The organism is Azospirillum brasilense (assembly GCF_003349955.1).
Lineage (GTDB): Bacteria > Pseudomonadota > Alphaproteobacteria > Azospirillales > Azospirillaceae > Azospirillum > Azospirillum brasilense_B.
Genome location: NZ_QLKQ01000067.1, coordinates 1 through 43692 on the forward strand (window position 1 = coordinate 1; position 43692 = coordinate 43692).

Here is a 43692-nt window from a genome sequence, read left to right on the forward strand (position 1 = left end):
CTGGGCGGGGGTGGGAGTCGAGTTCCCTCCCCTGCGTAAGCGGGGGAGGGTTAGGGTGGGGGCAAGAGAGGGTTGGAAGGAGGGGGCAAAAGTACGCCACGTCCCGGACCTCCCTCCACACCGCCCGCGACTCGTCCAGGTCGAGCACGGCGTCGGCGCCGAGTTCCTCCTTCAGCGCGGCGACGCGGGCGGCGACCGACGGGCCGAAGCCCTCCACCCGCACCAGCGTGACCGCTCCGCCCGCCGCCGCGACCGTCCGCACATGGGACCGCGCCGCCACCGCAGCCGGCAGATGGGCGGCGCCGGAGACGTCGTAGGGGCTCTGCAGCGCCGCGGTCAGCGCCGCCACGGCCCCGGCGTCCTCGCGCCCGGCCAGCAGCAGCGTCCGGCAATCCTCTGGCGCTGGAAGCACCTTCACCGTCAGCTCGGTCAACACGGTCAGCGTTCCGAAGGACCCGGCCATCAGCTTGGGCACGTCGTAGCCGGTGACGTTCTTCACCACCTTGCCGCCGCCCTTGTAGAGGTCGCCGCGCCCGTTCACCCCCGCGATGCCCAGCGTGTGGTCGCGGGCGGAGCCGGCGCTGATGCGCCGCGGCCCGGCCAGCCCGCAGGCGATGACGCCGCCCAGCGTCCCCTGTCCCTCCGGCTGCCCAAGGAGCGGCCCGAGATCCTGCGGCTCGAAGGCGAGCTGCTGCCGCCGCTCCGCCAGCATCGGCAGGATTTCGGCCATCGGCGTGCCGGCCAGGGCGGTCAGCACCAGCTCCTCCGCCTCATAGGCGACGACTCCGGACAGGCCGGAGAGATTGAGCGTGCAGGCGGTCTCGATCGGACGCCCGAGGCCGCGCTTGGACCCCGAGCCGGCGACGTCCAGCGGCGTCCCCTCCGACAGGGCCCAGCGCACCGCGTCGGCGGCCTGCGCCGCCGAATCGGGCTTGAAGGTGGTCACGGTCATGCAGGTGGCCTCAGAATCGGGGGCTCAGAATCGGGGAATGTCCGGGAAGCGCAGCTCCCCCTTGTGGATGTGCACGCGGCCCAGCTCGGCGCAGCGGTGCAGCTTGGGGAAGACCTTGCCGGGGTTCAGCAGCCCGTCGGGGTCGAAGGCGCATTTGATGCGCTGCTGCTGGTCGAGATCGACCTCGTCGAACTGGTCGGTCATCAGGTCGCGCTTCTCCACCCCCACGCCATGCTCGCCGGTCAGAACGCCGCCGACCTCGACGCACAGGCGCAGGATGTCGTTGCCGAAGGCCTCCGCCCGCTCCAGCTCGCCCGGCTTGTTGGCGTCATAGAGAATCAGCGGGTGCAGGTTGCCGTCCCCGGCGTGGAAGACGTTGGCGACCCGCAGCGCGTAGCGGTCGGACATCTCCTGCATGCGGTGCAGCACCAGGGGCAGCGCCTTGCGCGGAATGGTGCCGTCCATGCAGTAGTAGTCGGGGCTGATGCGCCCCACCGCCGGGAAGGCCGCCTTGCGCCCGGCCCAGAAGGACAGCCGCTCCTCCTCCGAGGTCGAAACTCGGGAGTAGCAGCAGCCCTTGGACCGCGCGATCTCCGCCACCCGATCGATCAGGTGGTCGACCTCCGCCGCCGGGCCGTCCAGCTCGACGATCAGCAGCGCTTCGACGTCCAACGGGTAGCCGGCGTGGACGAAATCCTCCGCCGCGTGGATCGCCGGCCGGTCCATCATCTCCATGCCGCCGGGGATGATGCCCGCGGCGATGATGGCGGCCACGCAGTCGCCGCCTTGCTCGCTGGTCGGGAAACCGATCAGCACGGCGCGGGCGGTGGCGGGCTTCCTGAGGATGCGCACCGTGACCTCGGTCACCACCCCCAGCAGCCCTTCGGAGCCGGTGACGACGCCCATCAGGTCGTAGCCGCCGGCGTCGAGATGCTTGCCGCCCAGCCGCAGGATGGTGCCGTCCATCAGCACCATTTCCAGCCCCAGCACGTTGTTGGTGGTCAGCCCGTATTTCAGGCAATGCACCCCGCCGGAATTCTCGGCGATGTTGCCGCCGATGGTGCAGGCGATCTGGCTGGAGGGGTCGGGCGCGTAATAAAAGCCCTCATGCGCCACCGCGTTGGAGATGCCGAGGTTGGTCACCCCCGGCTGGGTCACCACGCAGCGGTTGGCGACGTCGATGTCGAGAATGCGGTTGAACTTGCCCATCCCCAGCAGCACGCCGTCGGCCAGCGGCAGCGCGCCGCCCGACAGGGAGGTGCCGGCGCCGCGCGGCACCACCTTCACCCCCATCTCCTTGCAGGTCCGGAGCACCCGGCTCACCTGCTCCACCGTGCTGGGCAGCACCACGACCATGGGGAGCTGGCGGTAGGCGGTCAGCCCGTCGCATTCATAGGCGCGCAGCTCGCTTTCGTCGGCGATCACCCCCTCGCCGGGCACGATGGCCCGCAGCGCTGCGATGATCTCGCGTCGGCGCGCGATGACGCCGTCGTCGGGCGCGGGCATCCGCATGGCCGGCCGTCCTCCCCTCATGTCGGTCGCCGGGGTTGTTCCTGCGGCGTTCCCTTTCCAGAGGTAGCATCGAAGCCGCCCCGGCACCAGTCCCCGTTTCGGCCAGCCGGCCCCCGGTCAGGCCGGAGCGGGCACCTTCCGAAGCGTCGTCAGCAGATGGAAAGCGCGCCACTCCTGCGACACGACCCGAAAGGCCCCGCGGAAGCCATAGTTGGCCGCCCAACGATGCTGGTCGTCGAAATAGAAGGGGAAGGTGTTCTCGGTGATGATGTTGACGTGGGTGGGGTCTTGGAACGCCTCGGCGTGGGGGTAGGCGGGGGTCTGGGAATAAAACAGCCCGTCCGGCTTCAGCACGCGGTGGATCTCATCCATCAGCGCGATGAAGCTGTTGCGGCGGCGCGGCGTGTAGACGATTCGCGGAACATGCTCGATGACGTCGAAGGCGGTGACGTAGTCGAAGTAGCCGTCCTCGAAGGGAAGCGCATCCACGGCGAGATCCGCCTTCCGGATGTTCGGCGCGGTGTGGTCCTCGATGTCGAGTCCGAACAGTTCATCCGCCGAAAAGTGGTTCTTCGGATGGGGGCCGCTGCCCAGGTCCAAACTTCTGGTCATCCATCAACTCCGGATCGCAAAGTCAGCCTGAAACTGTCCGGAATCGACGTGTCTTTCAATCGAAACAAACGTTGAAACGAATTGTGTTCCGCTTTGGATCGCGACGGCGATCCCGGCGGCCGAAGCCCGGCCCCACCCCGCGCGACTCTGGTTCCCACCGGATGACGTGAAGGGAACGCAGGCTTGCCCTGGGAACGCAAAACGCGACGCCGCGCCGTCCCAGGGGAACGGCGCGGCGTCGCGTTCAACAACACAGCACACAGTCGGCCGGGCGGACCCGGCCGCCGGTCTCAGCCCTGGCGGGCCTTGAAGCGCGGGTTCTGCTTGTTGATGACGTAGACGCGGCCCTTGCGGCGGATCACGCGGCAGGCCTTGTGGCGCGTCTTCATCGACTTGAGAGAGTTAACGATCTTCATAATTCTTCATCCTGGTCGGTCGGCGGCTCGATCGAAGGCGCGCACCATAGTGCGGCGCATCCCCGCTGTCAACGGCCCCCGTCGCGGTTGCGTTTCCCGCCGGACAGGGCCGTTTCGACGCTATTCCGCCGGTTTCAGCGCGTAGAAACGGCAGACCTTCATGCCCGCCTCGATGGCGGACACGCGGCGGACCCACAGCTCGACCTCGTCCATCACGGCGAGCTTGGTCTCGTGGTCCAGATGGTGGCGCTCCAGATGCTCGACCAGCCCTTGGATGGCGCTCACGATCAGGCTGCGGTGGGTGTCGGTGATGTCCTCGGCGATTCGCAGGTCCAGGTTCCGCTGGGCGAAGGCGGCGGCCATCTGGTCCTTGGACCACAGACGCGGCTGCATCGGCTCCTTGTCGCACCAGACCTGCACGGCCTTGGCCCCGGCCAGCGCCGGCTCGATCACGTAATCGGTCATCAGCAGGTGGCCACGCGGCTTCAGCGCCAGTTCCATCCCGTCGAACAGCTGGTCCTTGCCGCGGACGGAGAACATCCCCTCCTTGTAGACGATCGCGTCCACGCGCTTGGGATAGCTGAAATTCTCCGGATCGTAGGTTTCGATCGGGGCCTTCTTCTCCAGCCCCTCCTTGAAGGAGCGGATCATCCCCTCCTTCGCCAGAAGCTCCGACGCCTCCAGCCCGGTGACCCAGCAGCCGTATTTGCTCGCCATGGTGCGGCTGGTGCCGCCCAGCCCGGCGGACAGATCCAGCACGCTCATCGCCGGATTCAGGCCGAGCGGCTTCACCAGGTAGGGAATGTGGTCGTGGCCGCCCGGCGTGTTGAAGCCCTCGCCCCACAGCTTCTCCGCGACTTCGATCCGCGTGGCGCTCCACAGCGGCTTTCCCCAGCGGTTCATGCCGGGACCGTGCCCGTGGGCGGCGGGCTGGGCCGGAACGGCGCCGGCCTGCGGCTTGCCGTCCTCCTCGCCGCCCCTGCCCTTCAGGCCGGAGAGGTCGTACCCCTCCCACCAGGCGTGAAGGCGGGTCTTGAGCTTGATGCGGGGAGCGCCCCCGTGATCGTGTCCGCTCTTATCGCTCATCGCCTTCGCGCCTGCCCCGTTGCCTGGACCGCCGGACGACCGGTTCGTTCGCAGGGCGGACCTGATATTTCCGCGATGCGAACGGATTCATTCCGACTTTCACAGTATCCGGGTGTTCCGTCCGTGCAAGCGCAAAATCCTGCGTCACATTACCGTAACGCCTTTTCCGCGTACGGACCGTCCATGGCGGCGACCCGAGTCCCGGCGGCGCGCAGCACCGGCGTGCAGGCGGGCGGCATGCTGACGTAGCGCGGCTGCGGCTTGCCGTTGTGCCTCTCGACCACCGGATAGACCGAACCGAGCCAGGACGCGACCTCGTCGCCGCAGCCGTCGCCGTCGGGAATGTCGCGCTGGTCCTCGCATTGCGGGCTTCCCGCCGGGCAGCCCAGGCGGATGTGCATGTGCCCGTCATGGCCGTGCCAGGGCCGCAGTTTGCGCAGGAAGGCGCGGTCCGGCCAAGCATGGCGGCACATGGCGAGCTTGATCGCCGGATTGACGAAGATCCGCGTCACCCGCGGGTCGCTGGCGGCGATGCGGACGAGTTGGGCCTGCCGCTCCGACCAGTCGTCGGTGACGCGGACGCGCCCGTAATCGACGTACTTGATCTCGGTCAGGCTTTCCCGCGCGTTGCGGCCCATCGGCGGGTGGTCGAGCCGCAGCCAGACGTCGGCGTCCAGCCCGATCTGGTGGCTGGCGTGGCCGAAGCTCATCGGGCCGCCGCGCGCCTGCCCCATGTCACCGATCAGCGCGGTCCCCAGCCCGGCCGCCGCGACCTTCCGCCCGAAGCCCTTCAGATAATCGATCAGCTCCGGATGGCCGTAATAGCGTTGGCGGGACATCCGGATGACTTGGTAGCCGGTGCCTTCTCCCGGCAGGGCCTGCGCGCCGGTGATGCAACCCGCGGCGTAACCGCCGATCGACTGGGCCGGCCCCAACGCGGGGCCGCTCACCTGACTCCAGGCGATGGAATTGGGGGCCGGTGGTGCGGGCTTCTTTTTCTTGTGCGATCCGGCCTCGGCCGGTCCGGCCAATCCGGCGGCGAGCAAAACCGCCGCGAGCATCGCAACCGTCGGGCCAATCGCCAAGCGCCCCATCATCTTCCCCCACGGACCGCCAACCGGGAAAGATTAGAGCCAATGTTTCTTAACGAAAGGTGAGGCTCACGCCCATGTCACAACCGATTTCGACTTGCCGCTGACGCCGCGCGTCGATGATGACGGGCGGCGCCCGGCCGCCGTTTACTGCTCAGTCCAAGGTCTGCCGGTAGCGTTTCAGCGCGACGGCCGTAACCGCAACCAGGAAAATCAGCAGCGCCGCCACCTCCCCGGCGATGTCCGCCGGGCCGTTGCCTTTCAGGAGGATGCCTCGGACGATGCGCAGGAAATGGGTCAGCGGCAGAACCTCCCCCACCGCCTGCGCCCAGCCGGGCATGCCGCGGAAGGGGAACATGAAACCGGACAGCAGCATCGACGGCAGAAAGAAGAAGAAGGACATCTGCATCGCCTGGAGCTGGTTCTTCGCCACGGTGGAGAAGGTGAAGCCCACCGCCAGATTGGCGGCGATGAACAGCACCAGCACGGCGGACAGCAGGGCCAGACTGCCGACGATGGGCACGCCGAACAGCAGCCGAGCGGCCAGGACAATGATGACGACCTGGATGTAGCCGACCAGGATGAAGGGCACGATCTTGCCCAACATCACCTCGAACGGGCGGACCGGCATGGCCAGCAGGTTCTCCATCGTCCCGCGCTCCCGCTCGCGGGTGACGGCCAGCGCGGTCATCATCACCATGGTCATGGTCAGGACCACCCCCATCAGGCCGGGCACCACATTGTACTGGGTGATGCCCTCCGGGTTGTAGCGGCGGTGGACCCGCAGCTCCACCGGATCGGGGGAGGAGCGCAGAGGGGCCAGCGGTCCGGTCAGGTCGGGGTCCAGGGCCTGCCGCGCGATGGTGGTCAGGGCGGCCAGCGCGTTGCTGGTCGCCGCCGGGTCGGTCGCGTCGGCCTCGACCAGGAGGACCGGCCGCTCGCCCCTCTGCAGGTCGCGGGCGAATCCCGCCGGGATGGTGACCGCGAACTGCACCCGTCCTTCGGCCAGCAGGCGGTCCAGCTCCGCCGGGCTGGCGGCGGCGCGGGTCACCTCGAAATAGCCGGAATTCGCCATGGCCGACACCAGCGTGCGGGCGAAGGGGCTGGAGTCGGCCGCGTGGACGGCGGTCGGCAGGCTTTTGGGGTCGGAGTTGATGGCGAAACCGAACAGCACGAGCTGAAGCACCGGCACCCCCACCATCATGGCGAAGGTCAGCCGGTCGCGCCGCATCTGGATGAACTCCTTCACCATCACCGCGACGAAGCGCGCGAAGGAAAACCGCGCCATGGTGCCCCTCCCTGACCGTGCATTTCGAGGATGAAACACAACCCTTTTACTTCGGCATCGCCGGGCGACTTGGCGCCCATTGACATATGAAAATTGCTTCAAGCACCGTCCGTAAGGATTAACTCGTATGCGGGAGACATGAAGTGACTTCTATTCTTGCCAAGAGCGCCGCCGCCGTGGCCGCCCTGTTCCTGCTTCATGGCGCCGCTCTGGCCGGGCAACAGGATTTCACCATCGCGAACGAGACCGGCTACGCGCTGAAGCACATCTATGTCAGCGAGTCCGCCAACGAGAAGTGGGATGAAGACATCCTCGGCCGTGACGTCCTCGACGACGGCGAAGAGTTCGAGCTGAGCTTCGACAGGGCCGAAAAGACCTGCAAGTGGGACATGAAGGTCATCTATGACGACGGCGAGTCGGCGGTCTGGCAGAACCTGAACCTCTGCAAGATCTCCAAGCTGACGCTGCGCTGGAACAAGAACACCGGCGTGACCTCCGCGTCGATCGAGTGACCGCGCGCTGTCCCCGCACCGGCTGTCGCGACGGTGCGGGGACGCCCCTGCCCTGCCCACCGGCGGCGCGGTCATGCGAAGTTGTCCGTGCTGCGGTTCATCAGATGGATGAACACATCCTCCAACGTCGGCTCCGTTCGCCGCACCAGCAAGCCCGGGTCGGCGGCCCAGGGGCGCAACGCCTCCTCAAGCTCCGCGCCATCACCGCCGCTGACATGCAGCCGGGCGCCGAAGGCCGCGACCATCTCGACACCGGGGCACCCCCGCAGCGCCGCCGCGATGCGCCCGAGATCCGGACCGCCCGCCCCCCGCGCGCCGACCTCGTAGGTGACCAGCCCCGAGGTGGCGATCACCTCCTCCACGCTGCCCTGGGTCATCAGCCGGCCGTAGGCGAGGTAGGCGATGGCGTGGCAGCGTTCCGCCTCATCCATGTAATGGGTGCTGACCAGCACGGTCAGACCCTCGGCGGCCAGCCGGTGGATCTCGTCCCAGAACTCCCGCCGCGCCTTGGGATCGACGCCCGCGGTCGGCTCGTCGAGCAGCAGCAGCTTCGGCTCGTGCAGGATGCAGGCGGCCAGCGCCAGACGCTGCTTCCAGCCGCCGGACAGCTCCCCCGCCAGCTGCGCCCGCCGGTTGCCCAGTCCCAGCCGCTCCAGCGCCGCGGCGACCTTCCGCCGCCGGTCCGGAAGCCCGTACATGCGGGCGACGAAATCCAGATTCTCGGCGATGCTCAAGTCCTCCCAGAAGCTGAACTTCTGGGTCATGTAGCCGACCTGCCGCTTGATGGCGGCGCTCTGGCGGCGGATGTCGAGCCCGAGGCAGCTCCCTTCCCCGGCATCCGGGGTCAGCAGCCCGCAGAGCATGCGGATGGTCGTCGTCTTGCCCGACCCGTTCGGCCCCAAAAAGCCGTAGATCTGCCCGCGCGCCACCCGGATGGAGAAGCCGTCCACCACCGTCTTGGTGCCGAAACGCTTGACCAGACCGCGCACGTCGATGGCGGGTTTCCCGGTCATCGCGGCAGTTCCACGTCGACCGGCAAACCGGGGTTGAGCGCCGCCCCGTCGTCCAGCCGTGCCTCGACGCGGAAGACCAGCTTCTCGCGGCTGCCGACGCTGTAGATCACCGGCGGGGTGTATTCCACCCGTGGCGCCACGTAGGTCACGCGCGCCGACAGGCCGGGCGGGCAACCGTCGCAGCGCACCGTCACCCGGTCGCCCGGACGGACGCGGGCCATCAGCGGCTCCGGGACGAAGACCACCAGCTTCCGCTTCGACGGCGGCAGCAGCGAGACCACCGGGGCGCCCGCCGGCACCCATTCGCCGGGATTGAACAGCGTGTCCTCGACCAGCGCCGCCTCGGGCGCAAGCGGGGCCAGTTCGGCGAGGCGCTTCTCCGCCTGGGCCAGCGCCGCCTCGGCCTGGGCGACGGCGTCCTCCGCCGCGCGGATCTGGTCGGGACGGGCCGGCAGGTTGGAGACGGCCAGTTGCGCGGTCAGCTCCTCCAGCCGCGCGCGGTCGCGGTCGCGGGTGGCGCGGGCGGCGTCCAGACGGTCGTCGGAGCTGACCTTGCGGGCCACCAGCGTCCGTTGCCGCGCCAGCTCCGCTTCGGAATAGCGCAACGCCGCCTCGGCCTGGGCGCGCTGGGCGGCGACCACCGCCAGCTCGTCGGGGCGCCGGCCCGTCCGCAGGTCGGCCAACTGCGCCCGCACCTGCGCCAACGCGGCGGCGAGCCGGTCGCGCTCCGCCCGCGCGCTGGTGCGGTCAAGCGCGAAAAGCGGAGCGCCCGCCTCCACCCGCCCGCCGCGCGTCACCGCCAGCGTGTCGAGCGTCCCGGCCACCGGGGCGGCGATGCGCAGATACTCGCCCTCGGCGTAGCCGTGGGCCAGCGGCACGGCGTCCCCGCCGCCCAGGCCGAGGACGGACAAAGCCGCCGCCAGCGTGTCGGCGATCCAGCTCATGACGGCGGTCCTCCCTCCGGGGCGAGCGTCCGGCGCAGCGCGTCGAGATGGGCGGCCAGCAGGGCGGCGACGTCCGGCGGGCGGCCCTCCAGCGCCTCGAAGGAGGAGCGCCACAGAGCGCTCATCAGCATCGGCGCGACGATCAGCCGGACGGTCGAGTCGACGTCCACCGGGCGGAACTCTCCGCAGGCCATGCCGCGCTCCAGCACCGCCGCCAGCAGGGCGAAGGCGCGGCGGATCACCTCGTCGTAATAGAAGCGGGCGAGGTCGGGGAAATTGCCGGCCTCGGCGATGATCAGCTTGGGAATGGCGCCGGCGCGGGATTTCAGGATGCGCGTCGCGAAAAGGGTCAGCAGCGTTTCCAGAACGGCGAAGCTCGGTCCCTGCGCCCCGGCGAGCAGACGCTCGGCCATGTCCAGGTTGGGCAGGATGGCCTCGCGGACCACCGCCTTGAACAGCTCCTCCTTGTTCGGGAAGTAGAGATAGAGCGTGCCCTTGCTGACCCCGGCCCGCGCCGCGACGTCGTCCAGCCGGGCCGCCGCGAAGCCGCGCTCGCCGAAGACGGTCAGGGCGGCGTCGACGATCTCCCGGGGGCGCGCCTGCTTGCGGCGGCGCCAGCGCGGAACGGCGGGATCATCCTCCGGCATGCCGTCCTCCAGGGTGGAGAAAATATTACTGACCAGTCAGTAATTAGTGCGGAAACGATGGAAACACCAGTTTTCTCAAGGGTTGCGCCGTTCTGCCGCAGCCATAAGTCATTGTGCGCCGCAGCAACTGATATGCAAAAGGGCTTGCCTTTCGACCGAGAGTTTCCGAAACTTTCGACAGTCCGCAGCGCGAACGGCTTGTCACGGAAGCACGCGCGGCGGGCGCACCGGTGGTCAAAGGCGCCGATCGGAAACGAGCGCACACCCCACCCCGGGAGGAACGGTTCAAGGCGCCGTGCCGGGATCGCATCGACGAGCGCGCTGGTGCGCGGCGTCCGGAGTCCCGGTTGAGCAGGGGGTGTCGATCATGCCGGGTGCAATGCGCCAGTCCACGTCGAACCTGGAACTGCTGACCATCTATGAGGTCAGCAAGATCCTCGGTTCCTCTCTCGACCTCCAGCAGACCCTGCGCGAGGTGCTTCGCGCGCTGGCCTACCAGCTGCAGATGCACCGCGGGCGCGTCTATCTGGTCGGCGAGGACAATGTGCTGCGTCTCGTGGCCGCGAACGGCCTGTCGAACGAGGCGGCGGCGCAGATCGAATTCCGCGACGGGGAAGGCATCACCGGCCGCATCCTGAAGACCGGCATGCCCGCCGTCGTCCCGAATCTGGCCGAGGAACCGCTGTTCCTGAACCGCACCGGCGGGCGCGAGGACCTGGACGAGCAGGTGGCCTCGCTGGTCGGCGTGCCGATCAAGGCCGCGGGGGTGGTCGTCGGCGTGCTGACCATCGACCGCATTTCCGACGAGGGGCCGCAGGGCCATTTCGGCAGCGACGTGCGCTTCCTGACCATGGTCGCCAACCTGATCGGCCAGACCGTGCGGCTGCACCGCACCGTGGCCGAGGAACGCCGCTTCATGATGCGGGAGACCTTCCGCATGCAGAAGGAGCTGCGGCCCATCGCCGCCCCGATCAACGACGTGGTCTGCACCAGCCCCAACATGCTGGAGGTGATGGCCCAGGTCCACCGGGTGGCGCCCTTCAAGTCCACCGTGCTGATCCGCGGCGAGAGCGGCACCGGCAAGGAGCTGATCGCGCGGGCCATCCACAACATGTCGCCGCGCAAGGACGCCCCCTTCATCCGCGTGAACTGCGCCGCCCTGCCGGAATCGCTCCTGGAATCGGAGCTGTTCGGCCACGAGAAGGGCGCCTTCACCGGCGCGCAGAAGGACCACAAGGGCCGGTTCGAACTGGCGTCGGGCGGCACGCTGTTCCTCGACGAGATCGGCGACATCTCGCCCAACTTTCAGGCCAAGCTGCTGCGCGTGCTGCAGGAGCAGGAGTTCGAGCGGGTCGGCGGGTCCAAGACCATCAAGACCGACGTCCGCCTGATCTGCGCCACCAACCTGAACCTGGAGGAGGCGGTCGGCCACGGCAAATTCCGCGCCGACCTGTATTTCCGCATCAACGTGGTGACCATCCATCTGCCGCCGCTGCGCGAACGGCGCCAGGACATCGGCCCGCTGGCCCGCCATTTCGTGGCGAAGTTCGCCAAGGACAACGGCATGAATCTCGTCATGGAGGACGAGGCGCTGGAGGTGCTGAACCGCTGCACCTGGCCCGGCAACGTGCGCGAGTTGGAGAACTGCATCGAGCGCGCGGCCACCCAGTCGCGCGACGGCATCATCCGCACCGAGTCCCTGTCCTGCAGCCTGAACCTCTGCAACTCCTCGGTCCTGTTCCAGTACCGCACGCTGGGCGCGTCGGTCGGCGGGCTCGCCCCGTCCATGGGGCCGGGGGCCGTCAACCGCGTCCCCCCCGGACGCCCCGGCGGTCCGGCGCCGGCCAACGCGCCGAAAACCCCGGCGATGCCGGCCCCGGTGCCGGAACCGGCGGGTGCCGGCGGCGGCGCGTGGCCGGCCTGCGCGTCGGGCTGTTCCGCCGGCCCGTCGCCGGTCTGCGGCGCCGCCCAGCCGGTGGTTCCGGTTCCCCTGATCCCGCTGCCCCTGCCCGAGCCGAGCGCGCCCGCCGCCCCGGCTCCCGCACCCGCATCGGCTGCCAACGCCGCTCCGCCGCCCGCCGCCGAGGTGCCGCTGGACGAGCCGGAGTCGGGGTCGCTGCGCGACCGGTTGCTCTGGGCGATGGAGCGCACCGGCTGGGTGCAGGCCAAGGCCGCCCGCCTGCTCGGCATGACGACCCGTCAGGTGAGCTACGCCCTGCGCAAATACAACATCGAGATCAAGCGCTTCTGAGGGGCGGGGAACAGCGGGCCGATCAGTAACGGGCGGCCAATCCGATCATGTACGCGCGATCCACCGGCTCTCCCTGAGCGATGGTGGCGCCCGCTGATGACGGCGTCGGGAGGTCCCGGGAGCGCTGGACAGGATCGGGGGGACGGTCGACCTGATACACCGTGTGCCCTCCCAACTCACCGACCTTGCGCATTTCCGCAAAGGACGCCTGGAGAAACTCGCGCAGCTTCCTGCCGTAGTCGAGAGGATTCGAATAGTCGCGGGCATCCGGCGGCGAAGCGCCCGGCAGCGCGTTCAGGGGCTTGACCAGGGCGTCGTCCACCGAATAGCCCTGATCGGCCGCCACCTTGCGGGAGGCCGACAAACCCGCCCGCTCCGACAGGATGGCGGCGGCGTCCTCTTCGCCGGTCTTGCGCAGCGCCTTGTCGATCGCGTCGAGATCGACGCCCAACGCCTTCAGGCTGTAGGTGGCATCCCCCTGCTTTTTGGTGGAGTTCAGGCGGGAATCGGAAAAGTCCATGGAGAAGAAGCCCGGCATGATGTAGCGCGACATCCCCATCCGGTCCTTCGCCAGGAGCGGATTCATCGTCCGCGCCGCCAGATCGGTCGATGCCGACGCCCGTTCGTCCTCGCTCATCGCCGCGGTCAGCTTGTCCATCAGCGACGACCGCCGGGCCAGCGTCTGGGACAAGGCACCGCGCAGATCGTCGACGCTGGTCGCCTCATCGAAGAAAAGATCGGCGTGATCGTTGTTGTACATGCGCTGAGTCGCGCCCATGGCGCTGACGCGGGACTGCTTCAGCCGCTGCGTGAGGGCGTCGTTGACCGTCTCGCCGCTGATCTTCCCGCTGTCGACGAGATCGGCCAACTGCTGGCGCTGGGCGTCCGACAGGGCACCGAAGGCGGTCAGTCCGTCGCCGCGAAGCGCCCCACCCAACCCGCTCAGCGCCACGCGATCGGACGCGGCAGCGCCGCTCGCGGCGGTCGCCCCCGGCGATGGCGAGGCCCCGGTGGACCGGGGCAGGATCGGAAACGATGAAGCGGCCGATGCCACGCCCGATACCGTCATGATCCCCTCCCTGGAAGACAGGCCGGCGGCGATGCACGTCCAACCGCGGCGAACTCTCTGCACCGCATCTTATGAGGGAAGAAACAAACGCGCAATATAACCCTTGAGGGCCGACCGGCGATCCGGCTGCGGCACGTCAGCCGCGCGGCCTGTGGGTTCCAAGGCCCCTGTAACCGTTACGAACGGTTGTGATATGACAGTGGAACACCGGCTTTACGCTGTGCCCCGCTTCCCGCAACCTCCAGCTTCGGGCCTTTGCACGGGATGGAAAAGCCCCTCGCGCTCCTCTTCGTGGACATCGCCGACAGCACGCTGCTCTATGAGCTGGCGGGCGACCGCAAGGCGGCGGCGCTGACCCAGCGGGTGCTGGAGGGCCTGCGCCGGATCGTCGGGGAGAACGACGGCACGGTGGTGAAAAGCCTCGGCGACGGGCTGCTGGCCTGCTTCCCCAGGAGCGACGGCGCCACCCGCGCCGCGCTCGCCATGATGGAGCGGCAAGGCGAGTTCGGGCTGCGCCTGCGCGCCGGTCTGCATTTCGGCCCGGTGATCGCCGGCCCCGGCGACCTCTACGGCGACGCCTGCAACGTCGCCGCCCGGCTGGAATCCATCGCCCGCCCCGGCGAGATCCTGGCGACCGACGATCTGGTCGACCGCCTCTCACCGCCGCTGCGGACGCGGACCCGCCTTCTGAACAGCGTTGCGGTGAAGGGAAAGGCGGCCCCGGTCCGCGTCCACCAGATCCGCGACGGCAGCGCCGCGCCGGAGGCCGAGGACAACGCCACCGTCGCCCTGACCACATCGGTTCCCGGCAGCGGGCGCGGCCTGCCGTCCCTGCGGCTGTCCGGGCGCCGCGCCGAGGCGACGCTGACCCCGCTGCTGCCGCGCGTCACGGTGGGGCGCGACGAGGGCTGCGGCCTGCGCATCCCGTCGCGCCGCACCTCGCGCCAGCACGCGGTGATCGACTTCAGCCGCGGCGGCTTCCTGCTGACCGACCATTCGACCAACGGCACCTTCATCCGCACGGGCGAGTCCCCCTCCCTGCTGCTGCGCCGCGATTCGACGAAGCTGACCGGAAGCGGGCTCATCGGGTTCGGAGGGGAGCCGCTGCGGCCGGACGAGGACCATGTCCTGACCTTCCAGGTCGGGAGCGCGTGATGCCCCCCTTATCATAGGGCAGTGCAGTCGGCCTCTTAACCCTCTCTCCTCTGGGGAGAGGGTGGCCCGTAGGGCCTCTCGCGCTGGCTGAAAACCAGCGCTGACGGCGGCAGGCGGATGCCTCTGGCATCCGCTGAGAGCCGGTGAGGGGGTTGCGCTTTTGCCGGACATAGCGCCAAGCACAACCCCCTCACCCTAACCCTCTCCCCTGAGGGGAGAGGGGACTTCAGACACGATTGCCGCCCCCGTGTCGGGTCCCCGACAGGCGGCGTCATTGTCGGCCATTGTTGGGCTTTGTCCGCCTTTGTCGGATTGCCGACATGGTCCACACGCCCGACACATCCCCATAACACACTGAAACTCCACAATTCACCCGATTGGCCCCGAACTTGCTTTTAACGACCCGACCAAGGGCGCCGACGGCGCGGCTGGGAAGGGAGTGGACGATGGCCAACGTTATTTCGCTCGACAGCATCCTGGGCGTGGGTGAGCTGAAAGCCGCCGCCGAGGCGCCGCCCGCCGCCGCCTCCGGCTGCGCGTCCTCCTCCTGCGGGTCGTCGGACGGCCCCGCCGACATGGCGCCGGAGGTGTGGGAGAAGGTGAAGAACCATCCCTGCTACTCCGAGGAGGCGCATCACTACTTCGCCCGCATGCACGTCGCCGTGGCGCCGGCTTGCAACATCCAGTGCAACTACTGCAACCGGAAATACGACTGTTCGAACGAGAGCCGGCCGGGCGTGGTTTCCGAGAAGCTGACCCCCGATCAGGCGCTCCGCAAGATCATGGCGGTGGCCAAGGAAATCCCGCAGCTCTCGGTCATCGGCATCGCCGGCCCCGGCGACAGTCTGGCGGCGGGCGGCAAGAACACCTTCAAGACCTTCGAGATGCTGGCGAAGAAGGCGCCGGACCTCAAGCTGTGCCTGTCCACCAACGGTCTGGCCCTGCCCGACCATGTGGACACCATCGCGAACTACAACATCGACCACGTCACGATCACCATCAACATGGTCGATCCCGAGGTCGGGCAGCACATCTACCCGTGGATCTTCCACGACCACAAGCGCTGGACCGGCCTGGACGCCGCGAAGATCCTGCACGAGCGCCAGATGCTCGGGCTGGAGATGCTGACCTCGCGCGGCATCCTGGTGAAGGTGAACTCCGTCATGATCCCGGGGATCAACGACGAGCACCTGATGGACGTGAACAAGGCCGTGAAGTCGCGCGGCGCCTTCCTGCACAACATCATGCCGCTGATCTCCGACCCGGCGCACGGCACGCATTTCGGCCTGACCGGCCAGCGCGGCCCGACCGCGCAGGAGCTGAAGGTCCTGCAGGACCAGTGCGAGGGCGGGGCCAAGCTGATGCGCCACTGCCGCCAGTGCCGCGCCGACGCGGTCGGCCTGCTGGGCGAGGACCGCGGCTCCGAATTCACCATCGACCAGATCGAGGCGATGGGCGAGGTGGAGTACGACCAGGAAGCCGCCCGCACCTACCGCGAGCATGTCGAGGGCGAGCGCGCCGGCCGCCACGCCGCCAAGGCCGCAGCACAGGCCGACGTCGCCGAGACGGTCGGCACCGAGGCGCAGCCGATCCTGATCGCCGTCGCCACCAAGGGCGGCGAGCGCATCAACGAGCATTTCGGCCACGCCAAGGAATTCCAGATCTACGAGGTCGGTCCGAAGGGCGCCAAGTTCGTCGGCCACCGCCGCGTCGACCAGTATTGCGAAGGCGGCTCGGGCGACGAGGACGCGCTGGGTGGCGTGCTGTCGGCGATCAACGACTGCACCGCGGTCTTCGTCGCCAAGATCGGCGGCTGCCCCTCGACGAGCCTCAAGGACGCGGGCATCGAGCCGGTTGACCGCTTCGCCTTCGAATACATCGAGGAGTCGGCATTGACCTACTTCAAGGACTACGCCGAGCGCCTCGGCCAAGGTGCGATCAACGCGCGCGAGGGGCAGGACGCGGTGATCCGCACCGGCGCCTTCACCGCCCGGCGCGCCTGATACCCAAGAGACCGACCAGAACCCACGGATTTACCCGGCGGCCCACCGCAACAGCCGCCCCACCTGCAAGGAGAGTGTCATGGCTTACAAGATCAAGGCTTCCGACTGCACCGCCTGCGGCGCCTGCGAGGCCGAGTGCCCGAACAACGCCATCAGCTTCAAGAAGGGTGCCTACGCCATCAACGCCGACATGTGCACCGAGTGCAAGGGCCAGTTCTCCAGCCCGCAATGCGCCTCGGTCTGCCCGGCCGACTGCTGCGTCCCGGCCTGATCGCCCGAAACCCCTCTCCCGTCCCATCACGGGAGAGGGTGTCCATGGAGCGCACCGCCATGCTGGACGAGGTGGATGAAGGTTGGCTCAACCGTCGTTACTACGGCGGCGACCTGCCGCCCGAGGCGGAGCGGTTCCTGCATCTCGCCGCCGCCAGCCACGCCGACGCCGAGGCGGCGCAGCGCTACCTTGCCCACGCCGCCGAGCTGGCGCCGGGGCACCGGCTGGTCGATCTCGGCCATTACAAGTTCCACTTCTACAAGGCGAACCTGGACACCGCCCTGCACTACGGCGAGCGGATGCTCGGCCACGCCATGGCGGCCATCGGCCTGAACCACACCGACTGGCGCATGGTCGGTAATGACCACGCGGACTTCGCGGGCCTGGCGCCGGCGCCGCGCCTGTTCCTGTTCGCCCTGACCGCGGTCGGCTACCTGCATCTGCGCCTGGGCCGTCTGGCCGAAGGGCGCGAGGCCTTGAACAAGGTCCGGGAGCTGGACCCGAAGGACCGCTTCGGAACCACCCGCCTGCTCGCCGCCGCCGATCGTTTCGAAGCCGGGCCGGAGGACGACGACCCATGAGCGACGACATCGACAAGGCGCTGGACTGGCTGGGCAACCCCGTCGATTGCGACGGCTGCGCCTACCGCGACCGGCTGGCCGAAGGGCGCTGCGAGCCGCTGCGCGCCTGCGTGCAGGACCGCTACGCCAAGCGCATCCAGCGTTTCTTCCAATGGAACGACGATCTGGCGGGCGAGCATCTCGACCATCCCTATTTCGAGGTCCGCGCCAACGCCGCCCGCTTCGCGCCGATCTTCATCGTGCCGCGGCTGATGGACGACCCCGACGAGACGGTGCGCGCCGCCGTCGCCCGCCGCCTGCCCCGCCGCCTGCTGCTGAAGATGCGCGGCGACCCCGACCGCGAGGTGCGCATCGCCATCGCCTCCCGGCTGGAGGACGCCGACCTTTCGCCGCTGATGCGCGACCCCGATTACTCCGTGCGCCTGCGCGTCGCCCGCCGCGTGCCCGAGGGCATGCTGCCCGCCATGATGCACGACGAGGACCCGGAAATCCGGCTGGAGGTCGCCAACCGCATCGGGCTGGAATGGCTGATGAGCATGGCTTGGGACGACAGCGCCCGCGTCCGCATGGTCGTTGCCCGCCGCCTGCCGCCGGAAAAGCTGGCCGCGCTGATCCGCGACGCCGACTGGTGCGTGCGCTTCGTCGTCGCCAGCCGCCTGCCGCCCGAAGACCTCGCCCCGCTGACCGAGGACCCGGTGGACGACGTCCGCACCGTGGCGCAGAAGCGCCGCGCCGGACTGCCCGCCGCCGGCGACCTGATCCCCGATTGACGCCCCCGGCCCCCCGACCGACCGGAACAAGGAGCACCGAATGCGCGAGCGCGCCCGCGATCCGAACGAGACGATCGAACTGGAAGACCGCCCCGCCTTCGAGGAGGGCCAGAAGGTCCGCGCCCTTCGCGACGTGCGCAACGACGGCACCTATCCCGGACGCCCGATGGGCGACTTTCTGATCCGCACCGGGGACATCGGCTATGTGAAGTCGATCGGCACCTACTTGCAGATGTATTACATCTACGGCGTCGATTTTTACGAGAAGCGCATCATCGTCGGCATGCGCGCCAAGGAACTCGAACTGGTCGACGCCCGCTGCAACGACCCGCAATGACCGTCTTGCCCAAGGAGCACCCGATGAGCGACGCCGTCACCAAAGCGAAGAAGCCCGGCTTCATCCCGCCCCGCGAGCCGCTCTACGACTGGGGCCTGATGGTCACCGCCGCGGTGGACCTCCACAACGACGGCAGCCACCCCAACGCCGAGGACGGCGCGCTGCTGGCCCCCAAGGGCACGCCCGGCACCATCGTGCGCATCGGCCACGCCGAGGGCACGCAGATCCCCGTCTATCTGGTGGAGTTCCCGGCCGGCGTCGTCGTGGGCTGCCTGGAGGAGGAGATCACGCCCGCCGACGGCCGCCGCCGAGGCGTCCCCGGCGTGATGGACTGACCGCCCCCTCCACGCCACGGCCTGCGATGGACCCATGATCTATCTCGACAACAACGCGACGACCCCGCTGGCGCCCGAGGTGCGGGAGGCGATGCTGCCGCACCTGTCCGGAGAGTTCGGCAACCCCTCCAGCCCGCACGCCGCCGGCATGGCCGCCAAGCGGGCGGTGGGCGAGGCGCGCGCCCAGGTGGCGGCGCTGGTCGGCGCGAAGGCGGCGGACATCCTCTTCACCGCCAGCGCGACGGAGGCCAACCACACGGCCTTGCTCGGCACGCTGCGCGCCGTCGCGGCGGAGCGTCCGGAGCGCCGCCACCTCGTCACCACGGCGATCGAGCATCCCTCGACGCTGATGCTGGCGCATGAACTGGAACGGCAGGGCTGGCGGGTCACCGTCCTGCCGGTGGACGGCACCGGCACCATCGCGCTCTCCGACCTGCGCGACGCGGTGACGTCCGACACGGCTCTGGTCTCCGTCCTATGGGCGAACAACGAGACCGGGGCGATCCAGCCGGTCGGCGCCGCCGCCGACATCGCCCAGGCGCGCGGCGCCCTGTTCCACACCGACGCGGTGCAGGCCGCCGGGCGGCTGCCCATCAAGGTCGACGCGGTGAACGCCGACCTGCTGACGCTGTCCGCCCACAAGATGCACGGGCCGAAGGGCGTCGGCGCCCTCTTCATCCGCAAGGGCGTGCCCTTCGCCCCGCTGATCCACGGCCATCAGGAGCGCCACCGCCGCGGCGGGACGGAGAATGTGCCGGCCATCGTCGGCTTCGGCGCCGCCGCCGGCCGCGCCGCCGCCACGGTGGCGGAGGCCGACAGCATGGCGATCCTGCGCGACCGGCTGGAGCGCGGCGTGCTCGCTGCCTGGCCGGGCAGCCGGGTCAACGGCGAGGGGGCGGCCCGCCTGTCCAACACCAGCAACATCCGCTTCGCCGACCCGCAGGGCCGCCCGCTGGACGCGGAGGAGCTGCTGATGCGGCTCGACCGCGCCGGCATCGCCGTCTCCATGGGGGCGGCCTGCGCGTCCGGCGGCAACGAGCCGAGCCACGTCCTGACCGCCATGGGCCTGACCCCGGCGGAGGCCGCGGCCAGCCTGCGCTTCTCCCTCAGCCGCTGCACCACGGCGGAGGAGGTGGAATCGGTCCTCAACGAGTTTCCCGCGCTCTACGCGCGGATCGCGGCCTGACCAAACGACAGCCAAGAACACGACGACTGGAGAGTGACATGAAGGTGATGGTGCGCAAGGCCGGTGAGCAATACACGATCTACGTCGCCAAGAAGGACCTGGAGGAGCCCATCACCGAGATGGAAAAGCCGGGCCTGTGGGGCGGCTGGGTCAAGGTCGCCAACGGCTGGACCCTCGACCTGCCGGAGATGCCGGCGGACACCCGCCTGCCCATCACCGTCGAAGCCAAGAAGCGCGGCGCGGAGTGACCGCCATGGCCCTGTCCCCGGAACGGATCGACGCCATCGCCGCCCTGGCCGGCGGCCTCTTCGCGGGCGGCACCCGGCTCGACGCCGTGGTCCGCGCCGTTCGCGAGGCGAACCCGGACCTGTCCAACGTCACCGGGGCGCACGCCGCGGTGATGGCGGAGGACGCCTTCCGGGAGGAGCCCGGCTTCAACCTCTACCTCGTGGACGGCACCAACCATTGCTGGCTCATCACCAACAAGCCGGAGACGGCGACCGGCGTGGTGATCGCGCAACGGGACGAGGACGACTGAACAAGGATCGCGGAATGACGATGCCCCAGGACAACCCAGCCGAAGACGACGCGGAGCTTGGCGACTACATCCCGCTGATCGACCCGGACATTTCGGAAGCGGAGGTGGCGGTCGTCAGCCGCATCCTCACCTCCGGCAGCCTCGGCGACGGGCGGATGACGGAGGGGTTCGAGCAGGCCTTCGCCGCCTGGCTCGGCCGCGCCCACGCCGTCGCGGTGTCCAGCGGCACCATCGCCACGCTGATGGTGCTCAAGGCCTACGGCATCGGGCCGGGGGACGAGGTGCTCTGCTCCCCCTTCGGCTGGCATCAGGTGCAGCACGCCATCGCGCTGGCCGGCGCGGAACCGATCTTCGTCGACATCGACTACTGGCAGCACACCATCAACCCGGCGAAGGCCGAGGCCAGGATCACGCCGCGGACCAAGGCCATCCTGGCCGGCAACGTCAACGGCCACCCCGCCCATTGGGACGAACTGCGCGCGCTCGCCACCGACAAGGGGCTGATCCTGATCGAGGATTCGACCGAGGCCATCGGCTCCTCCTACAAGGGGAAGCTGGTCGGCAGCTTCGGCGACTGCGCCATCTTCGACTTTTCCGAACCCGGCGTGCTGGTGACCGGCGAAGGCGGGATGATCGTCACCGACGACCGCAACCTCGCCCACCAGCTCCGCTACCTGCGCCGGCGCGAGATGGAACACCGCAACACGGTGGTCATCACCCGGACCATCCCCTTCCAGGCGGGCATGAGCAACATCACCGCCGCGCTGGGCCTCGTCCAGTTGAAGCGCCTGCCGGAGATCCTGGCGAAGCGCCGGGAGGTGGTCGGCTTCTACGAGGCGGCCATGGCCAGCTTCGAGGGCATCAAGCCGCCCTACAAGGGGCCGGGCGCCGACGACGTGCACCCGATGGTCTACGCCGTGCATCTCGGCACCCGCTTCACCGCCTCGGGGCGCAAGGCGGTGCTGGAGGACTTGGCGACGCACGACGTCGAGGCGTCGGACTACGGGCAGGCGCTCTACACCCAGCAATATTACCAGGAGCGCGGCGCCAGCCGGGCCGACTGCCCGGTCTGCCAGAAGACGGTCGACCGCGTGCTGGCCCTGCCGCTGCACCACAAGGTCACCGCCGACGAGGTGCAGTTCATCGTGGACACGCTGAAGGACGCCACCGTCAACACGGGTGCGGGCGCGGCGATCTATTTGTGAAACGCGTCCCTTTCATCCCCTCCCCTGCGCAGCGGGGGAGGGTCAGGGAGGGGGCAAACGCCAGCCGAACGGGGTTAGCATGACCGACACCGCCGTCCTCGACAGCACGGACACCAGCACGGATACCGACACCATCATCGCGGAGATCGCCGCGGCGCTGAAGGCGCGGGGCGTGGTGCCCTATCTCGGGCCGGGCGCCTTCGCGCTGCTGCCGGAGGCCGACTGCCCGATCCCGCGCACGTCGCTGGAGCTGGCGCAGCGGCTGAACGCCAAGGTCGCCGCACCGGGCCGCATCCGCAGCCAGTTGACCGCCGTCGCCCAGTTCATCGAATCGCGTCGCCACCGCAAGACGCTGGACGGCATCCTGAACGAGATCTTCAAGCGCGAGGTCCCGGCGACGCCGGTTCATGCGTGGCTGGCCGCCCTGCCCGCCCCGCCGATGATCGTCGATGTCTGGTACGACAACACGCTGGACAGCCTGCTGACCGCCGATGCGGGGCGGAACTGGGGCCAGATCCAGGGCCTGTCCCACCCGCAGGGCGTCGGCGAGTGGGTGAAATACTACGCGCCCGGCGGCGCGGAGGTCGAAGCCGCCGCGGCGTCGGGCTGGGAGACCCTGCTCTACAAGCCGTCGGGCAGCGCCACCCCGGCGGGGAACTACCTGATTTCCGACAGTGACTTCGTCGAGATCCTGACGGAGATCGACATCCAGACGCCGATTCCCGCCGTCGTGCAGGAACGGCGGGCGGGACGGAGCTTCCTCTATCTCGGCTGCCGCTTCGACCAGGAAATCCAGCGCACCTTCGCCCGCCAGATCGCCAAGCGCTCGTCGGGCAAGCACTGGGCGGTGATCGAGGGCGAGCTGTCGAAGAACGAGGCGCGCTTCCTGGAGTTGCAGAACATCACCCGCCTCGATCTGCCCCTGGACGAGGCCGTCCGGCGGATCGGCGAGGCGATGGGGGCCAATTAAAGCGAGCGCGTCGCGAAGCTCCCCTCTCCCCTCTGGGGAGAGGGTGGCCCGAAGGGCCGGGTGAGGGGGTTGCACAGGGTGCTACGTCCGGCAAAAGCGCAACCCCCTCACCCTAACCCTCTCCCCAGAGGGGAGAGGGAACAATCACCCCTTACGCCGCGACCGGGGTCGCCAAGGCGTCGATCTCCTGCTGGGCGGCGGCCAGCGCCTTGGCGCGGGCGTCCGGACCCATGCCGACGCCCTCGGCGCGGATCACCGTCACGTCGGTGACGCCCAGGAAGCCCAGCACCGTGCGCAGGAAGGACTCCTGGTGGTCCAGCGCGCTCATCGCGGCGTTGGTCGAGTAGACGCCGCCGCGGGTCGAGGCGATGTAGACCTTCTTGCCGCCGGCCAGACCGACCGGGCCGGTCTCGGTGTAGCGGAAGGTGCGGCCGGCCTGGGCGATGCGGTCGATCCAGGCCTTGAGCTGGGTCGGGACCGTGAAGTTGTACATCGGGGCGCCGATCACCACGACGTCGGCGGCCAGGAACTCGTCGACCAGCGCGTCGGTCAGGGCCAGCTCCTCCTGCTGGCGGGCGGTCAGGCCCTCCAGGTTGCGGAACTTCACGACCTGCATCAGCTCGCCGGTCAGGTGGTCCGGCGGGGCGACGGTCAGGTCGCGGACGGTCACCTCGGCGTCCGGGGTCGCCTGGCGCAGCGCCGCGACGATGGAGGCGGTGAGCTGGCGCGAAACGGAGGCGTCGCCCAGCGGGCTGGAGTCGATGCGAAGGATCTTCATGGTCACGTCTTCCTGTCCGGGAAGCGGGGCGCCGGTCCGGCACCGTCACCGCTTCGGTTTGTCTCGGAAGTGACCATAAGCCCGCTTACGCCAATCGATTGAGCTCCGATTTCGCCAATCTTCGTTGCGCGGATCAGAACAATCCCCGGTCAGCGCACCCGATTGCCGCCCTTGAACACGACCATCTCGCCGCCCTTCATGACGGTCCAATCCTCGTCGCGGGTCAGGGGGCGGGTGGCGACCACCGTCACCACGTCGTCGGGCGTCGTCTCCTTGGCGAAATCGACGCTCATGTCCTCGTCGATCAGCGTCGCCGGGCCGAAGGGGGCCTTGCGGGTCAGCCAGGCAAGGTTGGTCGCGCAATGGCACCACAGGTACCGCCCGTCGCTGAGCAGCATGTTGAAGACGCCCAGCGTGCCGAGGTCGGTGGCGAGGTCGCGGATCAGCCGCATCAGCGCGCCGCTGCTCTTGGGCGGCTCCGGATACTGCATGCGGATCTGGTCGAGCAGCCAGCAGAAGGCGTGCTCGCTGTCCGTCGCCCCGACCGGCTCGTAGAAGGTCAGCGTCCGGTCCTTGATGCCCTTGAGCTGGCCGTTGTGGGCGAAGGTCCAGACGCGGCCCCACAACTCCCGCGTGAAGGGGTGGGTGTTCTCCAGCGACACCCGGCCGCGGTTGGCGCGGCGGATGTGGGAGATCACCACGCAGGACTTGATGGAATAACTGCTGACCAGCCGCGCGATCTCCGACTCGCAGCTCGGCGCCGGGTCGTGGAAGGCGCGGCAGCCCTTCCCCTCGTAGAAAGCGATTCCCCAGCCGTCGCGGTGCGGACCGGTCTGCCCGCCGCGGCGCATCAGGCCGCGGAAGCTGAAGCAGATGTCCGTGGGCACGTTGGCGCTCATGCCCAGGAGTTCGCACATGGATCGGCCCCCATCGCAGGATTGTCGGGTATCAGACAGGACGGGGGCAAACCTACGACAGTCCGGGTTATCCCGTCACCCCTTTGCGGGTGGTGGGCTCAGCGATCGCCTGAACGCAGCGCGCGGCACAGGCGGGCAAGAATCGACACGGATTTCACGGATCAAAACCGGATTTCACGGAATCCGCTGGATCCGTGCATGCGGCCGCACATCACACATCCTGTAATTTGGCGGTTCCGTGAAATCCGTGTCGCAATCCGTGCAATCCGTGCCGATTCTTGTCACCCAACGGAGCGGCACGATTCGTCAATCGGTTGTCTTGGGTGGTGGGCAGGGCGGCATCCCGGCACGGGCGCAGCCTTCCAGCTTGCCCTCCGGCGCTCCGGCGGCCAACCCGATCCAGGCGTCCACCCGCTCCGCCTCGAAGCCGCAGTCGCGGCGGTCGCCCACCTGCATCAGCGGACGGCGGATCAGCAGCGGCGTCTTGAGCATCAGCGCCAGCGCGGCGGCCTCGTCCAGCGCGTCCGGATCGACATCGCCGCTCTTCACCGCCGGGGCGGCGCGGTTGAACCACTCGGCCACCGGGCGGTCGCCGAAGAAGGGGCGCAGGCGGTCCGCCGTCCAGGGTTCGGACAGCAGGTCGCGGGCGTGGACGGTGTGCCCGGCCTCCGCCAGCAGGGCCTTCTGGCGGTTGTTGCCGGCGCAGCCGGGTTTTTCGAAGAAGATCACGTCGGCCATGGTCGCGGTCACCCCTGCTTGAGCGCCGGGGAGCGGGCGAGCAGCCCGTCCACCTGGGCGCAGATTTCGTCGTAGACGGCGCGGTCGAGCTTGCGCAGCCAGCGCGGCGGGATGGTCTCCACCCCGTAGGTGGCGCCGGCCAGCATGCCGGCGATGGCGCCGGTGGTGTCGGCGTCGCCGCCCTGGTTGACGGTCTCGACGACGCAGGATTCCACGGAATCGGTCTGGAAATAATAGTGCATGACCGTCTGCATCGTATCGACGATGTAGGCGGTGGCCAGGCCCCGGTAGGGCTGGAATTTGAACTGCCGGTGCTGCGCGATGAGCTTGTTCGACTCGTCGCGCACGTCGCGCACGCTGCCGCCCAGCACCAGACGGCGGACCATGTGGCCGAGCGTCAGGGTCGCCGCGTCGGACATCGCGTTGCAATGGGTGATGTGCGCCTGCTCCACCGTCCAGCGCTCGAAGGCGGCGTCGTCGCCCAGCGTCGCCAGGGCGACCGGCAGGTTGCGCATCGCCGCCCCGTTGCCGGCGTGATACTCGCTTTCCGGCTCCGACAGGGTGCCATGCATGATGAAGCGGCGGATGCCGCGCCGTGTCGTGTCCCCGACATCGACGGGGACCCCCTTCAGCCAGACGGCGAACTCCTCCGCGGCGCGGCGGGCGTCCCACTCCGGGGCGGCCAGGATGGCGCGACCGAGATGGATCGACATCTCGGTGTCGTCGGTCACCTGCCCGGCCGGTAGCTTCAGCCAGCCGCCGCCCTTGATGTGCTTGTGAACGCCGTACTGGTGGGCGATCTCGCCCTTTGTCAGAAACTCGACGGTGGCGCCCAGCGCGTCGCCGCAGGCCAGCCCGAGATAGGCGCCCAGCGCGCGTGAGCGGATGGAATGGTCAGTCATGGGCCGGATCTGTCCCGTGATCGGTTGTCAGAGAAGCGACACCCCCACCCTGTAGTCCCCGCCGACGACCAGATATTCGCCCTCTCCCTTGAAGGGGTAGCGGGGCAGGATGTCGCGGAAGAAGACCACCTTGGTGAGCGGCACCCAGGTTTCGAGGATGTAGTCCCCGAACTGGCCGGCGATGTCGCGCTCGATGGAAAAGGAGCTGAGGTTGTTGAGGCGCAGGACCGCCGTGCGCTTGTCGGGGCGCGCGACGATGTGGTGCTCCTCGAAATCGTTGACGCCGCGGTAGAGCCGGATGTGGCTGGCGCGCGATGGCATCGGCGCGTCCGGCCAGCCGCGGCGCATCCACCACTGGCAATATTCGTACAGCAGGTCGAGCTGCAGGTTGATGTTGTTGTTGTGGAAGCGGGTGGCGACCTTCTCCTCGCCGTAGGTCCGCCACGCGTCGGAGGCGAAGCGGAGGATCGGCTCCTTGTGGTAGGTGGGCAGCAGGCCGAACCGGCTCTCCACCCAGCCCTTCAGAACCGCCCCCTCGGCGTTGTTGCTGTCGAACAGCCACCCCTTCAGCAGGCGCAGGTAGCTGGCGCGGTAGCGCCGCCGCCCGTCCGTGCCCTCGGCGCCGGAAAAGTCCGGGTTCAGCCCGAAGGTGAAGGCCATGTAATGCTGGAAGATGTCGGCGGCGATCAGGCTGTTCGGGCTTTCGTCGAGCGCTTCGAACAGCACGGCGTGCTCGCTGCGCGTGCCGCCGATGCGCAGGCGCCGCGGCTCGTCGTTGAAGGATTCCGCGCACAGCGCTTCCGCCGTCACGTTCAGCAGGTTGGTGCGATGCGCCTTCAGCGCCAGCGGCGAATCCGGATCGATCAGCCGCCCCCGCGCATCCCTCAAGCCACCGCTCGCCGAACCGTCCGCCATCGCGCTCTCAAATCCACAATTCTTTCATGGATACCGCGAACCGGCGCGTCCGCCAAGGGGCCGCGTCACCGCAGGACACGGTCGCCCGCTCCGCAATACATTTCGAATTCGAAAACAATTCGACTAAACAGCTGAAACAACTTTTGGATTACTCCAAATATCTAAAAAATATCCGTTTGAACGGATGACCGGACGACACCATAGTTCTTCGAACAGGACTCAGTGCACCGCAAGACGAGGCAAGGCCATGTGGCCGATGAAGCGTAAGGAACAGGAGACGCGCAACCGGGCGGTACAGCCCCCGCGCGTTCTTCTTCCTTCCGCCGTCTCGGAAAAGATGCCGATGCGTTCGGGACGGGCGCCGGTTCCGCTGCGCGGCGCCAGGGAGGCCCGCGACGCCGTGACGCTCGTCCGGCTGCTGCGCGGCACCATCACCCCGCTGCGCGGCGACGAGGTGCTGGCCCTGCTGGAGCCCCACCGCCCGCGTCTGGTGCCCAAGCCGGTCAACCCGCTGGCCGCCATGCTCGGCCAGCCGCAGGGCCGCCTGCTGGAGGCGCTGCTGCGCCCGACCGCCCCGATCATTCTGGACGTCCTGCTGCCCCGCCTGCGCGATCATCTGATCGACCGCGTCGTCCACAACAAGAGCACCGCCGAGGATGGGTTGCCCGGCGCGCTGGAGGTGGCCACCGCGCTGCGCGCCCTGGTCGCCCTGCTGCGCGGCGCCGGGCGCGGCGCGGTGCTGTCGGTGGTGTCGGCCATCGAGGCCGACGCCCGCGCCGACGCCGACCGTCTCGTGCGCGGCGAGACATCGGCCACGGAGGACGACCCGGCCGGCGCCACCGCGGGCGCCATGGACGGCCTCGCCCACGCCCTGCTGCGCTTCGAGGCGCGGCGGCTGATGCTGGAGACGCTGGGCGCCACCGTGGCGCTGCGCGACGTCGTCTACCAGTCGCGCCGCCTGACCCGCCACGCGCTGCGCCGAGCCGCGGAGGCCATGGACGGCTTCGGCGCCGACCGCGGCATCAAGGCGCTGCACGCCAGCCTCGCCGCGCTGGCCTCGGTGGATGGGCTGCTCGTCGTCGCCCTGCGGAACCTGGACGACCAGGAAGAGCACCGCGAGGAGGCCAACGCCTTCGTCGAGCCCGCCGACCGCAAGGCGATGAACGACTGCCTGTCGGCGGCGTGGCGGCTTTCCGACACACTGTTCGATCTTGTCGGAAAGGCCGCCAACGGCGGCGACCTCGACGAGCTGCTGTTCGAGGCGCTGCTGCGCCAGCTCCGCTCCCTGCACCAGTTCTGCACCGACCTTGACCATGCCGGGCGCCCGCCGGTGCTCGACACGCTGGAGCGCCGTCTGGCCGAACGCAGCCGCGCGCTGGCCGGCATCGCCGGGGAGCGTCTCGTCGGCATCCTGCTGGCCCGCCCCGCCGACCCGGCCAAGGCGCGCCGCCTGCTCGCCCGCGGCCAGTCGCTGGCCCAGCTTCTCTATGACATGGGCCAGGACGGCGACGAGCTGGAGGCGCTGGCCCTGCGCCTCGTCGTCGCCCGCGACGCGCTGAACCACGCCGCCGCCTGACGGCGCGAAGGCGCCGTTCGGGCGCCAGTCCACCATCCCTTCCGATTCATTGCGAGAGACCCGACAAAATGTCGGGCTTTGTCGGGTATGTCACAGGCCCGACAAAGCGGACCGCGCCCGTCCGCAATCTATATTATTATTTAATTTCAATGACTTAAAAATTTTCCGCGAACTGGCACGGGGGATGCAGAGAAGGGGTCGAAGCGGCCGCTGGGCAGGCCGCCCCGGAATTGAAGACACCCTGTAGACCCAAGCAAAGGAGTAACCTCCCATGTCTTTGCGCCAGATTGCGTTCTACGGTAAGGGCGGTATCGGCAAGTCCACCACCTCCCAGAACACCCTGGCCGCGCTGGTCGAGCTGGATCAGAAGATCCTGATCGTCGGCTGCGATCCGAAGGCCGACTCGACCCGCCTGATCCTGCACGCCAAGGCGCAGGACACCGTGCTGCACCTCGCCGCCGAAGCCGGCTCGGTCGAGGATCTGGAGCTCGAGGACGTTCTCAAGATCGGCTACAAGGGCATCAAGTGCGTCGAGTCCGGCGGTCCGGAGCCGGGGGTCGGCTGCGCCGGCCGCGGCGTGATCACCTCGATCAACTTCCTCGAAGAGAACGGCGCCTACGACGACGTCGACTACGTCTCCTACGACGTGCTGGGCGACGTGGTGTGCGGCGGTTTCGCCATGCCCATCCGCGAGAACAAGGCCCAGGAAATCTACATCGTCATGTCCGGTGAGATGATGGCGCTCTACGCCGCCAACAACATCGCCAAGGGCATCCTGAAGTACGCCCACAGCGGCGGCGTGCGCCTCGGCGGCCTGATCTGCAACGAGCGCCAGACCGACAAGGAAATCGACCTCGCCTCGGCCCTGGCCGCCCGTCTCGGCACCCAGCTCATCCACTTCGTGCCGCGCGACAACATCGTGCAGCACGCCGAGCTGCGCCGCATGACCGTGATCGAGTACGCGCCGGACAGCCAGCAGGCCCAGGAATACCGCCAGCTCGCCAACAAGGTCCACGCGAACAAGGGCAAGGGCACCATCCCGACCCCGATCACGATGGAAGAGCTGGAAGAGATGCTGATGGACTTCGGCATCATGAAGTCGGAGGAGCAGCAGCTCGCCGAGCTCCAGGCCAAGGAAGCCGCCAAGGCCTGATACCTGGGTCCCTGACGGGGCACAGGTCTGAACTGGCCCCCTCCCCAGCCCACCCCGCCTACACGCGCGGGGTGGGAGAGAGGGGGCTCGGTCCCGCGCTGCAGTGGCGCGGACAATGAGAGCATGCAGGAGACTGGCACCATGAGCCTGTCCGTGAACGAAGGCGTCGACGTCAAGGGTCTCGTCGACAAGGTTCTCGAAGCGTATCCCGAGAAGTCCCGCAAGCGCCGCGCCAAGCACCTGAACGTGCTGGAGGCCGAGGCGAAGGACTGCGGCGTCAAGTCGAACATCAAGTCGATCCCCGGTGTGATGACCATCCGTGGTTGCGCCTACGCCGGTTCCAAGGGCGTGGTGTGGGGTCCGATCAAGGACATGATCCACATCTCCCACGGCCCGGTCGGCTGCGGCTACTACTCCTGGTCCGGCCGCCGCAACTACTATGTCGGCGACACCGGCGTGGACAGCTGGGGCACGATGCACTTCACCTCCGACTTCCAGGAGAAGGACATCGTCTTCGGCGGCGACAAGAAGCTGCACAAGGTGATCGAGGAGATCAACGAGCTGTTCCCGCTCGTCAACGGCATCTCCATCCAGTCCGAGTGCCCGATCGGCCTGATCGGCGACGACATCGAGGCGGTCGCCCGCGCCAAGTCCGAGGAGCTGGGCAAGCCGGTCGTTCCGGTCCGTTGCGAAGGCTTCCGCGGCGTCTCCCAGTCGCTGGGCCACCACATCGCCAACGACGTCATCCGCGACTGGATCTTCGAGAAGACCGAGCCGAAGGAAGGCTTCGTCTCCACCCCGTACGACGTCACCATCATCGGTGACTACAACATCGGTGGCGACGCCTGGGCCAGCCGCATCCTGCTGGAGGAGATCGGCCTGCGCGTGATCGCCCAGTGGTCGGGCGACGGCACCCTCGCCGAGCTGGAGAACACGCCGAAGGCGAAGGTGAACCTCATCCACTGCTACCGCTCGATGAACTACATCGCGCGCCACATGGAAGAGAAGTTCGGTATTCCGTGGATGGAGTACAACTTCTTCGGTCCGTCGCAGATCGCCGAGTCCCTGCGCAAGATCGCCGCTCTCTTCGATGACACCATCAAGGAGAACGCGGAGAAGGTCATCGCCAAGTACCAGCCGATGGTCGACGCCGTCATAGCCAAGTTCAAGCCGCGGCTCGAAGGCAAGAAGGTGATGATCTACGTCGGCGGCCTGCGTCCGCGCCACGTGGTCGACGCCTACCATGACCTGGGCATGGAGATCGTCGGCACGGGTTACGAGTTCGCCCACAACGACGACTATCAGCGCACCCAGCACTATGTGAAGGAAGGCACGCTGATCTACGACGACGTCACCGCCTTCGAACTGGAGAAGTTCGTCGAGCTGATGCGTCCGGACCTCGTCGCCTCGGGCATCAAGGAAAAGTACGTCTTCCAGAAGATGGGCCTGCCCTTCCGCCAGATGCACTCCTGGGATTACTCGGGTCCGTATCACGGCTACGACGGCTTCGCGATCTTCGCCCGCGACATGGATCTGGCCATCAACAACCCCGTCTGGGGCATCATGAAGGCTCCGTTCTAAAGCGGCCTCTGGAAGATAGGAGTAATGAGCATGTCCCACCCCGTTTCCCAGAGCGCCGACAAGGTCATCGACCACTTCACGCTCTTCCGTCAGCCCGAATACAAGGAGCTGTTCGAGCGCAAGAAGACGGAGTTCGAGTACGGCCACTCCGACGAAGAGGTCGCCCGGGTTTCCGCGTGGACCAAGACGGAAGAGTACAAGGAAAAGAACTTCGCCCGTGAGGCGGTCGTCATCAACCCGACGAAGGCCTGCCAGCCGATCGGCGCGATGTTCGCGGCCCAGGGCTTCGAGGGCACCCTGCCCTTCGTCCATGGGTCGCAGGGCTGCGTCGCCTACTACCGCACGCACCTCACCCGCCACTTCAAGGAGCCGAACTCCGCGGTCTCCTCGTCGATGACGGAAGACGCGGCGGTGTTCGGCGGCCTGAACAACATGATCGACGGCCTGGCCAACGCCTACGCGCTGTACAAGCCGAAGATGATCGCCGTGCTGACCACCTGCATGGCGGAAGTCATCGGCGACGACCTCTCCGGCTTCATCAACAACGCGAAGAACAAGGAAAGCGTCCCGGCGGATTTCCCGGTTCCCTTCGCCCACACCCCGGCCTTCGTCGGCAGCCACATCGTCGGCTACGACAACATGATCAAGGGCGTTCTGACCCACTTCTGGGGCACATCGGAGAATTTCGACACCCCGAAGAACGAGAAGATCAACCTGATCCCGGGCTTCGACGGCTTCGCGGTCGGCAACAACCGCGAGCTGAAGCGCATCGCCGGCCTGTTCGGCATCGACCTGACGATCCTGTCGGACGTGTCGGACAACTTCGACACCCCGGCCGACGGCGAGTACCGCATGTATGACGGCGGCACCCCGCTGGAGGCCACGAAGGAGGCCGTCCACGCCAAGGCCACCATCTCCATGCAGGAATACTGCACCCCGCAGTCCCTGCAGTTCATCAAGGAGAAGGGCCAGCAGGTCGCCAAGTACAACTACCCGATGGGCGTCACCGGCACCGACGAGCTTCTGCTGAAGCTGGCCGAGCTGTCCGGCAAGCCGGTCCCGGCGGAGCTGAAGCTGGAGCGCGGCCGTCTCGTCGACGCCATCGCCGACAGCCACACCCACCTGCACGGCAAGCGCTTCGCCGTGTACGGCGACCCGGACTTCTGCCTGGGCATGTCGAAGTTCCTGATGGAGCTGGGCGCCGAGCCGGTGCACATCCTGTCCACCTCCGGCTCGAAGAAGTGGGAGAAGCAGGTCCAGAAGGCGCTCGACGCCTCGCCGTTCGGCAAGTCCGGCAAGGCTTACGGCGGCAAGGACCTCTGGCACCTGCGCTCGCTGCTGTTCACCGACAAGGTCGACTACATCATCGGCAACAGCTACGGCAAGTATCTGGAGCGCGACACCAAGATCCCGCTCATCCGCCTGACCTACCCGATCTTCGACCGCCACCACCATCACCGTTACCCGACCTGGGGCTACCAGGGCGCTCTGAACGTGCTGGTGCGCATCCTGGATCGGATCTTCGAGGACATGGACGCCAACACGAACATCGTCGGCGAGACCGACTACTCGTTCGATCTGGTGCGCTGACCTCCCCCGGCCGGCGCGGGGCCTCCATCCCCCCGCCCGGCCGCTTCCCCGGAAAGCCGGAGTCCACCCGCAAGGGGGGCTCCGGCTTTTCCGTTTCCCGGCTCCCGCTTCCGGCCCCCGCGACCGCCCGATCCGGATGAGCCGCGGCCGGCGACGCCACGCCGCCGTCACCAGCGGTGGAAGTGGCACAGCGGCACACCGAACGCCCGCTGCAATTCCCGCCTTCGCACAGCTTTCCAACGAGGAGCACTCGGCACAGCGGAACCCATCCGCCTTTGTGCGAACGCGCGCATAGCCCCCGGTTGAATGATCTTGTCATGCAACAAACCTGAAAATGGCCCATCACCACTTGCTGAATGTCCAGACCATCAACAGAAAATTGCAGAAATATAGCCTCGTCCAAAATACATAGGCCGACGAATACCTTCGTTCCCGCCGCGATGAGTCGCCACACGAAGAGTAATTAATAATTCTTTATCCAAAATCCTTTTAGCCTCAAAACAAGTTTCCCGCCTGACGCGCCAAGGACAATCACCATGCCTTTCAGAGCCTTTCTAAAATCGAAGAATGCTGAGGCAGCCGAGATCACGGACGCATTAGACAAATCTAATGGCATAATCACCTTTGACACATCTGGCAACATATTGTCGGCAAATGACCAATTTCTCCGATGGATGGGATACAGCTTCGAAGAGATCAAAGGGAAGCATCATCGCATCTTCGTCGAGACAAGCCTCCAGGACGGCCCGGAATACAAGGATTTCTGGGAGCGGCTGCGTCGCGGCGAGTTCCAGTCCTCCCTCTACAAGCGCATCGGCAAGGGCGGTCGGGAAGTCTGGATCGAAGCCTCCTACAACCCGATCAAGAACCGCCAGGGCGTCACCCACAAGGTGGTCAAGGTCTGCACCGACGTCACCGAGCGCCACCGGGAGCACCTCGATCTGCGCGGCAAGGCGGAGGCGATCTCGAAGTCGCAGGCGGTGATCGAGTTCACCCCCGAGGGCACGGTCATCACCGCCAACGAAAATTTCCTGTCCCTGCTCGGCTACACGTTGCCGGAGATCGCCGGGCGCCACCACAGCACCTTCGTCGATCCGGCCGAGCATGGCGGCGCGGACTACCGGGCCTTCTGGGAGAGCCTGCGGCAGGGCCGCTTCCAGGCCGCCCAGTACAAGCGGATCGGCAAGGGCGGGCGGGTCGTGTGGATCCAGGCCTCCTACAACCCCGTGTTCGACACCAGCAACCGGCTGTCCAAGATCGTCAAGTTCGCCACCGACATCACCCAGCAAGTGCAACTGCTGGACCAGTTGAAGGCCCTGATCGACAACAACTTCACCGAAATCGACACCGCGCTCTCCGCCGCCGGCCGGCAGGCCGAGGACGCCGCTCAGAGGTCGGGCGCGACCCAGGGCACCGTCCAGACCGTCGCCGCGAGCGCGGAGGAGCTGGCCGCGTCGGCCCGCGAGATCGCCGACAGCATGATCCGCTCCCGCCAGGCGGCGAGAACCGCGATGGACGAGACGGGGAACGCCGACCGGGCGGCGGCGCGCCTGACGGAGGTCGCCAAGGCGATGGGCGGCATCGTCGATCTGATCAGCTCCATCGCCAGCCAGATCAACCTGCTGGCGCTCAACGCCACCATCGAGGCGGCGCGTGCCGGCGAGGCCGGGCGCGGCTTCGCCGTCGTCGCCAACGAGGTCAAGAATCTCGCCAACCAGTCGGCCAACGCGACCGCCCAGATCTCCAAGGAGATCGAAGGCATGCAGGCCGTCTCGTCCGACGTCGTCGCGTCGCTGGGCAACATCCGCCAAGCCACCGGCAACCTGATGGAGTTCGTCACCGTCTCCGCCGGAGCGGTGGAGGAGCAGAGCGCGGTGACCGGCGACATGTCCACCAACATGCAGAACGCGTCGGCCTCGGTCAGCGCCGTCGATCACAACATCGGCGCCATCAACGCCGCGATCACCCAGATCGCCTCGGCCGTCTCGGAAACCAAGGAAGCCGCCAAGGTCCTGGCCCGTTGAGGGCGTCCGCCTCACGCGGCCCCCTCCTCGATCCAGGCTGTGCGATACCCGACAAAGTCCGCCATTGTCGGGTATCGCACATGGGGCCACTTGCCCCAACTTATTGAATATAAACAATTCATCGTCTGGCACACCTCCTGCATATGACCGGCCCACAGGCGCCGATGTCGGCCAATGGCGGGAGAAGGTCATGCTCCAGGAAAAGCTCCAGGACGTCTTCAACGAGCCGGGTTGCTCCACCAACCAAGCCAAGTCGGAGAAGGAGCGGAAAAAGGGGTGCTCCAAGGCTCTGAAGCCGGGAGCCGCCGCCGGCGGCTGCGCCTATGACGGCGCGATGATCGCGCTCCAGCCGATCGCCGACGCCGCCCACCTCGTGCACGGTCCGATCGCCTGCCTCGGCAATTCCTGGGACAACCGCGGCACCAAATCGTCGGGCTCGCAGCTCTACCGCACCGGCTTCACCACGGACATGTCGGAACTCGACATCATCCACGGCGGCGAGAAGAAGCTCTACCGGGCGATCAAGGAGATCGTGCAGCAGTACGACCCGCCGGCCGTCTTCGTCTATCAGACCTGCGTCCCCGCCATGATCGGCGACGACATCGAGGCGGTCTGCAAATTCGCCGCGAAGAAGCTGGGCAAGCCGGTGATCCCGGTGATGGCGCCGGGCTTCGTCGGGTCGAAGAACCTCGGCAACAAGCTGGCCGGCGAGACCCTACTCGACCACGTCATCGGCACGGTGGAGCCGGAGGTCACCACCCCGACCGACATCTGCATCGTCGGCGAATACAATCTGGCCGGCGAGCTGTGGCTGGTGAAGCCGCTGCTCGACGAGATCGGCATCCGCATCCTGTCCTGCATCTCCGGCGACGGGCGCTACAACGACGTGGCGCAGGCCCACCGGGCGCGGCTGACCATGGTGGTCTGCTCGCAGGCGCTGGTGAATGTCGGGCGCAAGATGCAGGAGCGCTGGGGCATCCCCTATTTCGAAGGCTCCTTCTACGGCGTGTCGGACATGTCGGACACCCTGCGCACCATGGCCCGCATGCTGGTGGAGCGCGGCGCCGACAAGGCGATCATCGACCGCACCGAGGGCGTCATCGCCCGTGAGGAAAGCCGCGTCTGGCGGCGCCTGGAACCCTACAAGCCGCGCTTCGACGGCAAGCGCGTCCTGCTGTTCACCGGCGGCGTGAAGAGCTGGTCGATGGTCACCGCTCTGGAAGGCGCCGGGCTGACCATCGTCGGCACCTCCACCAAGAAATCCACCAAGGAGGACAAGGAGCGCATCAAGAAGATGAAGGGGGAGGAGTTCCACCAGTGGGACGACCTGAAGCCCCGCGACATCTACAAGATGCTGCGCGACAGCGAGGCCGACATCATGATGTCCGGCGGCCGGTCGCAGTTCATCGCGCTGAAGGCCAAGGTGCCGTGGCTCGACCTGAACCAGGAGCGCCACACCCCCTACGCAGGCTATGACGGCATCGTCAACCTGTGCGAGGAAATCGACAAGACCCTGTCCAACCCGATCTGGCGGCAGGTGCGTCTGGCCGCCCCCTGGGATTTGAAACCGGACGCCAGGCCGGACGCCAAGCCGGTGGGAGCGTAACCGCCATGGGCACCATCCAGCGCTTCCCCCACTCCGCCAAGGCGGCCTCCACCAACCCGCTGAAGATGAGCCAGCCGCTGGGCGCGGCGCTCGCCTTCCTCGGCGTGGACCGCTGCATGCCGCTGTTCCACGGCAGCCAGGGCTGCACGGCCTTCGGTCTGGTCCTGCTGGTCCGCCATTTCCGCGAGGCCATCCCGCTCCAGACCACGGCGATGGATCAGGTCTCCACCATCCTCGGCGGCTACGAGAATCTGGAGCAGGCCGTCCGCACCATCCACGAGCGCAACGCGCCCGCCCTGATCGGCGTCGCCACCACCGGCGTGACCGAGACCAAGGGCGAGGACATGGCCGGGCAGTACTCGCTGTTCCGCCAGCGCAACCCCGCCCTGGCCGGCCTGAAGCTGGTCTTCGCCAACACCCCGGACTTCTCCGGCGGGTTCGAGGACGGCTTCTCCGCCGCGGTGACCGGCATCGTCGAGGAGGTCGTCCAGCCGTCCGACAAGACGGTGAAGGGCCAGATCAACGTGCTGGCCGGCTGCCACTTGTCGCCGGGCGACGTGGAGGAGCTGCGCGACATCATCGAGAGCTTCGGCCTGTCGCCGATCTTTCTGCCCGACCTGTCGCTGTCCATGTCGGGCCGCCAGCCCGACGACTTCACGGCGACCTCGCTGGGCGGCGTGACGGTGGAGCAGATCGCGTCGATGGGCGCGTCGGAAGCCACGCTGGTGATCGGGGAGCACATGCGCGTCGCCGCCGCCGCGCTGGAGCTGAAGACCGACGTGCGCAGCGTCTTCTTCGACCGGCTGACCGGGCTTGAGGCGTCGGACCGCCTCGTCCGCACCCTGTCGGAGCTGTCGGGCCGCCCGGTGCCGGCGAAGCTGCGGCGCCAGCGCGAGACGCTGGTCGACGGCATGCTGGACGGGCATTTCTTCTACAGCCGCAAGCGGATCGCCGTGGCGCTGGAGCCGGACCTGCTCTACGCCGTCACCAGCTTCCTGGCGGACATGGGGGCGGAGGTGATCGCCGCCGTCTCCCCCACCCAGACCGCCGTGCTGGAGAAGCTGAAGGCCGCGACCGTCATGGTCGGCGACCATTCCGACGTGGAGACGCTGGCCCGCGACGCCGACCTGATCGTGTCGAACTCGCACGGGCGGCAGGGGGCGGCGCGCATCGGGGTGCCGCTGCACCGCATGGGCCTTCCGATGTTCGACCGGCTGGGCGCCGGGCTGAAGGTCCATGTCGGCTACCGCGGCACGCGCGAGCTTCTGTTCGAGATCGGCAACCTGTTCCTGTCCCGCGAGATGGACCACGACGAGCACGGCCACGGCCACGCTCACGGTCATCCGCACGGGGACGGGCATGAACACGGCCAGCACTGCGGGAGCGGATCATGCGGATGCAGCGCCGGCTGAGTGTGGTGGGCCAGGCCGAGGAGGGCCGGCCCCGCAAAGGAGGTTCCATGAAGGTCGCTTTCTGCACCCAGGACATGCAGCACGTCGACGCGCATTTCGGGTGGGCCAAGAACATCGTGGTCTACGAGGTGGACAAGGCCGGCTACACGATGGTCGAGACCTGCCAGTTCGGCGGCTCGATGTTCGAGGACGGCAACGAGGACAAGCTGATCCCGAAGCTCGACGCGCTGGCCGACTGCGCCATCGTCTACCTGTCGGCCATCGGCGCCTCCGCCGCCGCCCGCGTGGTGGCGAAGAAGATCCACCCCGTGAAGGTGGAGGCCACGGAAACCATCACCGCCCTGCTCGACCGTCTGGTCGAAACCATCAACGGCAACCCGCCGCCCTGGCTGCGCAAGGCCCTGAACGCCGGCCAGCCGCAGGAGCTGGCCTTCGACGAGGAGGATTGAGAGCATGACCGACACCACCGTGGCCGCCGGGAGCGATCTCGCCGAGGCCTTCCTGAAGACCCTGGTCATGCTGTTCCGCGCCGAAGACAGCTACGGCGCCTGGGAGGGCAAGAGCGACGAGACGATCCTCGCTCCCTTCATCCTCGACAAGGAGGCCCGCGCCGCCATCCCGATCATGGGCGACCCGGATCCCGACACGCTGTGGCGGCTGGAGCTGTTCTACAAGGCCGTCGGTATCACGGTCGAGAAGCAGACCGGCCACATCGCCTCCCCCATCATGAAGATGAGCCACGAGGGCTTTGGCCGCATGGTGCTGACCACGGGCCGGCTGGTCGTGGTGTCGAAGCACCTGCGCGACGTCCACCGCTTCGGCTTCCCGTCGCTGGAGAAGCTGGCCGCCGACGGCGCCAAGATCGTCGAGGAAGCCGTGGCGCTGATCCGCAAGTACCCCGACGTCGCCGACCTGTGAGGATTCCGCCATGTCCGACATCGACGCCCTGAAGGACGAGGTCAAGAAGCTCAACGCCCGCGCGACCCAGAAGAAGATGGACCTGCACGACCTGTCGGAGGAGCTGCCGCAGAACTGGCAGTCGATCCTCCAGGTCGCCCAGGAGACCCACGACGCCTACAAGGCCCTGACCGAGAAGCGCGCCGCGCTGAAGGCGCTGGAGACGGCCTCCGCCTGAGCGGCCTGACTGGTAAGCCGTGCCCCCACCCTAACCCTCCCCCGCTATCGCAGGGGAGGGAACGGACGCCGCTTCGCGATCATCTCCCTCCCCTGCGTCAGCGGGGGAGGGCCGGGGTGGGGGCAACGCCCGCCCACACCTCCACCAAACAACACACCAAGCCCGATTGAGGAGCAGACGATGGCTGAGTTCGTGACCGGCACCACCCGCGGCGGCGCCGCCTGGACGCCGAAATTCGTGGAAAGCGTCGACCAGAAGATGTGCATCGGCTGCGGCCGCTGCTTCAAGGTCTGTGGCCGCGACGTGCTGGAGCTGATCGGCATCACCGAGGACGGCGACATCGTCGACGCCTTCGACGACGAGGCCGAGAAGAAGGTCATGAGCGTCAAGAACGCCGGCAACTGCATCGGCTGCGAAAGCTGCGGCAAGGTCTGCTCCAAGAGCTGCATCACCCACTTGCCCCAGGCGGCCTGACGGCCGCCCACCTTGCCTGAAGCGGCCTGACCGCCCCCGGAGGACCCACGCCATGGGCATCCTGCACACCGCCCCGCCGGGGGCGGGCGACACCACGCGTCTGTACCGCTGGCTGACCGACCGCCAGGGGCGCTGCAACGTCTTCGACGCGCATTTGTTCGCCTGCATCCTGGCCCGCCGCTGGCCGGCGGGTCCTGGCGCGCTCGGCCTCGACGAGCGGGCGCTCGGCCAGCTTCTCGACCGATACTTTCCTGGCGCCTTCGCGGCCGGCCTGCCGGTTCCCGACAGCTCCCCCACCCCCCTGCCGCCGCTTCTCCAGAGCGAAGCGGACGACATCGCCGCTCTTCTGCTCGCCCACCGCTCTCTGGGCATCGAGGAGGAGGGCTGGCTCGCCGCCATCGTGGCGCGGGCCATGCTCGACGAGGGCGAGCTGTGGCGGGACCTCGGGTTGGCCGGCCCCAGCCACCTCGCGGCGCTGATGGAACGCCATTTCGACTCGCTGTCCCGGCTCAACGCCACCGGCACCCGCTGGAAGGCTTTTCTTTACCGCTTCCTCTGCGCGCGGGACGGGCTGATCCCCTGCGGCGCCCCGGTCTGCCGCGATTGCGGCGCGGAGGCCGTGTGCTTCGGGTCGGGTGACTGACGGAAGCAAACCGTCATTCACCCCTCTTCCCAGGTCACTCCTCCCCCAGGCCCTTCGCCAGCGCGGCGATGACGCCATAGCCGACCCGGTCCTGCGGGTCGATCTCCGCCAGCTTGGCGAGGATCGCCCTCGCCTCCTCCACCCGCCCGCTGCGCAGGCTGATGAAGGCCAGCGCCTTCAGGGTGAACAGGGTGAAGCGCGGCGGCCCCTCCGTCGCCCAATCCGTGCTGTCCGCGCACAGGCTCCGCCAGTCGCCGGCGTAGCCGCCCTCGCGCGCCGCCGCGTCCAGCCCGATCATCGCAACCCGCTCCGCGTCCGCGAAGCGCTTGCGGTTGAAATAAAATTTGTAGAGCGCGTAAAAGACCGGCAGGACGCGCGGCCCCATCCGGTGGGCTTCCCACAGCAGGGCCTCGCAGGCCGCGGCGTCGGGGCGGGCCTTCACCGCCTCCTGCAGCTTCTCGTCGATGTGCTCGGGCACCTCGCCGAAGGCCATGCGCCCGTTGGACATCCGCAGTTCGACCGGCCGCTCCATCACCCGTCCCCTTCCGTTGTTTCGCGAAACCGTGCGCCCGACCGACAATCCTGTATGGGCCGCAAGCCGGTTTCGCAAAAGCCCATAATCAAATTGTGCGTCCTTTCGTCGCAGGATGTCGCAAAGCCGACATGCCCCCGACCCGACAATTGTCGGGAAAACACCAGCCACCCGACCTGACAATTTATCAAAATCAAAGACTTAGAATTTGGCACGCCGCTTGCTGTTCCTATGACCAGGAACGGTCGGCATGCCCGACGAAGCATTTGGAGGCGGCAGACATGGTGACCCTGACGGATGCGGCGGTGAACACCCTAGAGCGCGTGCTGGCGAAGTCCGGCGGCGCCGCGGCCGGCCTGCGCATCGCGGTGGCCGACGGCGGCTGCGCCGGCATGAAGTACCAGATGGGGCTGGAGGCCACGGCGGGCGACGAGGACGCGGTGCTGACCTTCGGCCCGGTGACGATCTTCGTCGACCCGACCAGCCAGCCCTTCCTGACCGGCGTGGTGGTCGATTTCGTCGAAGGGGTCGAGGGCGCGGGCTTCAAGTTCGACAACCCCAACGCCACGGGCAGCTGCGGCTGCGGCAAGTCCTTCTCGGCGGGTCCGGGGGGAAGCTGCTCCTCCGTGCCGTCGGCCGGCGGCTGCGGCACCGCCCACTAACCCCGAACACTCTCCCCCCACCCGATAACGTCGGGAAAGGCAAGGCGTCATGTGGAACTACACCGACAAGGTCAAGGAACACTTCTTCAACCCGAAGAACGCCGGCGCGCTGGATGAGGCGAACGCCGTGGGCGAGGTCGGGTCGATCACCTGCGGCGACGCCCTGAAGCTGATGATGAAGGTCAACCCCGACAGCCAGGTCATCGAGGACGCGAAGTTCCAGACCTTCGGCTGCGGCTCGGCCATCGCGTCCTCGTCGGCGCTGACGGAGATGATCATCGGCAAGACGGTGGACGAGGCGCTGGCCGTCACCAACCGCGACATCGCCGAGTATCTGGGCGGCCTGCCGCCGGAGAAGATGCACTGTTCGGTCATGGGCGCCGAGGCGCTCCGCGCCGCCATCGCCAACTTCAAGGGCGAGGAGTGGGTCGACGACCACGAGGAAGGCGAGCTGGTCTGCAAGTGCTTCGGCATCGACGCGGCGATGATCGAGCGCGCGGTGACCGTCAACAGCCTGACCACGCTGGAGGAGGTCACCCACTACACCAAGGCCGGCGGCTCCTGCCAGACCTGCCACGAGAAGATCGAGGAGGTGCTGGAAGCCGTGCTCGCCAAAACCGGCGCGCTGGCCCCGCCCAAGTCCCACGCCCCCGGCACGGTCGGGCTGGACGCCATCAAGCCGCTGGCCCCGAAGGCCGAGGCCGCTCCGGCGAAGCTGACCAACGTGCAGCGCATGCAGAAGATCATGGTCGCCATCGAGGAGCTGCGCCCGCAGATCCAGCGCGACGGCGGCGACGTGGAGCTGGTGGACATCGACGGCAAGGACATCTACGTCCGGCTGACCGGCGCCTGCTCCGGCTGTTCGCAGTCCGCCGGCACCATGATGGGCGTGCAGGCCAAGCTGGTCGAGGCGCTGGGCGAGCTCGTCCGCGTCAAGCCCGCCTCCCTCCTGCCGGTGGGGGCCTGAGCCATGACCGCGCAAGGCATCTACCTCGACAACAACGCCACCACCCGCGTCGATCCGGAGGTGCTGGCGGAGATGCTGCCGCTGTTCACTGAGCAGTTCGGCAACCCCTCCTCCATGCACGGCTTCGGCGCCGCGGTGGGCGGCAAGATCGAGTGGGCGCGCAAGCAGGTGCAGGCGCTGCTCGGCGCCGCCCATGACAGCGAGATCGTCTTCACCTCCGGCGGCACGGAGAGCGACAACACCGCCATCCTGTCGGTGCTGGAGGCCTATCCGAAGAAGAAGAGCATCGTCACCAGCGTGGTCGAGCATCCCGCCGTCCTGGCGCTGTGCGACTATCTGGAGAAGAAGCGCGGCTACACCGTCCACCGCATCGGCGTGGACAAGCGGGGCAACCTCGACCTCGACGCCTACACGGCGGCGCTGGGGCCGGACGTCGCCATCGTCTCGATCATGTGGGCAAACAACGAGACCGGGACGATCTTCCCGATCGAGGAGCTGGCCCAGCTCGCCAAGGCGGCCGGCGCGGTGTTCCACACCGACGCGGTGCAGGCGGTCGGCAAGATCCCGATGACGCTCGCCACCAGCGCCGTGGACATGCTGTCGCTGTCCGGCCACAAGCTGCACGCGCCCAAGGGCATCGGCGCGCTCTACGTCAAGCGCGGCCTGCGCTTCCGCCCGATGCTGCGCGGCGGCCACCAGGAGCGCTCGCGCCGCGCCGGCACGGAGAACGCGCCGGGCATCGTCGGGCTGGGGGCGGCGGCCCAGCTCGCGCTCATGCACATGACCGACGAGAACACGCGGGTGAAGGCGCTGCGCGACAAGCTGGAGCAGGCCATCCTGGCCGCCGTTCCCAATTGCTTCGTCACCGGCAACCCGGCCAACCGCCTGCCCAACACCTGCAACGTCGCCTTCGAGTACATCGAGGGCGAGGCGATCCTCCTGCTGCTCAACGAAGCCGGCATCGCCGCCTCGTCGGGGTCGGCCTGCACCTCCGGGTCGCTGGAGCCGAGCCACGTGATGCGGGCGATGGGCGTGCCCTACACCGCCGCCCACGGCGCCACCCGCTTCTCCCTGTCGCGCGAGACGACCGAGGAGGAGATCGACCGGGTGATCGCGGTGGTCCCCGGCATCATCGCGAAGCTGCGCTCGCTGTCGCCCTACTGGTCGCAGGCGGGCGCGCCGAAGGAGTTCGCCCCAGTCTATTCGTAGAAATATTCATTCGTAACACCGAGATCGCAGGCCGGGCCGGGCCCGCGCCCCGGCAACCCGCCCGACGACACCCGCCGGGACGCGGTTCCCCGGCCCGGTCTGCGACACACCACCCTGGCACCGTTGCCCCCACC

At 67.9% G+C, this 43692-nt stretch carries 46 protein-coding genes; 29 read left to right on the forward strand and 17 right to left on the reverse strand.

Annotation, left to right across the window (positions count from 1 at the left end):
- From DXK32_RS24175 to DXK32_RS24205, 7 genes are all read right to left on the reverse strand, one after another.
- Positions 1-952 (reverse strand): FAD-binding protein (locus DXK32_RS24175; protein WP_247877318.1); only part of this gene is annotated, 952 nt, incomplete at its 3' end.
- A gap of 24 nt (positions 953-976) precedes the next feature.
- Positions 977-2464, reverse strand: coding sequence for an FAD-linked oxidase C-terminal domain-containing protein (locus tag DXK32_RS24180; protein ID WP_114860832.1), 1488 nt, complete (start codon positions 2462-2464; stop codon positions 977-979).
- Between the two features lie 117 nt (positions 2465-2581).
- A complete protein-coding gene (locus DXK32_RS24185; RefSeq protein ID WP_114860833.1) occupies positions 2582-3076 on the reverse strand; it encodes a methyltransferase domain-containing protein in 495 nt (164 codons plus the stop codon).
- A gap of 290 nt (positions 3077-3366) precedes the next feature.
- Complete coding sequence (gene ykgO / locus DXK32_RS24190) at positions 3367-3492, reverse strand: type B 50S ribosomal protein L36 (RefSeq protein ID WP_012973122.1); 126 nt, start codon at positions 3490-3492, stop codon at positions 3367-3369.
- A 120-nt stretch (positions 3493-3612) separates the two neighbouring features.
- On the reverse strand, positions 3613-4578 hold the full coding sequence (locus DXK32_RS24195; protein ID WP_114860834.1) for an SAM-dependent methyltransferase: 966 nt from the start codon (positions 4576-4578) through the stop codon (positions 3613-3615).
- Positions 4579-4727: 149 nt separating this feature from the next.
- Positions 4728-5639 (reverse strand): penicillin-insensitive murein endopeptidase, encoded by a 912-nt coding sequence (gene mepA, locus DXK32_RS24200; protein ID WP_247877319.1) that lies wholly within the window; start codon positions 5637-5639, stop codon positions 4728-4730.
- 184 nt (positions 5640-5823) lie between these two features.
- Positions 5824-6957: an ABC transporter permease gene (locus tag DXK32_RS24205; protein WP_114860836.1), complete on the reverse strand. Its 1134-nt coding sequence runs from the start codon at positions 6955-6957 to the stop codon at positions 5824-5826.
- 143 nt (positions 6958-7100) lie between these two features.
- On the opposite strand from DXK32_RS24205, the gene DXK32_RS24210 reads away from it, so the two are divergent.
- A complete protein-coding gene (locus DXK32_RS24210) occupies positions 7101-7469 on the forward strand; it encodes a hypothetical protein (RefSeq protein WP_114860837.1) in 369 nt (122 codons plus the stop codon).
- A 71-nt stretch (positions 7470-7540) separates the two neighbouring features.
- Here the strand turns inward: DXK32_RS24210 and DXK32_RS24215 are convergent, their stop codons facing one another.
- Genes DXK32_RS24215 through DXK32_RS24225 form a run of 3 tightly spaced genes read right to left on the reverse strand, consistent with a single transcriptional unit; the run spans position 7541 to position 10073 of the window.
- Positions 7541-8482 carry an ABC transporter ATP-binding protein gene (locus DXK32_RS24215; protein ID WP_114860838.1) on the reverse strand — a complete coding sequence of 314 codons (942 nt, stop codon included), beginning with the start codon at positions 8480-8482 and terminating at the stop codon, positions 7541-7543.
- Positions 8479-9426 carry an HlyD family secretion protein gene (locus DXK32_RS24220; RefSeq protein WP_114860839.1) on the reverse strand — a complete coding sequence of 316 codons (948 nt, stop codon included), beginning with the start codon at positions 9424-9426 and terminating at the stop codon, positions 8479-8481. The genes DXK32_RS24215 and DXK32_RS24220 overlap by 4 nt, the downstream gene beginning before the upstream one ends.
- Positions 9423-10073 (reverse strand): TetR/AcrR family transcriptional regulator, encoded by a 651-nt coding sequence (locus DXK32_RS24225; RefSeq protein ID WP_114860840.1) that lies wholly within the window; start codon positions 10071-10073, stop codon positions 9423-9425. The genes DXK32_RS24220 and DXK32_RS24225 overlap by 4 nt, the downstream gene beginning before the upstream one ends.
- A 367-nt stretch (positions 10074-10440) precedes the next feature.
- On the opposite strand from DXK32_RS24225, the gene nifA reads away from it, so the two are divergent.
- A complete protein-coding gene (nifA, locus tag DXK32_RS24230; protein ID WP_114860866.1) occupies positions 10441-12324 on the forward strand; it encodes a nif-specific transcriptional activator NifA in 1884 nt (627 codons plus the stop codon).
- A gap of 22 nt (positions 12325-12346) precedes the next feature.
- Here the strand turns inward: nifA and DXK32_RS24235 are convergent, their stop codons facing one another.
- Complete coding sequence (locus tag DXK32_RS24235) at positions 12347-13393, reverse strand: hypothetical protein (protein WP_162801334.1); 1047 nt, start codon at positions 13391-13393, stop codon at positions 12347-12349.
- 264 nt (positions 13394-13657) lie between these two features.
- On the opposite strand from DXK32_RS24235, the gene DXK32_RS24240 reads away from it, so the two are divergent.
- From DXK32_RS24240 to DXK32_RS24295, 12 genes are all read left to right on the forward strand, one after another.
- Positions 13658-14548 carry an adenylate/guanylate cyclase domain-containing protein gene (locus tag DXK32_RS24240; RefSeq protein WP_114860842.1) on the forward strand — a complete coding sequence of 297 codons (891 nt, stop codon included), beginning with the start codon at positions 13658-13660 and terminating at the stop codon, positions 14546-14548.
- Between the two features lie 446 nt (positions 14549-14994).
- On the forward strand, positions 14995-16551 hold the full coding sequence (nifB, locus tag DXK32_RS24245) for a nitrogenase cofactor biosynthesis protein NifB (protein WP_114860843.1): 1557 nt from the start codon (positions 14995-14997) through the stop codon (positions 16549-16551).
- A gap of 79 nt (positions 16552-16630) precedes the next feature.
- Positions 16631-16822 (forward strand): 4Fe-4S binding protein, encoded by a 192-nt coding sequence (locus DXK32_RS24250; protein WP_114860844.1) that lies wholly within the window; start codon positions 16631-16633, stop codon positions 16820-16822.
- Between the two features lie 44 nt (positions 16823-16866).
- Positions 16867-17403, forward strand: coding sequence for a hypothetical protein (locus DXK32_RS24255; protein WP_114860845.1), 537 nt, complete (start codon positions 16867-16869; stop codon positions 17401-17403).
- Positions 17400-18173: a 4Fe4S-binding leucine-rich repeat protein gene (locus DXK32_RS24260; protein WP_114860846.1), complete on the forward strand. Its 774-nt coding sequence runs from the start codon at positions 17400-17402 to the stop codon at positions 18171-18173. The genes DXK32_RS24255 and DXK32_RS24260 overlap by 4 nt, the downstream gene beginning before the upstream one ends.
- A gap of 40 nt (positions 18174-18213) precedes the next feature.
- A complete protein-coding gene (locus DXK32_RS24265; protein ID WP_114860847.1) occupies positions 18214-18510 on the forward strand; it encodes a nitrogen fixation protein NifZ in 297 nt (98 codons plus the stop codon).
- A gap of 23 nt (positions 18511-18533) precedes the next feature.
- Positions 18534-18845 carry a nitrogen fixation protein NifZ gene (locus DXK32_RS24270; RefSeq protein ID WP_114860867.1) on the forward strand — a complete coding sequence of 104 codons (312 nt, stop codon included), beginning with the start codon at positions 18534-18536 and terminating at the stop codon, positions 18843-18845.
- Between the two features lie 34 nt (positions 18846-18879).
- Entirely contained in the window at positions 18880-20031 is a 1152-nt protein-coding gene (locus DXK32_RS24275) for a cysteine desulfurase family protein (protein WP_114860848.1), read from the forward strand.
- 38 nt (positions 20032-20069) lie between these two features.
- Positions 20070-20279, forward strand: a complete 210-nt coding sequence (nifT, locus tag DXK32_RS24280) for a putative nitrogen fixation protein NifT (protein WP_035672252.1) — start codon at positions 20070-20072, stop codon at positions 20277-20279.
- 5 nt (positions 20280-20284) lie between these two features.
- Positions 20285-20569 (forward strand): hypothetical protein, encoded by a 285-nt coding sequence (locus DXK32_RS24285; RefSeq protein WP_114860868.1) that lies wholly within the window; start codon positions 20285-20287, stop codon positions 20567-20569.
- Between the two features lie 14 nt (positions 20570-20583).
- Positions 20584-21774: a DegT/DnrJ/EryC1/StrS family aminotransferase gene (locus DXK32_RS24290; protein WP_205215822.1), complete on the forward strand. Its 1191-nt coding sequence runs from the start codon at positions 20584-20586 to the stop codon at positions 21772-21774.
- 79 nt (positions 21775-21853) lie between these two features.
- Positions 21854-22744, forward strand: coding sequence for an SIR2 family protein (locus DXK32_RS24295; RefSeq protein WP_114860849.1), 891 nt, complete (start codon positions 21854-21856; stop codon positions 22742-22744).
- A gap of 151 nt (positions 22745-22895) precedes the next feature.
- Here DXK32_RS24295 and DXK32_RS24300 read toward each other — a convergent pair whose 3' ends face one another.
- The 5 genes from DXK32_RS24300 to DXK32_RS24320 form a co-directional block, all read right to left on the reverse strand.
- The gene (locus DXK32_RS24300) at positions 22896-23522 is read right to left on the reverse strand and encodes an FMN-dependent NADH-azoreductase (protein ID WP_114860850.1); all 627 of its coding nucleotides are present in this window, start codon (positions 23520-23522) and stop codon (positions 22896-22898) included.
- A 149-nt stretch (positions 23523-23671) separates the two neighbouring features.
- Entirely contained in the window at positions 23672-24439 is a 768-nt protein-coding gene (locus DXK32_RS24305; RefSeq protein ID WP_114860851.1) for a class II glutamine amidotransferase, read from the reverse strand.
- A gap of 306 nt (positions 24440-24745) precedes the next feature.
- Positions 24746-25177 (reverse strand): ArsC/Spx/MgsR family protein, encoded by a 432-nt coding sequence (locus DXK32_RS24310; RefSeq protein ID WP_114860870.1) that lies wholly within the window; start codon positions 25175-25177, stop codon positions 24746-24748.
- An 8-nt stretch (positions 25178-25185) separates the two neighbouring features.
- Positions 25186-26079 (reverse strand): ADP-ribosyl-[dinitrogen reductase] hydrolase, encoded by an 894-nt coding sequence (gene draG, locus DXK32_RS24315; protein WP_114860852.1) that lies wholly within the window; start codon positions 26077-26079, stop codon positions 25186-25188.
- Between the two features lie 27 nt (positions 26080-26106).
- Complete coding sequence (locus DXK32_RS24320; protein ID WP_114860853.1) at positions 26107-26994, reverse strand: NAD(+)--dinitrogen-reductase ADP-D-ribosyltransferase; 888 nt, start codon at positions 26992-26994, stop codon at positions 26107-26109.
- A gap of 337 nt (positions 26995-27331) precedes the next feature.
- Between DXK32_RS24320 and DXK32_RS24325 the strand changes: the two genes are divergently transcribed.
- From DXK32_RS24325 to DXK32_RS24380, 12 genes are all read left to right on the forward strand, one after another.
- On the forward strand, positions 27332-28570 hold the full coding sequence (locus DXK32_RS24325) for a hypothetical protein (RefSeq protein WP_247877320.1): 1239 nt from the start codon (positions 27332-27334) through the stop codon (positions 28568-28570).
- Between the two features lie 271 nt (positions 28571-28841).
- The gene (nifH, locus tag DXK32_RS24330) at positions 28842-29723 is read left to right on the forward strand and encodes a nitrogenase iron protein (RefSeq protein WP_014239786.1); all 882 of its coding nucleotides are present in this window, start codon (positions 28842-28844) and stop codon (positions 29721-29723) included.
- A gap of 141 nt (positions 29724-29864) precedes the next feature.
- The gene (nifD, locus tag DXK32_RS24335; RefSeq protein ID WP_035672289.1) at positions 29865-31304 is read left to right on the forward strand and encodes a nitrogenase molybdenum-iron protein alpha chain; all 1440 of its coding nucleotides are present in this window, start codon (positions 29865-29867) and stop codon (positions 31302-31304) included.
- A gap of 30 nt (positions 31305-31334) precedes the next feature.
- The gene (gene nifK / locus DXK32_RS24340; RefSeq protein WP_114860871.1) at positions 31335-32894 is read left to right on the forward strand and encodes a nitrogenase molybdenum-iron protein subunit beta; all 1560 of its coding nucleotides are present in this window, start codon (positions 31335-31337) and stop codon (positions 32892-32894) included.
- A gap of 536 nt (positions 32895-33430) precedes the next feature.
- Positions 33431-34918: a methyl-accepting chemotaxis protein gene (locus DXK32_RS24345; RefSeq protein ID WP_114860855.1), complete on the forward strand. Its 1488-nt coding sequence runs from the start codon at positions 33431-33433 to the stop codon at positions 34916-34918.
- A gap of 190 nt (positions 34919-35108) precedes the next feature.
- Complete coding sequence (nifE, locus tag DXK32_RS24350) at positions 35109-36524, forward strand: nitrogenase iron-molybdenum cofactor biosynthesis protein NifE (protein WP_114860856.1); 1416 nt, start codon at positions 35109-35111, stop codon at positions 36522-36524.
- Positions 36525-36529: 5 nt separating this feature from the next.
- Entirely contained in the window at positions 36530-37936 is a 1407-nt protein-coding gene (nifN, locus tag DXK32_RS24355) for a nitrogenase iron-molybdenum cofactor biosynthesis protein NifN (protein WP_114860857.1), read from the forward strand.
- A 47-nt stretch (positions 37937-37983) separates the two neighbouring features.
- Positions 37984-38385 carry a nitrogen fixation protein NifX gene (gene nifX, locus DXK32_RS24360; RefSeq protein WP_035672311.1) on the forward strand — a complete coding sequence of 134 codons (402 nt, stop codon included), beginning with the start codon at positions 37984-37986 and terminating at the stop codon, positions 38383-38385.
- 4 nt (positions 38386-38389) lie between these two features.
- Positions 38390-38854 carry a NifX-associated nitrogen fixation protein gene (locus tag DXK32_RS24365; protein ID WP_114860858.1) on the forward strand — a complete coding sequence of 155 codons (465 nt, stop codon included), beginning with the start codon at positions 38390-38392 and terminating at the stop codon, positions 38852-38854.
- A gap of 10 nt (positions 38855-38864) precedes the next feature.
- Entirely contained in the window at positions 38865-39071 is a 207-nt protein-coding gene (locus DXK32_RS24370) for a CCE_0567 family metalloprotein (RefSeq protein ID WP_114860859.1), read from the forward strand.
- A gap of 180 nt (positions 39072-39251) precedes the next feature.
- Positions 39252-39545, forward strand: coding sequence for a ferredoxin III, nif-specific (gene fdxB / locus DXK32_RS24375; RefSeq protein ID WP_114860860.1), 294 nt, complete (start codon positions 39252-39254; stop codon positions 39543-39545).
- A gap of 52 nt (positions 39546-39597) precedes the next feature.
- On the forward strand, positions 39598-40188 hold the full coding sequence (locus DXK32_RS24380) for a nitrogen fixation protein NifQ (RefSeq protein WP_114860861.1): 591 nt from the start codon (positions 39598-39600) through the stop codon (positions 40186-40188).
- Positions 40189-40222: 34 nt separating this feature from the next.
- Here DXK32_RS24380 and DXK32_RS24385 read toward each other — a convergent pair whose 3' ends face one another.
- Entirely contained in the window at positions 40223-40720 is a 498-nt protein-coding gene (locus DXK32_RS24385; protein WP_114860862.1) for a hypothetical protein, read from the reverse strand.
- A gap of 281 nt (positions 40721-41001) precedes the next feature.
- On the opposite strand from DXK32_RS24385, the gene DXK32_RS24390 reads away from it, so the two are divergent.
- From DXK32_RS24390 to nifS, 3 genes are read left to right on the forward strand one after another with little or no spacing between them, the layout of a single operon-like run.
- Positions 41002-41382, forward strand: a complete 381-nt coding sequence (locus tag DXK32_RS24390; RefSeq protein ID WP_114860863.1) for a HesB/IscA family protein — start codon at positions 41002-41004, stop codon at positions 41380-41382.
- 49 nt (positions 41383-41431) lie between these two features.
- Positions 41432-42349, forward strand: coding sequence for a Fe-S cluster assembly protein NifU (gene nifU, locus DXK32_RS24395; RefSeq protein ID WP_114860864.1), 918 nt, complete (start codon positions 41432-41434; stop codon positions 42347-42349).
- 3 nt (positions 42350-42352) lie between these two features.
- Positions 42353-43558 carry a cysteine desulfurase NifS gene (gene nifS / locus DXK32_RS24400; RefSeq protein ID WP_114860865.1) on the forward strand — a complete coding sequence of 402 codons (1206 nt, stop codon included), beginning with the start codon at positions 42353-42355 and terminating at the stop codon, positions 43556-43558.
- The last annotated feature ends 134 nt before the right edge of the window (positions 43559-43692 follow it).

Excerpts from the sequence above, each read along its gene's own strand:
- DXK32_RS24180 (WP_114860832.1), bottom strand. The coding sequence starts at position 2,464 with ATGCGGATGCCCGCGCCCGACGACGGCGTCATCGCGCGCCGACGCGAG.
- DXK32_RS24185 (WP_114860833.1), bottom strand. The coding sequence starts at position 3,076 with ATGACCAGAAGTTTGGACCTGGGCAGCGGCCCCCATCCGAAGAACCAC.
- ykgO (WP_012973122.1), bottom strand. The coding sequence starts at position 3,492 with ATGAAGATCGTTAACTCTCTCAAGTCGATGAAGACGCGCCACAAGGCC.
- DXK32_RS24195 (WP_114860834.1), bottom strand. The coding sequence starts at position 4,578 with ATGAGCGATAAGAGCGGACACGATCACGGGGGCGCTCCCCGCATCAAG.
- mepA (WP_247877319.1), bottom strand. The coding sequence starts at position 5,639 with ATGCTCGCGGCGGTTTTGCTCGCCGCCGGATTGGCCGGACCGGCCGAG.
- DXK32_RS24205 (WP_114860836.1), bottom strand. The coding sequence starts at position 6,957 with ATGGCGCGGTTTTCCTTCGCGCGCTTCGTCGCGGTGATGGTGAAGGAG.
- DXK32_RS24215 (WP_114860838.1), bottom strand. The coding sequence starts at position 8,482 with ATGACCGGGAAACCCGCCATCGACGTGCGCGGTCTGGTCAAGCGTTTC.
- DXK32_RS24220 (WP_114860839.1), bottom strand. The coding sequence starts at position 9,426 with ATGAGCTGGATCGCCGACACGCTGGCGGCGGCTTTGTCCGTCCTCGGC.
- DXK32_RS24225 (WP_114860840.1), bottom strand. The coding sequence starts at position 10,073 with ATGCCGGAGGATGATCCCGCCGTTCCGCGCTGGCGCCGCCGCAAGCAG.
- nifA (WP_114860866.1), top strand. The coding sequence starts at position 10,441 with ATGCCGGGTGCAATGCGCCAGTCCACGTCGAACCTGGAACTGCTGACC.
- DXK32_RS24235 (WP_162801334.1), bottom strand. The coding sequence starts at position 13,393 with ATGACGGTATCGGGCGTGGCATCGGCCGCTTCATCGTTTCCGATCCTG.
- DXK32_RS24240 (WP_114860842.1), top strand. The coding sequence starts at position 13,658 with ATGGAAAAGCCCCTCGCGCTCCTCTTCGTGGACATCGCCGACAGCACG.
- nifB (WP_114860843.1), top strand. The coding sequence starts at position 14,995 with ATGGCCAACGTTATTTCGCTCGACAGCATCCTGGGCGTGGGTGAGCTG.
- DXK32_RS24250 (WP_114860844.1), top strand. The coding sequence starts at position 16,631 with ATGGCTTACAAGATCAAGGCTTCCGACTGCACCGCCTGCGGCGCCTGC.
- DXK32_RS24255 (WP_114860845.1), top strand. The coding sequence starts at position 16,867 with ATGGAGCGCACCGCCATGCTGGACGAGGTGGATGAAGGTTGGCTCAAC.
- DXK32_RS24260 (WP_114860846.1), top strand. The coding sequence starts at position 17,400 with ATGAGCGACGACATCGACAAGGCGCTGGACTGGCTGGGCAACCCCGTC.
- DXK32_RS24265 (WP_114860847.1), top strand. The coding sequence starts at position 18,214 with ATGCGCGAGCGCGCCCGCGATCCGAACGAGACGATCGAACTGGAAGAC.
- DXK32_RS24270 (WP_114860867.1), top strand. The coding sequence starts at position 18,534 with ATGAGCGACGCCGTCACCAAAGCGAAGAAGCCCGGCTTCATCCCGCCC.
- DXK32_RS24275 (WP_114860848.1), top strand. The coding sequence starts at position 18,880 with ATGATCTATCTCGACAACAACGCGACGACCCCGCTGGCGCCCGAGGTG.
- nifT (WP_035672252.1), top strand. The coding sequence starts at position 20,070 with ATGAAGGTGATGGTGCGCAAGGCCGGTGAGCAATACACGATCTACGTC.
- DXK32_RS24285 (WP_114860868.1), top strand. The coding sequence starts at position 20,285 with ATGGCCCTGTCCCCGGAACGGATCGACGCCATCGCCGCCCTGGCCGGC.
- DXK32_RS24290 (WP_205215822.1), top strand. The coding sequence starts at position 20,584 with ATGACGATGCCCCAGGACAACCCAGCCGAAGACGACGCGGAGCTTGGC.
- DXK32_RS24295 (WP_114860849.1), top strand. The coding sequence starts at position 21,854 with ATGACCGACACCGCCGTCCTCGACAGCACGGACACCAGCACGGATACC.
- DXK32_RS24300 (WP_114860850.1), bottom strand. The coding sequence starts at position 23,522 with ATGAAGATCCTTCGCATCGACTCCAGCCCGCTGGGCGACGCCTCCGTT.
- DXK32_RS24305 (WP_114860851.1), bottom strand. The coding sequence starts at position 24,439 with ATGTGCGAACTCCTGGGCATGAGCGCCAACGTGCCCACGGACATCTGC.
- DXK32_RS24310 (WP_114860870.1), bottom strand. The coding sequence starts at position 25,177 with ATGGCCGACGTGATCTTCTTCGAAAAACCCGGCTGCGCCGGCAACAAC.
- draG (WP_114860852.1), bottom strand. The coding sequence starts at position 26,079 with ATGACTGACCATTCCATCCGCTCACGCGCGCTGGGCGCCTATCTCGGG.
- DXK32_RS24320 (WP_114860853.1), bottom strand. The coding sequence starts at position 26,994 with ATGGCGGACGGTTCGGCGAGCGGTGGCTTGAGGGATGCGCGGGGGCGG.
- DXK32_RS24325 (WP_247877320.1), top strand. The coding sequence starts at position 27,332 with ATGCCGATGCGTTCGGGACGGGCGCCGGTTCCGCTGCGCGGCGCCAGG.
- nifH (WP_014239786.1), top strand. The coding sequence starts at position 28,842 with ATGTCTTTGCGCCAGATTGCGTTCTACGGTAAGGGCGGTATCGGCAAG.
- nifD (WP_035672289.1), top strand. The coding sequence starts at position 29,865 with ATGAGCCTGTCCGTGAACGAAGGCGTCGACGTCAAGGGTCTCGTCGAC.
- nifK (WP_114860871.1), top strand. The coding sequence starts at position 31,335 with ATGTCCCACCCCGTTTCCCAGAGCGCCGACAAGGTCATCGACCACTTC.
- DXK32_RS24345 (WP_114860855.1), top strand. The coding sequence starts at position 33,431 with ATGCCTTTCAGAGCCTTTCTAAAATCGAAGAATGCTGAGGCAGCCGAG.
- nifE (WP_114860856.1), top strand. The coding sequence starts at position 35,109 with ATGCTCCAGGAAAAGCTCCAGGACGTCTTCAACGAGCCGGGTTGCTCC.
- nifN (WP_114860857.1), top strand. The coding sequence starts at position 36,530 with ATGGGCACCATCCAGCGCTTCCCCCACTCCGCCAAGGCGGCCTCCACC.
- nifX (WP_035672311.1), top strand. The coding sequence starts at position 37,984 with ATGAAGGTCGCTTTCTGCACCCAGGACATGCAGCACGTCGACGCGCAT.
- DXK32_RS24365 (WP_114860858.1), top strand. The coding sequence starts at position 38,390 with ATGACCGACACCACCGTGGCCGCCGGGAGCGATCTCGCCGAGGCCTTC.
- DXK32_RS24370 (WP_114860859.1), top strand. The coding sequence starts at position 38,865 with ATGTCCGACATCGACGCCCTGAAGGACGAGGTCAAGAAGCTCAACGCC.
- fdxB (WP_114860860.1), top strand. The coding sequence starts at position 39,252 with ATGGCTGAGTTCGTGACCGGCACCACCCGCGGCGGCGCCGCCTGGACG.
- DXK32_RS24380 (WP_114860861.1), top strand. The coding sequence starts at position 39,598 with ATGGGCATCCTGCACACCGCCCCGCCGGGGGCGGGCGACACCACGCGT.
- DXK32_RS24385 (WP_114860862.1), bottom strand. The coding sequence starts at position 40,720 with ATGGAGCGGCCGGTCGAACTGCGGATGTCCAACGGGCGCATGGCCTTC.
- DXK32_RS24390 (WP_114860863.1), top strand. The coding sequence starts at position 41,002 with ATGGTGACCCTGACGGATGCGGCGGTGAACACCCTAGAGCGCGTGCTG.
- nifU (WP_114860864.1), top strand. The coding sequence starts at position 41,432 with ATGTGGAACTACACCGACAAGGTCAAGGAACACTTCTTCAACCCGAAG.
- nifS (WP_114860865.1), top strand. The coding sequence starts at position 42,353 with ATGACCGCGCAAGGCATCTACCTCGACAACAACGCCACCACCCGCGTC.